This window comes from Priestia sp. YIM B13552, assembly GCF_042787775.1.
In the GTDB taxonomy this organism is placed as follows: Bacteria; Bacillota; Bacilli; order Bacillales; family Bacillaceae_H; genus Priestia; species Priestia megaterium_E.
Window position 1 is genome coordinate 159 of sequence record NZ_JBHZOU010000010.1, and the last position, 57,671, is coordinate 57,829.

Here is a 57,671-nt window from a genome sequence, read left to right on the forward strand (position 1 = left end):
AGAGATGAAATCTAACTGTAAATCTATAGTAAGCGACTGTTAAGTTTGGATTGGAGAAGGCTAAAGAGATGAAATCTAACTGTAAATCTATAGTAAGCGACTGTTAAGTTTGGATTGGAGAAGGCTAAAGAGATGAAATCTAACTGTGAATCTATAGTAAGTAACTGTTAAGTTGAACTTATCTTCAACTACACTTTAGAAATCTGACTATAAATCTGTGATTAATTAATGTTAGGTTTAACTAAAGTTTAACTAAAGAGGGAGATGTTATTAAGAAACTATATTAAGTGAGCAATAAGTTTAACTTAAGTTTTACTAGCGCTAAAAAACTAACTATAAATCTATACGAGGCGGTTTCTTCTAACATAACAGGAACCGTAACCATTGAAAATCGTGTGTACCATGCGGCTAATAGCTCACTGGATATGGTCATCAAAATGGATCAAACAGATGAAGAAGAAGTAAGCTTTGTTGCACAAGAAAAAGCGAATCCAAACATCAAATTACCTGTTCATTTATTGCATGAAGATGATGGCTATTATGTGGTAAGAATCAGCGATTTATCTCCAAATTGGGAAGCACTTGCCTTTGATCTATACCAAGAGAATGAAGAAAAAGAAACGGTAAACGTAGATGATGTAACGAGTGATTCAGAAACAGATTCAACAGAAGAAATAGATGCTCATGCGTTAATTACAACGCTCTATTCTGACCAACGAAAAACAAAAAGTGAAGAAGGAAAAGGAATAAAAACCAAACAAGATTATGTGCTTTTAGTCAATGATTTGGAAAAAGATTTTGTTAAAGAGAAAATGAAAAACTATGAAAAGGCAATTAAGGTAGAAGCCAAACATAAACGTCAAACGCAACAAGAAATGAACGAATTACAACGTGATATGAAGTACCAAGTACAGGAGGAAAAAGCCGATACGGAATCAAAAATTGCGATGAAAAAGGATGCCATTCAATCGAGTGATGCAAGCATTCAGCTCTATAAAGATGAACAAAAAAGTTTACAAGAAAAGCTCCAAAAATTGAATAAAAAGCAACAGGATTTAGCCATGAAGTGAAAAAACACAGGGGGACGCAAAGGGGACATGGCTCCAAAACAGGGGGACATAAAGGGGACATCGGGATTTTAAAAGGGGACGTAAAAAGGACGTACACCAAAAAAAGGGGACGTAAAGGGGACATTTAGCGATTTTCTTTGTACCCACGGTTTTGCTAGGCTCTGCCTAGCCCCACACCTATGGTGGGGGCAAAAACCCCTTATGCTCTTCTCTCTTTTGTAGTGGTGAAGCACAATTTACAGGAAAGGAACGAATGTCATAGATATGTTTTTACAAAGTATCATTCTGATTGCTGTTGAAAAAATGGATGAGGTGACGAAAGAAAAGAATATTTCTTCCAAAGAATTTTAAAAGTGAGCTTAAAAAGGTGGGAGGTGCTGAGAGCGAAAAAGGATTATGACAAAGGGAGAAAAGAGAAATCACAAAATGGATGCATGAAATTTTTTGCACGGAATAATAGAGCATATTCTACAAATAAAAGAAATGCAACACAAGAAATGGAACGTTAAAAAAAGCAAAAGTTTGAAGACGAAATAAAGGTTGAGGCGTCTTCTTTTTTCATACTAGGAAGGTGGAAGGAGGGAAGAAGCAGCAAGCAAACCAACGAATTAAGATTTGATTATTATCAATAAGTATTACAACAAACTTGCTTATTTGCACAATAGCTATATTGAAGTATTTGATCCAGTAGCAACGAGTAAAATGTGGGAGAAAACACCTGTTGGCTTTTTTAAAGTTGTAAACAAGATTAAAAATCGTTCTTATCATATAGGTCATATACATGATATAAGGTTTGATGTAATGTCTTACTTCTTTCTCCCTAAATATTCTTTCTACTCTTTGTTTTTTCGACATTTTTTATACCTTCTCTTTTTTATAATGTAAAGTACACAAAAGCATAAAACAAGAGGAGGAGCGCAGATGAACATGGTAGCAGGTGTAGAAACAAGAGAAGAAAAGACGACCCTAAATGATGAAGAGATTGTTCAAGCGTTTCAAAAAGGCGACGAAGGTGTTTTCAATGTGCTCATAAAGAAATATGAGTATTTGGTCTGGTCAAAGGTAAAAAGATACTTCCTACTAGGAGGAGATCGAGAAGATCTCTTACAAGAAGCAAGGATAGGATTATATAAAGCTGTTCGCGATTTTAAAACCGAAGGGATGAGTTCATTTAGGGGATTTGCTGATCTATGCATTACACGTCAACTCATTACAGCTATAAAGGCAAGTGCTCGTCAAAAACATTCCCCCTTAAACAATGCCATCTCTTTAAACATACCTAAGAATTCAAAGCGATTGGAAGACGATTTGATTCTTATGGAGATGCTTCCTCACCCACGTGCTGTAAGCCCCGAACAAGCTACCGTGGAAAAAGAAAATAAAAGAGAAAGGGAACAGAGGTTACAAGAAATACTGTCACCTATTGAAAAAGATGTATTCGCTCTATATATGAAGGGACAAACGTATATGCAAATCTCTCAGGACCTACATCTTTCTCAAAAAACAGTAGATAATGCGCTTTACCGAATTAAGAAAAAAATGAAGCATCAAATGCAGTATCTGTATTTACAGCAATCATCCTGACAGACGTAGATAATTTACTGTAAGCTATCTCTCTTTAATATCTAATAGAAGAAACCTTCCCAAAAAATAGTTATTTATTTTTAATAGATTGATGATGAGTGAAACGAATATTTTGTAGAAATTTCGGGTTCTAAAAGCGTTGATTTATTACAAATAATAAATTATCCTATTACTAGTAAAAAAAGGAAGGGTGGACGTGAAACAATGATTAATTAATCCTATTTTCTAAGAAAAAATTCGTTAAATAATACGATGGTTTTTTCTGAATAGGATTAGACTGTACTTTTACATACAAATCAAATTGATCATTGTATTCCTTTCTTTCGGAATGTCATGCCAATATTGTTGTTGTATTGTACTTCCTCCTGTTCAGAAAATACGCAGGAGGTTTTTTGTTTTGGAAGAGAAATTACCCGTAAACCATTCAACAAAGTTGTTTGGAAACCGTGTTTTTCAAGCTATTATTATCTCTGGGGTATTCTTGCAAATAGGAATATGGGTTAGGAATTTTGCTGTACTTCTTTTCATAATGGAGAAGACAAACGGCGACCCATTTGCAGTATCTTTGATATCTGTAGCAGAATTTGCACCAATTTTTATTTTCTCTTTTATTGGCGGAACATTTGCAGATCGCTGGCGTCCAAAACGTACCATGGTGTGGTGTGATATTTTAAGTGCAATATCTGTATTTGCTGTGCTTGTCACGCTTATACTTGGATCTTGGCACATTGTTTTTTTCGCCACCTTAATTTCTGCAATCCTTTCCCAATTCTCCCAGCCTTCAGGGATGAAACTGTTTAAAATGCATTTACCGGAGGAGCAAATGCAGGTAGGGATGTCAGTCTATCAAACGGTCTTTGCGATATTCATGGTTCTAGGACCAATACTAGGGACATTTGCCTTTCAAGCCTTTGGTATAAATCTCTCCATTGCCATCACAGGTACAGCCTTTTTACTATCAGCAGCAGCACTCACTTTTCTACCTTCCGACCGAAAGATGGAAGAAGAGAGTGGGACTACATCACTGCTAAGTGAAATGAAAAGTGGTATTAAGTATGTTTTGGGGAAGAAAGAGTTGAGCCTGTTAGGTCTATGCTTTTTAGCAGCTGGACTAGGAATAGGGTTTATTCAGCCTCTCTCCATTTTTCTTGTAACAGAGCAGTTGGGTTTAGCAAAAGAAAATCTCCAGTGGTTACTTACAGCTAATGGAATTGGCATGATCTTAGGAGGAGCAGTAGTAATGATCTTTGCCAAAACAGTAGCACCGCAAAGGCTGCTGGCATTTGGAATGGTTGGTAATGCAATTGGGTTTGCCATAATGGGATTATCAGTAAATCTATGGCTGACGCTGGGAGCTCAGTTTCTAAATGGTCTCATGTTACCATGCATTCAGATCGGCATCAATACGATGATCTTACAGAGAACGGAGGCTGCTTTTATTGGCAGGGTCAATGGGATTCTAAGTCCTCTTTTTACAGGAGCCATGGTATTGACGATGAGTGTAGCTGGTATTCTAAAAGAGCAGTTTTCATTAGTTGCTATATTTGAGGCAGCAGCAGTCTTGTTTATTATAGGTTTGCTTTTTATATTACCTCTATATAATCTAAAAGAGGAGACAAAGCAGAAAGGTATAGAATTAGGAGAGTAAAAAACTAATTATGAATGCTTATCTAAATACCTATAATGAAAAAAAAGCATTTTTATTGTAAAGTACAACCAAAGGAAATTGAATAAAATACGGTATGTTTTAATTCTAAAAGATGTGGTACACATATAGTACAGTATCAATATCATGTAGAATTGAATGCTGTGAAAGGTTAAATACTTAGCTTAATGAAGGGACTGGTTCGGTTTTGAAAGACGTAACAGCGACTTCAGCAAATGTATTACCCCAATTGACAAGTAGGTATTGTGATTTAACGAATGGTACTCTCGTTATGAACCGTTATACGTAACGAAAGGGCCTCAAAAGGGCAATTGAACATGAGAATTATTTTATTGTAAGAGAGGGGAGCCTGCATCATTTTTGATGCAGGCTCTTATTATGTTGATGATATAAAGTAAGGTACATAAGGATTGAATCTGAATATTGCTTGTAGATACAAGTTCTACTTAATTTGAATAATTGTTGATATATGTAAGGTTTTGTAGATAACTAAATTGCTCCCACATATTGAATATTTATCCTATATCAAGTACAATAAGTTGAATATAAGTTCAACTTAAAAAAGAGGTGTTTATAAATGAAAATTTCACGTTTTAATAAAGATTGCGGTAACTCTGTTGATATGAACATTATGGATGGATATCTATTTGATTTTCCAACGAATGTAGTTGAACTTCAAAAAGAAGCTGCAGACTCTTTTTTCACAGATGCAGTTACAGCTCCAGAAGAATTCAAGAAACGCATTTTACTTTCTACAACCATTGAGGGGGAAGAGAAGGAGCGTTATTTCTTAGTAGGTGACATTGCAGCTAGTCAATTGCTGGCCAACAATCACATTAATAAATTACATAATAAAATTACAAGTCATATTCCATACATCACCTTTTTAGCTGCCATTGCGTATTACCATGCGTTACATGCAAAAAATAAAAAGGACACTACAATTGAAATTGACTATTTTTCTACCATGTTACCAATCTGGCTTCTTAAGAAAGAGAGCACATTTGGGGCGGCTCAAAAAGCTATGGCTAATCGCTTCTTAGGCGACCATACGTTTACCGTGCATACGCCTGGTTTTGAAAATACTCTAAAAGTATTAGTGGAAGAAAGTGCATGCTTAAAAGAGGGAGAAAGTGCACGTTTTGCGTTAAAAAAAGACTTAACGCTTCAAGATCGGGAAGATGCGAATGAGTATGTAGAATGTGAAACAGTCATGGTGGACATAGGCGGTGGTTCCATTGATGTGGTTATTCTACCTGAAGGGTTGAAAGCTGCGAATAGCCGCGAATCATTTCAAAGCATTGAAGGCATTCCTTATTTAGCGCATATTGATAAATTGCGTAAAGAGAAATTTCTAGAATTATTTACAGACTTACGTGCCTTTGATCAATTTATTCTCGATAACTACAGCAAGCAAAAGTTTGTATTAAAAAACGAGAACACAGGTGAATCTATTGATTTAACAAGTACCATCAAATCTTCACTACGAGAATATGTGGAAATCTTATTGGCTAAATTAAATGATGTCGCACCACCACCAGCGAATAAACTACGTAAGTATGTGTACTGTGGTGGGGTAGCTCCCACTTTAGAAGTAGCGATCATGAATAGTATGCGCGAAAAAATTGGGGAAGAACGTACGGAGAAGTATCATAAGGTTCCCCAAGATAGCCGCCATTTAAATTTATTCGGCTTGGAGATTCGTAGTATTGGTTACGTTCAAAAGAAGCAAGCAGTAGAGAAGAAAGCCGTTAAATCCTAACAACGTAGGTGATAGGGATGTCAGAGCGTCAAAATGCGTTTACCATTAAGACAAATCGATTGAGTGATGAAGTTTATAATAAACTAGCTACATATGCTAAATCGCGTAAGTTAGGGGATTATATTTCCTCCTTAATTCTACGTGACCTAGACGGTTCATCTACTGAAAGAAAAGCAATTCAAGACCAAAAAACCTACGAAATGCTTGAACATATCAAGAATGAATTAGCTGATTTAAAAACATTAGCAAAAACAACGGGTTTCGTAGGAAACGATTCCTTCAAAGAAGAAGAGCCTTCAAAGGTTCCCCAACTGAAAGAAGGAAAGGTTGCAGATTTAGCAAATATATCTGGCTCATTAGACGATGATGACTTAGAAGAATATAACGATTTTTAAATGAAAAGGCCACTAAAATTGATCAGCATCCCAATTTTAGTGGCTTTTCTATTTGAGTTACCACAGTCGGTAGTTCAGAAGGTTTAAGGAATGGATATCGTAGTCATTTGATTGAGATTTTGGCCAGATATAATCATAAACACTGGTTGGTTTTCGTTTCTACATTTGCAAACACATCCTGCTATCTTATAAAATAGGGGTAAGAAATAAGAAAGATAGGAAGAGGAATTCATGTCCACAAAATTAGTAAATTTACGAATTGATTTCGCTTTTAAACAATTATTTGGTACCAAAGGTAGCGAGGACATCTTAACAGGTTTTTTAAACGCTGTTTTAGAAAAGTCTCTAGAAGCACCCATTAAGTCTCTTCAATTGGAAGACCCACACCTTCACAAGGCTTATGAAGATGACAAGTTATCTATCTTAGATTTACTAGCTACATTGGATAACGGAACACAAGTGAATATCGAGATTCAACTTCGTAATACGCATGATATGGTCAAGCGTTCTTTGTATTATTGGAGTAAATTATATACGTCACAAATGCAAGAAGGGATGCCTTATCGTGCTTTACGAAAAACCATCACCATTAATTTATTGGATTTCATTTTATTCTCTTCAGATGAAGAATTTCAAACGACAGGTCAGTTGTGGGACACAACAAAGCAACGTGTTTTAAGCGATGATATTGAAATTCATTTTGTGGAAATTCCAAAGCTTGTGAAACAGTGGAGGGAAGAAAAAGTCAACCCATGGGAAAATGCATTCGTTCGTTGGATATTATTATTACCAGCTCATGAAGATGAATATTTAACTCAAACATTGGAGGAGATTGCGATGAATCAAGATCCAATTCTACAAAAAGCGATGGATAAATGGGAAAATATGAGTCATGATTCTTCATTCCGAAGCGCATATGAAGCGCGTGAGAAATTGCTACTTGATGAACAAGCTAAACTAGCCCATGCTCGTGAGGAAGGGCTAGAAGAAGGTATGGAAAAGGGATTGGAAAAAGGGAAAATCCAGTTGATTCGTAGCATGTATGAGAATGGTATGACTTTGGATGATATTGCAAAGTTTACCGGTTTAAGTATAGAAGAAGTAGGAAGAGTAATACGATAATATAGAGGGTGACAAAAGCTTTGCGAAAGGTTTCGTAAAGCTTTTTTATTTTATAATCGCTTCTCAACAAAATAGCCTAAAAAGGTACACCTTTTTAGACTATCTAGAATCAAATGATCAAATGTCTATTTAGTTAATAAATTTAATCTTTATGGACATATAAAAAGTATTTTACCTTTATAGACGAGATGTGATATTTAACTTTAGTTAACATAAAACGTGTTGCAAAAACATCGAAAAGTCCGTAAACGTATACTTTTGCGAACATATAATTTTTTGTTTTTTAGAATGTGAGTATTGATATTAAAAAGAAGCCACTACGATTGTTTGGCTTCTTTTTACGTGTACAATGAATTTAGTTGCTATTTTCGTCAGACCATTTGTCTTCACTATCGATCCATTCGTTCTTCTTTAAATCAAAAGATTCTATATCATCATGAAAATCTAGATAAACAGGCAGATTTATTCCATTATCGCCAGCTTTATTCCAACAAGTGATAAACCATTTTGAAATCAATTCTTTCTCAGCAGCAGATATTTCTTCTTCATTTTGTTCATAAAAATCCCAAAACTCATCTGAATGCTCGTCGGCTAGCTCATAGTATTCAAACTCTTCAAGTAGCTCATAACTACCTGAAAAAATGGCACGATTGTTTCCTTCATAGAAAACTTCATTCGCTTCATTGTCCATAGAAAACATCCTAATAGACAAATCAAATGGCTGAATGAAGATTTCAAAGTCCAGTAAGTCAATGTCCTTATAATAATGAAAAGTATGTACTTTTTCGATATTGTTAATTAACTTATCTTCATTTTGTTCAAGTGTTTTCTTTAATGAACCAATATATGAATCAACCGTAAATAACTTATCACCTTTATTTTCTTCTTTTGTATGCTTCCAAGTATCAAAACGCTCATTAATCTTTGTATTAATAGCCTCATAATTATTCCACGTATCTTCTACCTCATAAAGGGATTTTATATGAGGAAATATAGCTTCATAATCATCTAAATAAGTACCTTTATCGAAATCAAAGTAATCTGTTGTAAAGGCCTTTCCTTCCGCATTCAGCATATCGCTGGCAAAGACGCCATCCCATTCCATATATATTTCAGTTCCGGTCATGTTCTTTTGTTTAAACTCTATAATTTCCTGCGCAGCCTCTTCTTCAAATTCTTTGCTATATAAGTTTTCTTCAATAATCCAACCGAGATACATTCCAGTATGAACGAATGCCTGTTTTTCACTCAAGTTACTCGGGAAATCTCCTTCATAATGCCATTTAGCTTTATCATAGACGGTTGTCATGGTCTCTTCCTCTTTCTCTATATCTTCTATTAAGGTAGTTTCTTCTTGTTCACGACTACTTTTTTTATTTAATGAGTCTTCGCAGCCTTGCAGGAACAAAATAATAAACACAAAAAATGGAATGCACTTTAATTTAACTCTATACTCAGACATGAAGTATCTCCTTTATTTTTATCTATTTTCCATTTAACTTATTACTTCACTATCAGCTTTGAGGTCCTAAAATAACTAACTGACTACAACTTGCTTTGACCCACTTAACAAACAAAGTATTGAATATAGATATAAATTATTTTAATAAGGTGATTCGAATTTTTCTACATATAATCCCAATGATTCAACGCTTTCACAAGCTTCATAGCAATTGCTATCTGCCCCTATATACATGTAATAGTCGTATCCGAAATGAACAAAAAATTGATTTTTAATTCCTAATTTACACCAGGCTTCTTCTCGAAGAGTTAGTTTGGCCAATTTTTTAACCTCTTCAATAGAAATACTTTTTCCAATCCATAGGTCCGATGTAAAATCATATTCATTTTGAATTGTTAGTCTATCTGAGGAAAGCTCTAAAGCATGTATATAAACTGTAGTGATATTCATATCATTCATAAATTCTACAATCGCTTGAATGTAAGCTTCTTCAACTCTTAAATAATTGACTAAACTAACCTTATCTCCTACTTCATGAAAAGAAGTCCAATCATCATAAAGGTAACTTCCTTCATTGTTTCTATGTAAAGGGTTATACTTTGTTACTCTCCAAGAATTCAATACGGTACACTCTCCTAAATCTATAAAAAATATTACATAATTATACTCTATAGGTAACTTAACTTCTATTAAAAAAAGCAAAATAAAAAGCCACCCAGTATTTGCAGGACAGGTGGCTTTTTACTATAAAATGCATGTGCAGACATATAATAACACATTTTTTACCTTATAGACTATATTTTTCTGTACGAGCATATGAATAAAAGGTGCGCTTTTTATTCATTTTTAGGTCATTCATTATACTAAAAAAAGCTTTCATATCAACGATGTATAAAAAGTTGCATATTTGATAATTGTGACCCTTTTAGAACCCTTACTCCCATAAGGGTTCTTTTTTGGTATGTGTTCCGGAAAGAGTGTTTATGTAAACTAGCTCTGTATATGATATACACTAAAAAAATTCCTGTTATCGAACTATATGATAATTTTCTTTAATTCAAATCTGCGGATCTTATACCCTTGACCTTATTTTTTCTAGCTAAAACTTTTGTATTTCTCTTAATATATATAACCAGCATAATTGTAGAAACAATTAACAAGGTTAAATTAGGAGCCATTTTATTATGTAAATCAGCAATAGTCATAATGTTAGTAAATTCAGGAGAATCCGGTAGATAAATAGATAAAACCATTAAGATTGTATTATTCAAAATATGAGAAATAATAGGGACTAGAAGGTTGTCTGTTTTGAGAAACAGTAAAGTTAATATAAATCCAAACATTGACGCCGCAATAATGTCAGAGTGAAATAGACCAAATATTAAATTTGTTATAATAGCACTCGCTATTATGTTTGTTTTTTTAGCTAAACGTTTTAATAACAACCCTCTAAATATAAACTCCTCAGCTATAGGACCTATTAAACAGATATTAATCCCTAACAAAATATATTGGAAGTTGTTCGAAGGCATTGGAACATCCTCACTTAACATCTCTGCTACATAATCCGGAAAGATAAAAGACAACATGTAATTGGTTAACCGATACGCACCTAAAGAAAAAGCAATTAAAAGACATATTAATATTAGAATAGTTGGTAATTGTTTATGAATTCCTTTTATGTGTAATACAGAAGAAACTTTGTATTTTTGCTTTTTAAAATGAAAAGAAAACCATATAAAAGGAAAAATCCCTAACAAACCATAAGAAAATATAATGTCAAATAATGAATCATCTTCTTGAGGTCTACCTAAGATAAAGAAATATCCTAAGAAAAGAATAATAAAGAAAACAAATCCTGAAAGTAAGAAGTAACGAATTTTCATTGAGTTAAACATAAATTCACCTTTCATAACAAATATATAAAATATTAATTTCTAAAAGTAACATTCTATATATTAACACAAATGTATAATATTGTTGTTTGTTTTTTTTATATTATTTCCGATAATTCACATTATGGTAACTAAAAGTGTATGACATATATAGTATAAATAGTGAAATAATTATCTATAATACCAATGGCTGATTAAATATTTTTAAAATAAAGTTAAATATTTTTATTTTTAACTTGAATAATATTTAACTTTATTTTAATATTATTTATATAGGAGGTGGTTTTTTATGGAAAGAGAAGAAATTCCTTCGTGGATTATGGCTTTGGATAAAGAATCTGTAGAATTCATCAGAAAATTTATTTTAAATTCAGGTTCTTTAAAAAATATGTCTACTCTGTACGATGTTTCTTATCCAACTGTAAGGGCAAAATTAGATCGATTAATTAAAAAAATAGAGTTACATAGTAAGGAAGAAGATGTTGAATTTATAAATATGATTAAAAGTTTTGTTATAGATGAACGCATCAGTCTAGACGTTGCAAAAGTTATAATTGAGAAATATAAAGGGGAGAAGGATATAAAATGATTGACCATCTAAATTCGATTCTCATTACAATTATTGTGTTAGGTACTCAACATTATTTGTCTACTAGAAACAATCCTTATCTTGGAGGAATCTTACCAGCAGGATACATAATTTTTATAAGTTTCTTTTTCACTAAACTTGTTAGTGGATATGATAAATTTTCTTCGTTTTTCATGATTATTGCAGGTTTGACTATATTCTTAGGTATATGGGCATCAGGTAGAGAAAAATTAAAGAAAAAAAGACAAAAAGAATTAGATCGAATTGAGCTAGAAAACCTTTAATTGTGGGTAATGAATATAGGTTTGAGAAGAATAAAAAAGCTAAGGATTAATTTCTTAGCTTTTTTTATTTCCGATAATGTTGCTTATGTTAACTAACTTTGTATATCGCATACAGGGCTAGTGTTCCAAAAGTTATAAAAGAACAACCTGTTAGAATGGTTAATGTTTTTGCTATACGCATTGGGAACCTGTTCCATAATTTAATTAAAACTTCAAGCTCAATATAACCACTTACTCCAATAGGGCTTTCACTCTTGTAATCATTCTTTTTCATTTTAAATAGAGATGAGTAAAAAATAATAATTCCCCATACAAGAGACAATCCTGCTATAAAGGTTAACAAAGTATTTACCTCCCGTTTAATTTTAATTTTTTCACCTCATAAAAAGAGCTTTAAACCTTACGAAATATATTTAAGGCTTAAAGCAAAATAAATAATAAACGACATAACTAAGTAGCAACTAATAATTCCTATTCTTAAACGTTTAGAACGTCCTTTTAGCCAGCCCCATCTTTTATCGTCATAGTCGAAAATAAAATAGTCCGCAATGATCGATAAAATAATGATAATACTTACTATTAGTACACTCATTCTTCGTCCCCCTTCATTATTTGCAACTATTAAATAATATAACAAAATAACCAATAAATAACAAAAGAGCACCTAGAAAATCCATTATGTTAACTAACCTTGCATACCATATACAGCGTAAAAACAGAAAAATCCACTGGACCTAATCAGTGGATTTTTCTATCCTCGTAAGGAATGGAGAGCTATTTTATGATACCTCACGGCGTCTTGGGTAGTTTGCTCGAATAATAATAACTTATTCATTTTTAAGAACTTTTGTTAGAAGTACTATCTGATTATGCAACTCGTTCTTAGTAGGTAAATGTCTACAGTTATCATAATCTGCAATTAGACATTTAACCTCCCTATAGAATAGGAAATGTTCATAGTTATCGAGCATATTTTCTCCTCCTGATGCTATCCCTATCTTTTATATGTACCCCTTCAACACGTTCTTCTAACACATGATTTCCGATAACGTACATAAATGTATACCTTTTTGAACTATCTACACTGGACAGACTTCAACATAGGTTAACTTTATATAGTTATTAATAAAAATTAAGGGCATTTTCTTTAATAAATCTCGAAATTCTGCCAACAGCTGTTTATATTTAAAGCGTTTTAATCCATGACCATGAATACTGTTGCGGCAATTCTAAATCATAATTCAAACGATTGGCTGCATAATATGTCCAGTGAGGATTCACTAATAATTCACGTCCTATAAAAACTAAATCGGCACGTCCATTTGAAATAATTTCTTCAGCTTGTTCTGGCTGAATGACTTTTCCTACTGCCCCTGTAGCAATCTCTGCTTCCTTGCGAATAGACTCTGCATATAAAACTTGATAGCCAGGAAATGTTTTTGCTTTTGCAGGCGTAAGTAATCCATTACTTACATCAATTAAATCTACTCCAAGCTCTTTTAACCATTTAGCATATACAATGCTATCTTCAATTGTGTTGCCACTCTCTGCTTGATCAGTTGCAGAAATCCTTACAAATAAAGGCCCCATCCACTCAGACTGTACTTTTTCAATGACTTCCTTCAGAATACGAAATCTGTCTTCTGGAGAGCCTCCATACTCATCAGTTCGATAGTTAGTAACTGGTGAAAGAAACTCATGAAGTAAGTAACCATGCGCAGCATGGATTTCTACCACATCAAATCCAGCTTCTGTACAACGTCTTGCACTTTGACCAAATGCCTCTACTACTTGATTAATTTGTATCTTAGTAAGCTCTTCAGGAACTTTTCCACCTTTTGAGAAGGCTATAGCAGATGGAGCCGCAATAGGATCATCGATTTTAGCTTTACGGCCTGCATGATTTAATTGCATTCCTACCGCCGCACCTTGACCTTTAATTAAATTGACTAGGTCCCTTAAACCTTCTACTTGCCCATCTTCCCAAATACCGAGGTCGGTTGGTCCCATTCTTCCTTGTTTAGTAACTGCTGTTGATTCAATTATGATAAGTCCCACTCCGCCAACAGCTCTTGCAGGATAATGGATACGGTGCCAATCTTGTACAAGACCAGAACCGTCTTTACAAGCATACATACTCATGGGAGACATGACAATTCTATTTTTTAATTCTAAGTTTTTAATTTTATATGGACTAAATAAATTGGACATTTTATGCACACTCCTGCGAAATGATTGAGGAATGGCTCTTTTCTATAGATCGACTTGAATCTTTTCTTTGAACCGTTTAATATTTTCCTCATTTCTTCGATAATAAGTCCATTGGCTAATATGTTTCGATTCCACTAAGCCTACCTTTTGCAGCTGAACTAAATGATCGGAAATGACTGATTGGGACATCCCAGTTTTCTTTTTAATAGAACTTACACAGACCCCTTTAAAGTCGGAGTTTTTCGGTAAATTAATTTGAGGTTCAAAGTTTTCATCCGGATCTTTTAGCCATTCTAAAATGTTATATCGGGTTTCATTAGACAATGCTTTTAACACAGGTAAAGTTAAAGTATCCATATGCTATCTACCTTTCTAAAAATAAAATCGAATAAACGAATATATAATATATTTTTGTCACCGTTTAAACATAGTATTTATAGTTTATCATATTTAACATTTAACCTTCCTGTAGAAAAAGCCCGGAGATATATCCAGGCATTTTTTCCTCTTTTTTTATTTAGTTTGTTTTGAAAAGATTTCGTTCATGAAATCTCCAGCACTTAGAATAGCTTCCTTGCCTTCTTCTAGGAAAGAATGAAATGCTGGCCAGTTATGAACCATACCAGGGAAGGACCTAAATCTAATGTCGATTCCTGCTAATGCAGCATTGTTAACAAATGTTAAAGCCTCACTTAACATTACTTCAACTTCTCCCACCATTACATAGATTGGTGGTAACCCTCTTAAATCACCATAAATTGGTGATGCTAAAGGAGCCTCTGGTGAAGTACCATTTAAATACGTTTCTGCTAGATATTTAACACCTGCAGTTGAATTCATTGGGTCAATTCCTTCTTTTGTTATATAAGTTTCACCAGTTTGAGCCAAATCAATCCAAGGTGAAATCATTACACCACCAGCTGGAAGAGGTAACTTTGTATCACGAATGCTCATTAATAATCCAGCAGTCATGCTTCCTCCTGCTGATTCACCAGCAATAATAATATTTTTAGCATCATAACCTTGATCTAATAACCATGTATAAGCTTTTAGTGCATCTTCAATTGGTGCAGGAAATGAATGCTCAGGAGCTAATCGGTAGTTAATTGCAAGTGTACGTGCTTTCGCTGCTCTTCCTAATTCACTCGTTTCTCCGCGATGAGATGCAATACTTCCAAATAAGAAACCTCCACCGTGTAGGTAAAGAAGTACACGATCATCCTTAGATTCAGGAACGATTTGCCACTCGCCTTCCATTCCGTTAATATCTACTTTTTCTGTTGCTACATCATCAGCAACTGGTAATTTCCCATACATTTTCTCAGCTTGCACACGTAATTCTTCAACCGGAATAGTGAAGTCAGGTATATTATCTTTGAAGAAATTACTTGCTTTTTGAATATCTTTATAGTTACTCATATATAACACTCCTTAAAATTATGAAGATTAACTTCATTTATTCAGTTAAAACTACACCTATTTATTACAAACATTAACTACTCAAATATAGAACCTTTCAAGCACAATACAGAGTATTAATCGGTTTTTACCGATATTAACATTTAAAAATTTTTATATGGTTTATTCCTATATATTTTTTAATTCCATTCTATATCACTAAAATTAAAAAGGTACCTCTATCCTTTCAAGCTTTAAATAAAACACATTTGTTAATCGCCAAAAACCGATTAACTGGTGTAAAAAAATATATTTTGGATATTTCAATTGTATCCACGTGAATATAATTAACATTATTGTAAATGAAAGTTAGTTAATCTCTTTTTCCCGATATTGTAATGCAAAATAGGTTTTATATTGCGCTTGAAAGGTGTAAGGAAAATTTAACACACTTAAAATATATCGTCAACTAAAAAACGATAACCAATATATTACAGTTTATATCTGTATCATAATACAAAGTTAGTTTATATATACAATTATACTTAGTTTTGTCTATTATTTATTTGAAATTATGTTACTTATCACTCCTTATATAGATATAAAGTTTTTACTTCTTATCATATACCACTCTCTCTTCTACTTTCCTTTGGAGAATTTTTTGTATTCGCGATAAATAAACATAAAATTCACAATTATTTAATGTTGATGTGTTTTTAATAAGGAAAATTCAATCAAAAATAAAAATAATACTTTTTTTATATAGAACAGTAAATGAATAAACTATCTTCTAAAAATAATTGTTTTATCACTTACACTTAGTGACGACAAATACGCTATTTTTCTACAACGTATATACTTCTAAATCACAGAATATCAATTATTATTTAACAGTTATTTCTTTTACTCCGACTTTCGTGTTTCTAAATAGGTATACTTTTACGGACGAAATATTTAATTCTATTATAAGATGTTAAAGTAATTATTATCGTTAACAAAATAAAAAGCTATCTTGGCAGTGTGGAAGTGAGGTACCTATAATAAGAGTTAAGCATACTAATAAGAGTGGAGAAGATAAAATGGTGCAGGTAAGAATGGCAACACTTAATGATTTAGAGAAACTGGTATGTATTGATTCTGAAGTTATCGGTAACAGAGAAAGAGAAGCAGACCTAAGGGAGTTCATTAAACAGAATAGATGTTTTTTAGGACAAATAGAAGATCAGATTGCCGGTTTTCTAGTGTATCATAAACATTTCTTTGGTCATTTGTTCATAGAATTAGTGATTGTACGCCCGACACTACAACGACAAGGTATTGCAAAAACACTTATGAAATATGTAGAAAATGTTTGTCCCACAAATAAAATTTTTTCATCAACGAATAAATCAAATGAAAAAATGCAAAAAGTCTTTAATTCACTGAATTATGTTAGAAGTGGATGTATTGATAATTTAGATGATGAGGACATAGAAATCGTATTTTTCAAGAAAATTAGTAACTAACAATAAGAGACCTTGAAGTTTCAGGTCTTTTTTAGTGCCGGGAATGGCGATTATGGTAACTAGGCATACGTAGGATATACCATTTTCATTTTATATACTTGTACTTAAACTAATGACTAGTTTAAGTGCAAGTATAAATTCATTAGAAACTGTGCTTGAACTCAAATAATATCAAAAACAATCCTACTTAATAAAAATCGGAATGACAGATTCTTTTACTAATTCAACAAAAGCTTTGACTATTGACGATTGATTTTTACTTTCCCATACAAGGGCCGTTACAGTATTAAATTTGTTATTCCTAATGTCCCGATATATAACTTCATTTTGTAATAATAATTGGATGGAAGCAGGAACGATAGCTACACCAATTCCTGCAGAAACTAAAGATATAACCGTAGACATTTCTGCTGTTTCTTGTACAATGTTTGGACTAAACCCTGCTTCATAACAGCTGTTAATCACCCCATCATAATGATGTTGGTTTGATTTTCTTCCAATTAAAATAAATGGATCATTGGCTAACTCAATAAGATCAATTAAGGATGTTTTGAAAGCTAAAGGGTGTTCTTTTGGTAAGGCTACAACCATAGATTCTCGTCTAATTATTTCAAAATTAAGTGTTTCATCTTCAATGGGTTCACTAATTATCCCAATTTGAATAGTTCCCTCTTGTAAGGCTTTTAATTGTTCTGCAGACGTAAGTTGTTTTAAAACTACATGAATAGAAGGATATTGTTTTCTGTACTGTTTTATGATGGTTGGAAGAACATCATAAGCTGATGAAGCTAAAAAACCAATAATGATTTCTCCAAGCTCTCCTCGACTTACCATTCTAACTGTTTCGATTGATTCATCTAAACTTTTGAAAAGCAGATAAACTTTTTCTAAAAACACTTGCCCTTCTTTGGTTAACTCCACATGTCTTTTCGTCCGATAGAAAAGTGAGACTCCCAATTCTTCTTCTAACTTACGGATCTGAAGGCTTAATGGCGGCTGTGCCATGTTTAAACGGGCTGCAGCTTTGCCAAAATGTAGTTCTTCAGCTACTGTTTTGAAATATTTCAAATGACGTAATTCCACTGTAATCCCTCTCTTATTGTTTTTAATACTTTTAATGTATTAATTACTTATAATATATATATTAGACATGTTTATTCGCGTCTTGTAAAGTAGAAACGAAGAATTCTTCATATACAGTTACATTATTTAGAGTCATCAATAAAGAATTAATAAGTTTTAATCACGCAGAAAGAGGGTTCTTAGGTTGAATTCACCAATATCGAAATTATGGACGTGGCAGTTTTTCCTTATTATTTTAATAACTATGTCATTTTACCTGTGTCTACAGATGCTTACAGGGGGATTTTCAATTTTTGTTACAAAACTTAGTCACAACCCAACCTTAGGAGGCGTTATGACGACAGCTTTTATGTTGGCCGCGATTATAACTCGTCCAGTAACAGGAATTTTAATGCATAAAATAAATATCAAAAAGGGGCTATGCGTTATGCTCCTTTTTGTACTTGTTTGTATCATGATTAGTTACGGTCAACAAGTTATTCCTTTATTAATATCACTACGAATTTTAGAAGGTATAGGCTTCGGAGTTACAACAACTCTATTAGCTACACTTGCAACAAATTTGATTCCCGAAGAACGAATGGGTGAAGGGATTGGCTACTTTGGAATGGCGACAAGTCTAGGAGCAACTCTCGGTCCGATGATTGCCCTATCAATTTTACATTCATTCTCTTTTAAATTTCTTCTTTTTGTAACCATGTTTCTAATAGTAATCTCATTTGTTTTTTCATTTTTTATCAAAATCAAACAATCGCAGTCATTTGCTGAACCGCCGACCCAAAAAGAAGCATTAATGGATTTTGTTTTTGATAAACGAGCTATGCTTCCATGCTTTTTAGTCATGCTTTTTTATTGCACTTATTCCGGTATTGTGAATTTTATTAATAGTCTAGGGGAAGAAGAGCATTTAGGTAGCAAAGTTTCTCTCTTCTTTTTAATTATTGCCGTTGTCATCGTATTAGTTAGACCCTTTTCAGGAAAAATTTATGATCAAATGGGGCATAAGTACTTAATTTATCCGGCAAGTATCTGCAGTATCATTGGTTTGATCTTAATTGCATTTGCACATGGCTTTACGACATTTTTCATTGCAGCCGTACTTTACGGTATTGCTTACAGTGTCATGCAACCCTCATTTCAAGCATGGGCTGTAAGCAAGGTATTTGCTGATAAAAAAGGGACGGCCAATGCCATGTCCCTTAGTTCTATGGATTTAGGAATGGCCCTTGGTTCTCCAATTCTTGGTGGTGTTGCCAGTTTAACAGGTTACAGAGGGATGTACAGCCTTTCCTCCCTGTTAATTGTCGCCCTTGTCTTAATGTATATGATGAGACACCTTAAGGACATTAAGGCGTAAAAGGTATAATTAAAATTCAACTAGCTAAAGGAGACAATTGCCATTTAGAACTGGGAAATTAAATTATGTAACTTCATCTAAGTTTAAAAAGCGCGCAAATTAAGATTTTTAACTGGTGAAAACCTTCATGCGAAGATAGTCCAAGACCATGGGAAAGTAACAGCTACTCTTCATTATCTAGAATCATAAAATTATAATTACAACAAACAGCAATAACGGCAAATGTTTAAAGAAAAAGAAGACTCTATAGTTAATGCTGTAATAAAAAATTATTGAGTGAAAGAATCTTGAATTAATCTATAAAGAAAGAAGGAATAAAAATGAATACTTTAAGTTTTAGACGTCACCGTCACCTACGTTCCTCAGAAAACATGCGCACGATTGTTCGAGAGACTCATTTATACAGAGAAGATTTAATCTATCCTTTTTTCGTAGTTGAAGGCGGAGAAGAGAGAAAACCGATTAAATCTATGCCTGGTATAGAACAAATTCCTTTAGATCTATTGAATGATGAAATGAGTGAAATTGTAGAATTAGGTATTAAAGCTGTCATTGTTTTTGGTATCCCATTAGAAAAAGATGAGATTGGTTCTGGAGCTTATCATGATCATGGGATTGTCCAAAACGCTATTCGCCAAATTAAAGAAAAATTTCCTGAGTTGATTGTTATTGCTGATACTTGTATGTGCGAATTTACAAGTCATGGACATTGTGGCGTTGTTCAAGGAGAAAAAGTCTTAAATGACCCTTCCTTAGATTTATTAGCTAAAACCGCGATTAGTCAAGCTCAGGCAGGAGCAGATATTATTGCACCTTCTAATATGATGGATGGATTTGTTAAAGCTATTCGATTGGGCTTAGACAGTGCTGGATTTGAAAATATACCGATTATGTCTTATGCAGTAAAATATTCATCTGCTTTTTATCAACCTTTCCGTGAAGCTGCGGAATCAAGTCCAGAGTTCGGCGACCGAAAAACCTATCAAATGGATCCGGCAAACCGTTTAGAAGCATTGCGTGAAGCTGAATCTGATGTATCAGAAGGAGCAGATTTTATCATCGTAAAGCCTGCTTTATCTTATTTAGACATTATTCGTGATGTAAAAAACAGATTTAAGCTACCAATAGTGACATATAATGTGGGTGGTGAATACGCTATGGTTAAAGCTGCAGCAATAAATGGTTGGATTGATGAAAAACAAACAGTGTTAGAAGTACTAATCTCTATGAAACGAGCAGGTAGTGATTTAATCATTACTTATCATGCTAAAGATGTTGCTCGATGGTTGTCGGAATAAACGATTCTGGTATAAGAAATCTATTAAACATAACCTGCTGACATTATTTTGCCGACGTTAGAATGTTGCCTACGGGTTAATTTGAGTTTTGGGTATTTTGGCTGAAATAATGGAGACACAGGGAATATCCATTCCAAATATAAAAATTATACGTTTAGAATTAGCTGAAAAGAGTAAGGCATTACCTTAAAGTAACAAATGGCTCTTGAAAAATCGATGAAATATATATTAAGGTAAAGGGCAATAGATATACCTATATCGTATAGCCGATTACGAAGAAAACACCTTGATTTTTATCTTAGTAGAATAAGAGACAAAAAAGCTGCAAAGCGCTTCTTCAAAGAAGCTTTGTAGCTTTTTGATGTTTCAGTTTCATGTGTCATAACAGCAGATAAGACCTCTTCCCTACCATGGAGAAATTCAGGCAAGTTAAGTAGAGCTCAATTATAAGGTAGAGCAAGATCACTGTTTAATTCGTTCTATGCTGGGATTGAAGTTACTTCGTACAGCTATTTACATACTGTGTGGTACAGAAGCCATACATATACTTAAAAAGAAACAAATTCGTCAAAGGGTGATGTCTATTCAAAATCAAAAATAATTCATCCATAAGCCATTTGGATTGGCTTCATAAGCTAACAACTTTAGAGAAACTCCCTCTTTATGTTTTTAGTGAATAATCAGTCTTTATACCAGACACAAACCGTGCATATTTGCACATAACGTGCGAATGTGCACGGTTTTTACATGAAAAAGTTTTAAAAATTGCTGTTTGTCTTTTTAAATAACTTAATTTCAATAAAATTATATGTTGGCACGAATATTGCATTCTTAATAAATGACAAAACATATTGTCAAAATGTGATTAATTAGGAGGAATAAATGTGTCAACAACATTAGATTTAAATGCGTTTACGGAGAAATATAATTTACCGGATCAAGCCATTGATGTTAATGAGATTCCTTGGGTACCAACTTTTACGGAAGCAGATGGTGTCTGGTTTAAGCCGGTCCGATTTGATTTAACAACAGGTAACTGGATTCATATTTCAAAATTTAAAGCAGGTAAAGGCAACGCGCGACACCGACATACGGGGGGGACTGTGTTGGCCTATACACTTCAAGGAACCTGGAGATATTTAGAAAGAGACTGGATAGCCAAGCCAGGTACTTTTGTTTATGAACCGCCAGGTGATATCCATACCTTAGTAGTGGATGAAGGAGAAGATATGATTACCCTTTTCAATTTAGGAGGGGTCATTGAATATTTCGATAAAGATGGAAATGTCACATTACAGGATGATATTTTCTATAGAATGAAAAAATACTTCGACTACTGTGAAGAACATAATATTCCTGTGAAAGATTTAACTTTTTAATTATGATCTCTTCTGAAATAATATTGTTGTTTAAATAATTTCTAGCTCATTCATTTTATTTGAATGAGCTAGAAATCAAACATCCTGTACAACATAATTTTAATAATAAAAATAGGCTAACATATCTGCATTATTGTTTGGAAACGCTTTCTTAACTAATTTTTTTGGGGGTATAAAATGGATTTTCAAGAGAAAAAGGATGAAGCTCTTCGTAAAAAACAAGTAAAAAAAGCAGCGATTGCAAGTATTGTAGGAACCTCTATTGAATGGTATGACTTTTTTCTATATGGAACTATGGCAGCGTTAGTTTTTCCAAAGCTATTTTTTCCAGAATCTGATTCTTATATCGGCGTATTGCAGGCATTTACAACTCTTTTTATTGGGTTCCTTGCCAGGCCTATTGGAGCTATGATATTTGGTAATTACGGAGACCGAATTGGACGAAAAGCAACCCTAGTTATCACACTTCTGTTGATGGGTATTAGTAGTACACTAATAGGCCTGTTGCCTACTTACGAAAATATTGGCATTTGGGCGTCTGTTTTCCTCGTATTATTAAGATTCATTCAAGGAATTGGTGTTGGGGGTGAATGGGGAGGATCAGTTGTCCTTTCTATAGAGTGGAGTTCTAAAAAACACCGTGGATTAATGGGAAGTATGACTCAATTAGGTGTTCCGATTGGACTTTTAGTATCAACATGTGTTGTTTCAATTTGTATATTTTTTACTGGTGATAGCTTTGAGTCATGGGGATGGAGAATTCCTTTTCTAATAAGTATTTTACTTGTAGGTGTTGGTCTCTTTATCCGTCTAGGTATTAAAGAATCCCCACAATTCTCAAAAATGAAAGAAGAAAATCTTGTAGCTAAACGACCTGTTCTGGAAGTTATTAAAGAACATCCAAAAACTATTATGCTCGCTGCCTTTTCTCGTTTATCAGAACAAGTACCTTTCTATCTCTTTACAACTTTCGTTATTTCTTATGGGACGGAACAAATTAATTTAGATAAACAATTTCTTACGAATACCGTTTTACTTGTTTCAGTTGCATATCTTTTTGTTGTCCCTCTTTCTGCTTATTTATCAGATAAATTCGGCCGCAAAAAAATGTACTTTATTGGAAGTTCAATCACGCTCTTATTTGCATTTCCTTACTTTTATCTTTTGAATACTGGGGTATCTTCCTTAATCATTCTAGCTATTGCGATTTCAGGTATAGGTCCTGGCATGGTATATGGTCCACAAGCTGCCATGATTGCAGAGAATTTTCCACTTCACCTTCGTTATAGTGGATCATCATTAGCTTATCAATTGGCTTCTATTATTGGAGGAGGGATTGCTCCTATGATTTCCCTTTTTCTCTTCCATGAATTCGGAAGCACAACACCGATCAGCCTGTACATCATTCTCTGTTGTATTATTGCTATTGTTTCTGTTTCACAATTTAAAGGAGCAGGACAAGCGAAAGATGATAATCATGATATAAAACAGACAATGTAAATAAAAAATATTTTTTTAGAGAGATATAATTTTATAATCGAAACTTAAGAGGTTCTGGTGCGAATTCACACTAGAACCTCTTTTACAATTGGAATTATTACACCCGAAATTTTTTTGATTGACTGATTATTTGTAGATTATCATCGAAAATAACAATATAGAAACACTCTTTACTACCTTATTAACTAATGGATATATAATGATGTTTATATTTCGTTGACTTAAATTGCTAAGGTATTTAATCTTTGCAATCATGCACAAATTTGCATTTTCGCACACACTATACATCATTAAAGCTACTAATGGGTTAGTAAAAGTATTTATTTACTTAATAAGATTGAGCCCTATTTTTTTTGCTTTGCGAACTAAGGTTGTTCGATGCATACCCAATCGATCAGCTACAAGACTAACATCTCCAAGGTCTTCCCACGTTGCTTTAATAACTTGAAATTCAATATCTTTAACGATGTCATCAAGTTTTTTGAGTTTTTTGATATTTTTAGATATAGTTGAGTTTTTCGAATCATGTACATAGTCAGGCAAATCATGTACGTCAATCATATTACCATCACAAAGAACCACTAACTGCTCTATTAAATACTGCAATTCTCTTACATTCCCTGGCCATTCATAATTCTCTAACGCTAAGTAAACTCCCTTCGATAAATGAACTGAACTTTTATATTGATCATTATACTTATTAAGAAAATAATTCGTTAATACATAAATATCCTCTTTATAATCTCGTAGAGATGGAAGTTTAATGGGCACTACTGATAAACGATAGTAAAGATCCTCTCTAAACTTTTTTTCGGTAATTAGTTGTTTGAGATTCTGGTGTGTTGCTGCAATAACTCTAACATCTACTTCATTTGAATTATTTCCCCCGACTCGTCTAACTTTTTTATCTTGTAAAAAAGTTAAAAGCTTAACCTGTAAATGTAACGGTAATTCCCCAATTTCATCAAGAAATATTGTTCCTTCATGAGCAATCTCTAGTAACCCTGCTTTCCCGCCTCGTACAGCACCTGTAAATGCTCCATTTGCATAGCCAAATAATTCGGATTCAATCAACTGTTCCGGAAGAGCGCCACAGTTAACTTCTATAAAAGGCTTGGATGACCGACTGCTTAATTGATGGATCGCTTTAGCTACTACATTTTTTCCGCATCCAGTTTCGCCTAAAAGTAGAACTGTAGAATCAACGCCTGCAATTTTATTGATCTTTGTTTTAACGGTACGAATGGTATGACTATTGCCAATTAATCCTGGCACCTCAACGATTTGAGAACGAAGAACTTGTAATTCTACCTTTTGGTTATTGTTCATAATTTCTTGAGCTTTTAAAGATTCCCTTAATCGATTCAGTTCAGTCATATCATAGACTGTGTTGAACATTTTTACTAAATCCCCATCTTGATTAAAAATTGGATTTCCAGTTACTAACCATAGTTGATCTCCATCTTTAATTTTTTGTAACATAGAAACTGTCTTTTTATTTTCAAGTACTTTTAATGTAATGGAATTGTCAAAATATCCTCTATAGACTAATTCGGATACATGACGTCCAATGACCTCTTCCTTGTGTATTCCAGTCATTTGGGAATATTTATTATTGATTCGAAGAGTAAACCCCTTTTCATCTGTGATATATATGCCATCATGGACAGAGTCGATTATCATATCCATTTCATTAATTTCAGTTTGAGATTTCTCCATTCTACTTTGATAGACATACAAAGGCTCTAAAGTTTCTAATAGAAATATAACGTCATTAAAGCTAATTTTCCGTACAGATCGATAATAATTGATTTCATTTATAGAAAACTCACTATCCATTTGATCTATATTATTATCTACTAATTGTTGACTTAAAAAAAATAGTGAAGAATCATGAAAAGAAAAGCCCTTTTTAAAATTAAAGAGTTTTTTCGCTGGGTCATTATAATGCAACAAAGATCCATTTTCATGAAATAACATAGTCGCGTGTTCCATTATATCTATAAATGTATCTAGCTTAGTCATCTTTATTAATTTTTTTTCGAGTTTGTTGTCTAATAATTGATTCATTTTCCCACCCCTTATTAACATAAAAACAGTGTTAAATATAATTTTTATTATACCATTGATTTTTCATTTCTAATTTAGAGCCTTCATCTTGAATAAACTTACAAATTAGAAAGGTAACATAGATATTTTTTATTATGTCATATAGAATTTTTAGTTCCCGTTCGTATAGTCCAAAAATATAAGTTGGTATGGAAATTGCATGTTATTAAAGTGATGATAAATACGCAGTGAGGGAGAAGAGGAAACGGGTTAAATTATTGTGATCTATCAATTGCTTGTTAGAAATAGGACAAATTGAAATTGTTAATCAAAGAAATTCACTTTTAAAAATAAAGGAAGTGTGCGAAGAATGACAGCAAAAAATCTGTTTGATTTATCTGGAAAGACGGCTTTCATAACTGGGGGGACCGGAAGCTTGGGAAAAGGTATAGCTTTAGCCTTAGCAGAAGCAGGCGCTGAAGTTGTGATTTCTGGAATTGAAAATATAGAAAAGTTATCTATTATCCAACAAGAGTTTGAAAATAAAGGTTTAAGATCTTCAGTCATGAATCTTGATGTGTCTAATTATGAAGAAGTTCTAACTCTTACGAAAACCCTCAAAAATAAGTTTAGAAAAATAGATATCCTCGTAAATGCAGCAGGTATTAACATTCGTGGCCCCATCTTGGAAACGACTCTTGAAGACTGGGAAAAAGTCATCAATATTAATCTTCGAGGGACATACTTTGTATCACAGGCAGTAGCCCGAATCATGATGAATCAAAAAAGTGGGAAGATCATTAATATATGTTCATTAAGCAGCCAGATTGGCTTGCCTAATATGGGACCATATGTTGCCTCTAAAGGTGGCGTTGATCAAATTACTAAAGCAATGGCGATTGAGTGGGCTTCTCATATACAGGTTAATGCCATTGCTCCTGGATATTTTCACACAGAGTTAACTGCGCCTCTCTTCAAAGATCCAGAGCGTAGCAAGGTTATCCTGAGTCGAATACCTCAAGGTAGACTTGGTGTTGAATCAGACCTTGCAGGAACTGCTGTTTACTTAGCTTCAGATGCTTCTAATTATATAACTGGGCAAACCATTTATGTTGATGGCGGATGGGTAGCATCTTAAAATGGTTAATCAATCTTATTTCTAAATTACATTGAAATCTTAGGAATGACCGAAATCGGAAAAGATTTTACTATACCTCCAAATTGATATTACTTTCATTTGTTATTTATAAGATAGTTAAAAAGAAGATATAAATGAATGCGTTTTCTTAGGTGTTTTGATATATAAGGTCAGCACAACTCAAATTTTTAATCAGCTAGATAAGCAACATAATTCAAAGTTTTTGTGAAAATATGAAATTCTTCTAATAGGAAAAAAGTATCTTTAGGATGTGATAATTAAATGTTAACAGTTGTTAAAACAGAAAAAGTAAGAGAGCTTAAGGTACAAAATCAAGAAAAGCCTCTTTTAGATAAAAATGAAGTTCTAATTAAGGTCGACTATTGTGGTGTGTGTGGAAGCGACCTACATGCCTATAGCCACTCTAAAGGATATGAGTTTGTTGAAAAACCTATTATTCTTGGCCATGAGATATCAGGTGAAGTTGTTGAAAGTTATGATAAGTCAACCAGTCATTTAATAGGAAAAAAAGTAATTGTTGAATCCATGAATTATTGTGGGGAATGTGAAAACTGCAAAAATGGTCGCCATTCAATATGCGAACACAATAAAGTCATAGGGCTACATTATGACGGAGGAATGGCCCAATTTGTCAAAACAAAATCGATATATGTAAGAGAAATTCCTGAAGATTTGTCCGTTAGTACTGCAGCTTTAAGTGAACCTCTTTCAATTGCTGTTCACGCTGTTAATAGAGCTGGAGAGATTAATAATAAACATATTGTGCATGTGCAAGGACCCGGTATTATTGGTTTTTTCGTTGGACTAGTATGTGTGCAAAAAGGTGCGAAAGTAATATTATCCGGGCTCGAAAAGGATTATGAAAATCGATTATCAAAATGCTCTGAATTCGGTATGATCCCCCTTATTGCTGACAAAGAAAGTTTAACTGAAAAAGTTGATGTTTTATTTGAATGTTCAGGATCAAATGCTGCCGTTAAAACTGGTTTCAAAAGCTTAAAAAAAGGCGGAAGATCAATATTTGTAGCATTATATGAGCAAGAAATCAACTTGTTTTTAACACAATTTGTTAGAAATGAATGGCCTCTTATTACAAGTTATGGATGTGGACCTGAGGACTACCTTGATGCTTTTAAAATATTAAAAAAATATGAAGAGCCACTAAATCGTATTATCGCTCTCTACCCAGCTTCACAAGCAAATCAAGCTTTTAAAGATAGTTTAAACCAAGATGTTCTTAAGGCAGTACTTTCTTTACAAAAATAATTTGAATTCTCAGTTCTAGTACAAATACTTAAAGAAGTGAAAGGTCCCTACTCGAATTAAGACTTAAAAAGCACTTTCAATTTAAAAAGGAGTTTTGCTCTTATTAAGCAAAGCCCCTTTTTTTACGAGTTTCTTCTATTATATATTGCTTTTATCAAGATACAGATTTAAGTTTCTCTGTTAAACGTAAAAAAGCTTCTTTATCTCGATTTTGTAATGTCTGATCAATTTTCTCAAGAATTTGTTTCTTTTTAAAATCACGAAGAGATTTATTTAGTATCAATTGTGCTTTAGTTGAATCCGACATCTCTACTTCTGGTTGTTGAATATCACCCGACACATGATTTTCCATAAACGTTTACTCCTCCTCTTTTTTATATGTATATGTGAAAGTATTCCCTTTTTTCATCTTTTTAGTACTAGATTGATAGATATAATGGAACATAGAATATCTTCAAATACACATATACATAATACCCTTTCATGCATAACCTTTATCATAGATATAAACTCCAATAAGAATGTGAGAAACTATTTATTTGAAATTAGATGTATTTAAAACAATAACTATAAATAGTAAAAAAATATTTAATTTTACTCATTGAAGTAAATGTATAAACTAACTTATAAAAATAAAAGTTTTACCATTTACACTTAGTGACGACAAATATATACTTTTTCTACAAGATGAGTAAATAATAAAACTAATTTTTATAAAGTATTTTACCATTTACTTTAATGGATAATATAACAATAAATATTATCTATATTCTGAAGTTAAAAGGTATTAAAGATTCATTTAATAAGTTATTTTAAAATTTTCTAACGTTTATTACTTTTATTTTGATGTTTGTTTGGATAAATGGGTGTATCTTAAGATACACAAGTAGAAACTATCTTTAACTCTTTCACTCAATAATTCCTTTACAATTTGATTTTCTAAATATTTAAGACAAGTTAACTGAAAAAGGTTAAATTATCCATATCCATCTTATATACTAAAAATGAACCAATACACAATAAGAAAGAGGAGGAAGAAATCCTATGATAAGCATAAAAAAAGTTGCTTGTACTCATTATGGAATAAGAATGGACGTTTTTAAACCTGAGGAAATAATTAGTTTTAATCATTTGCAATCCAGAGAATACCTCACTTGTCCTTATTGTGGCGATATCGAAATCGCTCATGAATGCTAAGAAGGAAAATCAAGGTTTGTAGTTGCTGCTAATAGAGTTCATACTCATGATTGCCTCTCTAAAGAGTCATAAAAAATTAGTCGCTCTAAAAAGATCCATCCTTTTAGAGCGACTAATTCTACTTACACAAAAGTCTTTTCAAAATGGCCTATTTTATAGAAGAAACTCGTCAAAAAAGTAGCCTTTGCTCAACGGGAGCAAAGGCTACTTAGAATTTAGGCGGTTGGGAAATATGATATTAGTTTGAGCTAAATTAAAAATTCATCTTCCTTTTACCTTACCTTATTAAGTGACAAGTGTGTAGAAGCTATGATATGTTAGCATTTCTACATATGATCTAAAATAAGAGAATGAGGTGTTTGAATATGAATAAAACTGAACTAGTAGATGCAGTTGCAACACAAGCAGAACTATCGAAGCAAGATGCTAAAAAAGCTGTGGAAGCGTTGTTTGAGACGATTTCTAACACACTTGCGAAAGAAGAAAAAATTCAGTTGATTGGATTTGGAACATTTGAAGTACGTGAACGTGCAGCCCGTACAGGTCGTAACCCTCAAACAGGCGAGGAAATGACAATTGCGGCTTCAAAGACTCCTGCTTTTAAACCAGGAAAAGAATTAAAAGAAGCCGTTAAATAAATATGCCTTATAATCAGCCCTCTCTAGAGATAGACTTCTAAAGGGGGCTATTTTACAGGGTGAAAAACTTCTAAATACCTACACACAAATATTACCTAATCAAGGTTTCTATTTTCTTGTGTCGTCTTAGAATTTGAGGTAGGCTCTTTGCCAAGTCCAGGTTTCCAATTACCTAACTTGTTTTTTAAGTAATCCTTTAAAAAATCACGTTTCTTTTTTCGTCTTTTATCCCTGTTTTTCATAAGTACTCACCACCTTTAGGTTACTTAATAGGTGCAATTTCTCCTTATTATTATAATTATGTCGAAAAATCCACTCCTTATGCTAAATCTATAAGTGATAAGTAGTTCATCTTACTACTAAAAGGTATATATAAAGGAAAGAAGCAAAAATTCACGTTAAAACACGTTGGGGTAAGGAACGCCATGGATCTTCATGAAACTACTAATAAGCCTGTAAAGGAAATCTGTAAAATCACAAATATAAGTGAAGCTATTTTTTATCGTCGATGGAGAGAATATCACAATATAAATAATGCGGTGAATCCGGAAGAATAATAGAAAGAATTTTATTTTTCACTACATGAACAGCTATGTATAGTCGATTAAAGTAAAGAGGATTAACTATTTAGTTGTAATATAGTGGATGGTCACTATAAAATTAGGGTTTTAAGCTTAAAAAAAACGGTAAATGATAAAAAGTATTTATGTAAGGAGGTACTATTATGAAAAAGTCTATAGCAGTTCTGCCAGAAGAGTGGATGAAGCTAGTTAAAGATGCAATGAATTCAAATGTGAGTAAAGAAGAATTTAAACAGTTTCTAGAAGCAAAATCTCAAGATAACACGATAACAAAAAACATTAGATTGCGTGCCTATCTAATGTTTTTGTTATCACTAGGTTTGTGTATTATCTAAAAATGCTTTTACTTCTTTAACCGATAACCCTACTTCCTTAGCCTCTTGGTCTAAATGGGGCGTTATTACTTCTTTTTTACTGTCCATAAACATAAATTCCTCCAGATTTTCAGGAGGCTCAGCTGTCATAGTCAATTGACTTTAGACCTGTAGCTTTGCGTCCTAGCTTTTCAACTAGTTTGCCTTTATCTGAATGTGTAAATTTATATAAATATTACTACATAATGTATGATGAAGTATGTCGAAATAAGTATTCTTATAATTATTTTCTGAATTAAATAACTATTCCTAACTCCAAAAATAATACTAAGAGTTATCAGCTGGGAAGAGAAGTAAACCAAGCGTACAATAAGGCCTAGTATTTTTAATACGTCTAAAAAGGTGTACCTTTTTGGACTTTATACATCAATGTGATGATATAAACTTTACGTTATATCGTTGATTTATCAATATTTTTAGCTTTTGTTGAATCATACGTACTGTATAAAAAAAGGGGACTTTTATACAAGACAATTTATGGTACTTTAGAATAAAATTTAATTATTTTTAGAAGTACCCTATCTAACTAACACACTTGAGCAATGGAATTACATCAATTTCTTCAAACTACTACTTACTGCATTTCATTTACCATAGTGCCGAGCTTTTTGATTGTTTTCCAATTGCGTGATGTTCCTGGAACACCAACCTTCTGAAGTTGAACAGAAAGCTTAGAATGTCGAATACTTTGTCGCAAATATAAATAAACCTCTTTGCCCTTTATGTAACATTGCTCCATCTCACTTTTATAGTTGAGTAAATGATTTATGCATTCCTTAGAAGGTTCTTTAGCTAACAACGATATATGTACACTCTCCCCCTCCGATAACGAGTTAACTGGATAAGGACAACTGCTAATAATTTGTTCCAATTCTGAAGCTGTTCTTAAAATAATAATGACAGAAAAACCGAAAGCCCTTCTAATCTCTTGCTCCATTTGCTCTTCTAATTGTTCTGCATTTCTTTTAGACTGAAATATAACATTTCCACTTTGAATATAGGTTTTAACTTTATCTAATCCCATATTTGTTAATAGACTCTTTAATTCCTGCATCCTTATTAATTTGTGTCCACCTACGTTAATGCCTCGTAATAAAGCAATATAAATAGTTATTTTAGGCACCTCTTTTGTTTTATTTCATTACTTTGACGTCTTAATTGTTTCGCAATTCTTTAAGTAATTGGAAAATTTGACCTCTATGATGAGATTCATGTTCAATCAAATGGTAAACAACCCACTCAGGTGTAACGTCATAATGTTCAAGTATTCTTGGTCTACGCCAGTCTGTTAAGTCCATTGAACGAAAGTGGGAAAGAAATGCTTCTCGTACCTTATTAAGGCGGTGAAAATGATCTTCTAAGCTTTGTCCCTCGATGTGGGCTAAAGAGCCATCTTCAGAACGAACTGCAAATGAGAACAAAGAACGTATTTCGGGATCCCATTCAGTAACCAGGACCTCTTCATATAACCAATCTGCCTCAATCAATGCAATGTGATACAATAGCGTGCTAATTGTTTGTCTTTCATCAATTTTTTTATCGAGCATACGCTGGCTGATTCCATTTAATTGTACTAGAAGCGTACGGCGAACATCTTCTAAACACCATAGCCATCGACCAATTTCTTCTTTATATTCTGGTAATGAAAATACCTGTAAAGTTCTTTTTTTCAACGGGATCGCCCTCCTCTTAAGTAAAGTACTAACATTCTATAAAAAAGGGAGGTTTCCTTCCTTCAAAGAACATTCTTTTACCTGTTCTCCATTTTATGAAAGCAAATAATTGCTTTATTCCATTTAATCGTTATAATCATACTTGTCTACGGACTAAACTAAACAGTAAGAAAGAAGTGCCATTATGAGAAAGTTAAAACCCTCTTTTCAAAACCTAGTCAATGAAAACAGACATAAAATACTAGAAGATAAAAAGGTCATGGAAGAGATTGAAGAAAAAATTGAAGCTCGCCAAGAGCAGGCAATAAAGATAAAAACGAAATAAGAGTCGAATAAAAACATCCTATCCAAACGGATGTTTTTTTTGTATTGTACTGCCGTTTCATTTCTAGGTGAATTTCTTTTTACAGGATATTTCATCTGCCATATCGAATTTAGCAAGTCACCAGAAAGAAGCTGTTAATATGAATTCAAAAGAACAAAAGAAGTTAGCAACTACTAGGGAGCTAATGGGGAATGCTAAAGAATGAGCTTATTTATTCCACTTTTATGTAAGTTAGTTCCAATTACTTATGTATTCTCATTACGACTCTCCCTAATTTCAGTTTAATTTAAATCAACTTGATAAAAGCTCTTTAGCATACTATTGACTAGAAAAGTGATTAATTTTTCATATGGTATACAACCTGAGGATAGAAAAAGCAATGAACCCTGAGTCCTATACGGATAAGAACTCAGGTTATGTATTGTATCCTCAATAAATCAATGTAACAACAACGCTAAAATAAATATAATGTTGCATATTTTTTACAACAATTTTTTTCTTATCAAACTAACTGTGCAGGATAACCCAATAAATTTGTTGTATAGATACGTAGTAAGTGCTAGAAAAAATACGAACATTAGTTCTTTTTTCAGTTAGCTATGATTTATTGAAATCTAAATAAAATTTTAAAAGAGGTGTTTTTCATGGTTTTAGGAATCTATCCTTATTTAGTTATGAATGGTAATGGACAAGAAGCTATTAAATTTTACGGGGAGGCATTGGATGCAAAAGTTATTGGAGTTCAAAATTTCGGAGAAATGCCCGGAAATCCAGAATTCCCCACTCCTATAGAAGCAATAGATCGTGTAATGAATGCGCATTTAAAAGTTGGTGATACTGATTTAATGCTTTCTGATACATTCCCAGGTCAACCATACCAAATTGGATCACAAGTGACGGTAGCTATCTCCATAGATAGCGTAGAAGAATCAAAAGAAGTGTTCGAAAAGCTAAAAGAAGGCGGGCAAGTAGGAATGCCACTTCAAGAAACTTTTTGGAGCCCATCATATGGACAAGTAACAGACAAATTCGGTGTTACTTGGCAAATTTCAACACAAATCGATGATAATAAGTAATTGATGAGAAGTTAGTTGTTTAACTAAATCAAATATTTTATTGAACTAATGTGCGCATGTGTTCAGTAGAGTACATCTAAATATATTCAATTATATTTTAAAGTAGCATGAGTTCTAGTATAAACGGATGCTTTTTACACAGATATTTTTGTGCATTTAGATAGCGTAAATGTTTATATAAGTAATGTATAAAAAGATGCATATTAAAAAACACCTATCACCTCAAGAATCCTTGTCTTGCAAGTTTTTGTTAGTTACCATAAAGGTATATTATGGTAACTAGAGACGCATACACTATAAAGCTTAAAAACAGAAAAAACCACTAGGATATATTCTAGTGGTTTTACTGTTTAAAAATCGTTATATTCTTCTAAGTCGTCATCGTCTAATGATCCAGATATATTTTCTAAATCTGCAACCTTTCCTTCTTTTAGTTGTGGAACCTTTGGAGAAGGCTCTTCTTCTTTGAAGGAATTGTTTCCTACGAAACCCGTTGTTTTTGCTAATGTTTTTAAATCAGCTAATTCATTCTTGATATGTTCAAGCATTTCGTAGGTTTTTTTGTCTTCTATTGCTTTTTTTCCAGTAGATGAATCATCTAAATCACGTAAAATTAAAGATGAAATATAGTCCCCTAACCTACGCGATTTAGCATGTGTAGCTAGTTTATTATAAACTTCATCACTCAATCGATTTGTCTTAATCGTAAACGCATTTTGACGCTCTGACATCCCTATCACCTACGTTGTTAGGATTTAACGGCTTTCTTTTCTGCTGCTTGCTTCTTTTGAACGTAACCAATACTACGAATCTCTAAGCCAAATAAATTTAAGTGGCGGCTATCTTGGGGAACCTTATGATACTTCTCCGTACGTTCTTCTCCAATTTTTTCACGCATACTATTCATGATAGCTACTTCTAAAGTAGGAGCTACTCCACCGCAGTATACATACTTACGTAGTTTATTCGCTGGTGGTGGCGCAACATCATTTAATTTAGCCAATAAAATTTCCACATATTCTCGTAGTGAAGATTTGATGGTACTTGTTAAATCAATGGATTCACCTGTATTCTCGTTTTTTAATACAAACTTTTGCTTGCTGTAGTTATCAAGAATAAATTGATCAAAAGCACGTAAGTCTGTAAACAGTTCTAGAAATTTCTCTTTACGCAATTTATCAATATGCGCTAAATAAGGAATACCCTCAATGCTTTGGAACGATTCACGACTATTGGCAGCTTTCAACCCTTCGGGAAGAATAACCACATCAATGGAACCACCACCTATATCCACCATCACCGTTTCACATTCTACATATTCATTTGCATCTTCACGATCTTGAAGAGTTAAGTCTTTTTTTAACGCAAAACGTGCACTTTCTCCCTCTTTTAAGCACGCACTTTCTTCTACTACTACCTTTAACGTATTTTCAAAACCAGGCGTATGCACAGTAAATGTATGATCGCCTAAGAAGCGATTGGCCATGGCTTTTTGAGCTGCCCCAAATGTGCTCTCTTTCTTAAGAAGCCAGATTGGTAACATGGTAGAAAAATAGTCAATTTCAATTATATTGTCTTTTTTATTTTTCGCATGTAACGCATGGTAATACGCAATCGCAGCTAAAAAAGTGATGTATGGAATATGACTTGTAATTTTATTATGTAATTTATTAATGTGATTGTTGGCCAGCAATTGACTAGCTGCAATGTCACCTACTAAGAAATAACGCTCTTTCTCTTCACCCTCAATGGTTGTAGAAAGTAAAATGCGCTTCTTAAATTCTTCTGGAGCTGTCACCGCATCTGTAAAGAACGAATCAGCAGCATCTTTTTGCAGTTCGACTACATTCGTTGGGAAATCAAATAGATATCCATCCATAATGTTCATATCAACAGAGTTACCGCAGTCTTTATTAAAGCGTGAAATTTTCATTTATAAACACCTCATTTTTCAAGTTGAACTTATATTCAACTTATTGTACTTGATATAGGATAAATATTCAATATGTGGGAGCAACATAATTATCTACAAAACCTTACATATATCAACAATTATGCAAATTAAGTGGAACTTGTATCCCCTACGATATTCAAATTCATTATCTTATGTACCTTACTTTATATCATGAATATAAAAAGAGTCTGCATCAAAAAAGGACGTCTGGAAAGATCACTGCTGTAGCATTTATGAAGGAAGTAGGAATGAAAAGGCGACATTTTATAATAAGGTAAAAGCTTATAAGGTAGGGAAGTATTCCCCTTTTGTATCTCTATGGTGTTAGACATGCTAGCAAAATAGGTGATGCTTGCTATTTGTAGTTATTCCAATGCAAGCAATAGGTTAGTCTTTTTTCTAAACTGAACATCTCGACACTGAAGTCATTCATAGAAAAACTTTTAGAGGTTGTGTAAGAAAGTAGTAATTCACTTAAGTTCACACATATAGCTCTGGTAAAAACACTCTAATCCAAAAAAGCACCTTGAAAGGATGCTTAATAGTTAGTCTGTAAAACTTCAATTTTTTTCTTGAGTTTTTGGCTTTCTTCCTCTAATTCAATGATTCTATCTTGGAGTTCTTTATTATCCCAGTTATTTTCTAGCTCTTCAGATAATTCCATTCGCTTTTTATGGATTTCAATTCGTTGTTTAGCCATTTCTTCTACCTCTTTATTTAATTGAAATTGTTCGTATGGGTTCATATGTATTCCTCCTTTATTTTTACTTTCAACATAAACAGGCAATCCCTTTAAAATAAAGTCCAGTGAGTGTTGCCCACAAACATAGTGACAGCCCCGAACGCACTAGCAATAAAGCTGAAATTCCATACAGTCCGCATCCAAACTACCAAAGATCCATATGTCTTTCTGAAGGCTACTTCACGCATAAAGATGAGATAAAGTACTGTAAACCCATATACACCAAATGCTACCCATTGGAAAGTTTCTTGAATTTGAGGGGCTACTAAGGCAACTGCTACTAAAGCTACGGTGAAAATGAGGTTCACAACCATAAAAAAGCTTACAAAACGCATCCACTTAAACCCTTTCTCATACAGTTTACCTGCATCTTGGTCTTCTTGTTTTAATTCTTCCATTATTCATTGCCCCTAGTATTTAATTTTTATCTATTATAGCACGCGATATTAGTTTCATTTTTAGATTGCTAGTATTAGTATATTCAAGCTTGGGAAATTAGCTACAATTATTTTAAAGTTTTTACATTACAACCCCATATCGTATTCAACTAAAAGCAGTCAATTATCTCCCATAAATAAAAGAGCAGTTTGCATTTGTGAACTGCTCTTTTAATGACTACTTAGACTGGACAATTGCTTCTTTAACATACACTTTGTAGTCAATAATTGCATCCTCCATTATGGGCAGTTCACCTTCGGAATTGATATATCCAGCTAATGGTTTGGTACTTGCCTCAAAATGAGGAAGCTTTTCATTAAGAAAAAGCTTAATAGTGTCTTCATCTAGTGATAACATGTCAACGATGTCTCCAGTACTTATTTCTTCTAAAGACAGTTCCTTTGCTGAAATGATATTTATAGTGCCCACACATACTAAGTCCACTACTTTAAAGCCTTTATCTAATAGCTCTTTCACTATATCTTTAGGCATCTAAAACCCTCCTTAATACTTACTAATTTTCGACATAAAAAGAGGGATTCCTTTAGAATAATTCCCAGAGAGTATGGCACATGAATATCTCCTATAGATCGATTGATAACTAATTATCTCTTTACAATAAAGAATATTATTATTTACTTAAGATATTTTACGCTCTCAAAATCTACGTATATTTCAAAAGGTGCATAAAAAATAACATAATCACTTTTTATGATACATGTACACATATTGTAAAGTGGAAGGGTAAATATATGAATAAAAAATAGGATAAGCGACCTTACTGTTCGAATTAGGATAGATAAGTCGCTTATTATTGTTTCCATGTAAAGTCTTCCTGTTAGTGGGTTAATTCTATTACAGAGGGTATTCTATGAGATACTTCGAAGCTGTTTAGTTAATCGTAAGAGGGTTTCTTTATCTTTATTCTTTGAAGCATGTTCCATTTGCACCAAAATTTCTGTTTTTTGAACGTCACGTAGATTTTTCATTGATAAAAGTTGATTAAATGTAGAATTCATTTCTTTTATCTCTCCTATCTTTGTGCAAACGTTTTTCTTTATATTCCATACCCATCATTCTTTTCCCTTTAAAAGTTTTCCATATTTAATAAAAAAACTCAGTCAAAAAGACTGAGTTTCTGCTTATTATATGCTATTTACACCACTTTCTACCATAGCATGTTCCCAGCTAGGGAAAAAATAAAGTGCATTTTTCATTAGTTTTGGATGTGTTTGCTTTACTTTTTTCTTTTTTAGAGATTGTCCATTTGTTCCTAAGTACTGGATTTGGGCTTTGACTTCTTCGACCGTCATATCGGCTTGCATAAGATCACTCCCTTTATCAAGTTGACCCTATTATTCCCTTCTTTTAGATAGGTAAAACATATACTTCTAGAATTAGCTTATATTTATTTATATTTAATACAAATTATGAAGAACAACTACAACAAAGACTGCCCATTATGTATAAGCCTTCTACCAAGGATTCTTTCTCCGGAGTATGCAGCTTTTTATACATATGCTTGTCTCAGAAAATAGTCTTTATGAAGAAAAAATATATGTTATTATTTAACTCCAGTTATAGATTCCTTTAAAAAGTTACCATTTCAAATTCTTTTAGAATAATGTTTTTTTTAATTCAATCCAGCTTAATACTATACCCTTATTATAGGGACTAAAAATGTATATCATATACTCCTAAAGAACAAAAAAACTCCCCCAATGCGTTAAGAGAGTTTTTCTGTTCTTTAGGAGTTAGCTAAGTGATGATTCATCCATCTTGAGTAGTTTACTCATAAATAAAGAATTTTATTTGTTATAGAGTAAGTTTTTCTTTATAACTCCTATGTGAATAGGAAGAATAATACTGAATACAATCAAATAGGCAATTATAGAGAAAATAAAAAAGCTCCAATTTTTCATTTTTAAATACCCTGTTTGTATCATTAGCCATTCAATTAGAGTTGATAATAAGGTAAAAAGAAGAACTAGGATCCATTTGTTATTTTTTTGAAGTAGTTTAGATAGATAACAGAAAGTGATGTAGGAATAAAATTATAACTCACAAATTCACCAAGTCCCGTAATTTTAGGGTTACCTAGATCCACCCAGTCTAACATTCTCCCCACTACCGTATCAGAATTCCAAGCTACATAACCTACAACTCCAAAAGTAATATAAAATTCTAACCAGTTAATTTTTCTTTTAGGCATGAAAAGGGCAAATAATAATAATAGAAATGCTACAGAGATGGGAAACCAAATTCCTTTTGCAGATAAATCTAAATTTTTGATGATTGAGTGCATAATTAGATACCTCTTTTTTTGAAGATATATTTATTTTCTCCTAATTATCAAAATTCATTTAAATAATTAGATTTTAGGATTTTATCTGCTGCCTATAATTGTGATTATGGTGCGACAAGAAGTCGCTTTCTGACAGTGTAGCTAACGCTACCCATCTAGACGTAGAGATGATCTCCATCCGAAACGGCATTCTTGGTAACGAGTCTGTCGGTTGCATGAGGAAATGCGGAAACAGGGGACAAATGCATGGTCCAGAATACTGCTAGGAGAAGATAGGTATGGTAAACAAAAGTGAAGGTTTGTAAGCTTCGTAAGGGTTAGCTCAAGATAATGCACAGCTTTGCTTGGGTTTTGGCAAGAGGAAAAGTAGAATCATAATGCTGCTCTGATGCGTCCCGCATCTTGCCTGGAGTAAAGAACCTACCTACCCCTATCGCATCTGTAGGAAGGGAAACTTGGTAAGCCCTATGTCATCTGCGTAAGCAGTAGAATGACTGCAAAGTCAAACGATGTGGCAGAGGGTATGGGATATGAGAAAAAGCGAAAGCCGTTACTCTGAAAAGGAACAGGAAAGCAGAATCATTGTATAACTGGACGGATACTGTCGGCTTTACAGACAATGACAAGCTCGTAAGAGCGCCCACTTCTCATTGGTCTTCAACACGAAAATAAATTTGTGGCTATCTTCCAACGAAAAGGAGCGTGCTGTTATGAATACCTCTCTACGAGCGTCGGCGGACGTCTCGCATAAGGATTGGTACTCTATTGATTGGAGTATTATACAAAAATATGTAGCGAAGTTACATGGTGGAAATAATAAATGGATTCTCACATATCCACTTACTAACATTCAACTGTTAAAGATGTCCTAGATTAAGATAGAACGGCATGTCATGGTAGCCTATAAAAACAGCCTAGATGATCCAAGTCTAAGAGAGTATTGGAAAAAACGAGACCGTAAGGTCTTTAATAATGAAAATACATTGGATAGGATGAAACTCGCAAGAAAACAAGGATATCGTTGTCCATTGTGTAAGCAGGCTCTACAAAATGGAGAGAAAGTTATAGTGCGAAACCTAGAGGTTTCTATAGGTGAATTTGTTAAATTAGTACATGTACCATGTATTAAATAAATAAGTTGTTCGGATAAAAAGAAGGCTTGAGTCGTATGACGGAAAATCTGTCACGTACAGTTCTTAGGGGGCGGACGCTCGTGAGAGTGCCTGCCTACCCGACGTAACTAGATCTAGGTATTATATGTATCTTTAAATACTGTTCTAAAGGTATGTTACAATGTAATTATAAGGAAAAAGAGGTGTGTATAGGTATGTTAACTGCAGTAGTTGTAAACTGTTTCAATTTTATCTTTAGCTTGGATTATAGGGCAAAGAGAGCAGCAAGGTGAATAATGATTAGAAGAAAAAGCGTCTGAGGTGGTTTATATGCAAAGACAGCAAGGTATTACTATACTTTTATTAATGTTAGGTATGGCTTTTAAAAATGTATTTGAGTACTCTCCTTACTGTGGTATGGCTTTTAGAAACAGGAATATTAATAGTTAATTCTATTTATACAGGTAAAAATATAAAAAAGAAAAACAATACATAATTAATTTCAAAAGTACTTAGATAATTATTATCCAAGCACTTTTTCTACCGGGAAAGCACAATATGGTAACTAAGTTCGTATATGATATTCATTAGAAAAGCAGAAAAACTCCCTAGCTGAACTGAATCCAAAAAGTTAGACCCTTTATCTAAGCAGCGAATGAGGATTAAATTTTGTATTCTACAGGGGTCAATCCTTTTAATTCTGCTTTTATTCGTTTGTGGTTGTAATAAACAATATAGCTCTCTAATTTCTGTTGAAAGTGCTCCATACTCTCAAACTCTTGTAGATAGAGTAACTCTGATTTTAATAGACCAAAGAAGTTTTCAATGACTGCGTTATCAAAACAATTTCCCTTACGGGACATACTTTGAGTAAATGCTGATATTTGGTCATTTGATAATGTCACCGTTGAGTAAGATGGCATATTGAGTACATATGATGCTTCACAGAGTAATTTGTATAGGTCGGCTGTAAACCCTTTTCTCCATGTTTTTGGTACAATGCCACCCATTTTATAATATCTGATTTAGTTGCGCTTATTAACTTGGCTGTTTCTCTATATGAGTTGCGCTTATTTAGGTACAAATCAATAACTTTCAACTTGTCTTCAAATGTATGTCTTGACATAAAAACACCCCAATCATTAGAGTTTCTTTGTCTAACAATTGAGGTGCAGTTCACCTTTTAAAAGTTGTCTTTTGTCTTTCTTCTCCCGAGAAATCACGTTTGTGAGAAAATGCTTTTCAGAAACAAGTCAGCTTAAAACGCAAAATAGTTGAGTAGCTACTTTCTTTTATTCCGTTGATTTTTCTTTTTGTTCGGTATGCCACCATAATGCATCTTTCGGGTTTTCAACAGCTTCGTTGTATTCAGATTTAGAAGCAACTGTTGGATAAGAACCTTTTAGAGATTTTCCTGCCGTGTTCTTGAATAAGAATAAAATCACTAAGAACCCGATAATGCTCACAATGGTTAGATAGAAAGCAGGGGCTAAGTTATTTCCTGTTTCATGAACTAGCCATGTGGCAACTAATGGCGTCGTCCCACCAAATATTGAAACAGAAACATTAAACGTCACGGCTAATGTTCGGTAGCGAATATCGGTATAGAACATCGTTGGTAATGTTCCAGGCATGGTACCTTCGTAAGTGGAAAGTAGAACACCTAAAATTAAAATACCTAATGAAATAAAGACTAAACTGTTCAAGTTGATTAAATAAAACGAAACAGCTGACAATAGACTTAATCCACCTAAACCAATTAAGAAAACCTTCTTGTTTCCAATTTTGTCACTAAGCTTTCCAAACATGAAAGCAAGTGGTACCATCAGAATCATGGTCACAGTAATTAATACAGTTCCCACTGTATTAGACAATCCAATAATTTCATTTAAATAAGAAGGCATGTACGATAATAGCATGTAGTTTGTAATGTTAAAGAATGCCACAGCTACAAAACAAACAAACACATCTTTTTTATGATTTTTCAAAATGGATAGAAAGCTTTCTTCCTGGACTTGGTCATCAGAGCTGGAAAGTTCATTTTCAAAAATCGGCGTTTCCTCTAAACTGCTTCGTAAATAAAATCCAATTAGACCTAAAGGTAAGCCAAGTAAGAACGGTATTCTCCATCCCCATGAGGCCATCTGTTCATCCGTTAGAAGAAGAAAAAGCAAACTAGCCAACAGTGATGCTAGGATATAACCCGTGAGGGTTCCAATTTCTAATCCACTTCCAAGTACATTACGCTTATTGTCTGGAGACGATTCTGCGATATAGACCATTGCACCAGCATATTCACCGCCGGTTGAAAAACCTTGAATAATTCTTGCTATTAATAAGAGGATCGGTGCCCATATACCGATTTGATCGTATGTAGGTAATAAACCGATGAGTAATGTGGAAAACGCCATTAAAATAATGGTGGTGGTTAGAACAACTTTCCTTCCTAACTTATCTCCAATTCTTCCGAATATAATACCCCCTACTGGGCGCATTAAGAAGGCAATCGCAAAAGTGGCAAATGTGAATACCAATTTTAGCTCATCATTCCCAACAGCACTAAAAAAGTTTTGACTAATGATAACAGCTAAATATGAATATAAACCAAAGTCAAACCATTCCATTGCGTTTCCTACGCCTGTAGCAAAAACGCTTTTTTTAGCTTTGTCAATATCTACGACGTTAATTTTTTTCTTGTTAAACTTCATTTATATTATGTCACCTCCAAGGCATATGATTATACAAGAATAAGAAGCAAAGTCAAACTCAAGGCTTACTTAATCAGACATACAAAAGCATTTAAACATTCATTATTTTTAAATAAAACAGGGGGGAATATTCATTCTGAAAAAATACTACATACAATTTGTTCCTTTTAGTTAGTAATCAAATATAGGGGTAAAGTTGAAAGACATAGAAAAAAGCTACTGACTGACTCCACCAACAGTAGCTTTTTTCACATAGAATAAGAAAGTTGATGCCTCTAAGCATCCTAAGTAGTTTACCCACAATATACGAATGTTACTCATATATTGTAAATAACTACATGTTATGTAGTTTCAAAGAAGATACCTCATTAGAGAGTAACTTCTTCTTATTATAGAATAACAAGCTTTCAAAGAAAAGTCATGTAACTTGATTGATATACATATCTAACGCAAAATAAGTATAGAACACGGACTCTCTACAGAAGAAATTGTATTTATTAATAAACGATTTAACTATTTGTTGGATATAAGTATCACCGAAACTGTTATAGTATTTGAACAAGTAAAAGATGAAATTATTAAAAAGGCACAACAAGAGGTGTTGAAACTATCGGTTCCTGTCGTCCCCATTCAGGATAAAACTGCTGTTCTCCCACTAATAGGCTCTATCAATTCAGAAAGAGCTGAATATATCTTGGAGAATGTGATCTTGAAAATTATCGAAATGAAAATAGAGTATCTGATTGTTGATTTTTCAGGTATCTTGAATATAGATACTATAGCTGAACGTTACCTCTTTGATATCTACAGTGTTCTTCGCTTATAAGGTATTGAGGAGGTCATGATGACAGGTATACGACCTGAACTTGCTCAAACTGTTGTTAGAAATGGCTTTGATTTCTCCTCTATTAAAACCTATGCAACGGTTAAACAAGCGATAGAAACTCAAAAAAGCTAGGAAATTAAGTTTCCCAGCTTTTTTGCATTAAGTTGATTTAGGATGTATATCATATGCGGAATTAGTATTTTATCGGTACTATCGCAAAACAACCCTAGAGTTATAACTCCAGGGTTACCTTAGTAATGATTACTCAGGTATAAATAAACTTTATTTACTTTTTCAACAACGCTTCTAATTTCACAAACTCATCTTTATTTCTGCATGTAAAGAAAACTTCTCTATTCCTCCTACATGCGGTCGAGTTCTAGATATTCTTTTAACGTTTGCTGTAACGTCCCTTTTGCTTCTGCCTGGTCCTCAAAGGAGATTCCTGAGTGAATCATTGTTCGAACTAGGTCAGTACGTAAACCTGTAAGAACAGCTTTAGATCCCATCATTGAAATCCCAGTTAATATTTTTTGAAAATGGTCAATGACATGCATCTCCATGTTAGCAATTCCAGAAAGGTCTATAATTAATGTTTGAATCTTTAAACCTGAGATGCCCATCAATACTTTCTCCTCAATCGTTTGGATACGATTGAGGTCAATCATTCCGATCAACGGTAGTACAGCTATAGATTGGCTAAGTGGTATAATGGGTACTGATAGATTTTCAACTAAGTCCCTTTGGGAGGCAATTAATTCATCTTTATACGTGGAATAACTAATGAGAAAAGTGTTAAGAAATTGATCGATCTTATCATTAATTCGTTTCTCTAAGGCATAAAATTCTTCACGGCTATTAAAATGGTTATTTATTCGATCATATTGATAGAGAAAATGCCACAATGTTCGCCTAATGGCCTGTACCCATTCTAGTTTGAAGGCAAGAGTTAAGGAATGCTCTGCCCAGGCTATCCCTTCTTGTTGAGCGAAAGCAACGAGTTGTTCTTCCTTTTGCTCCACGACATATAGAGATAACTTTTGAGCATTTTTTAAAAGATCAATATTTCCAGTTTCTAAAATGTCATTAATCTTAGAGGCTACGTTAACCGCCTCTGATAAGAGTTTATCCTGGAAGTTCTGTTTGTTATCTTTAATGAAATCGGTCATTTTCTCTCTCTGATTATAAATAATTTCCATTTTGAATACGCCCCTTATTTGTTTACTGATTATTGTTATCCTTAATTAATAAATATTCCCAAATGAGTTATTATTTATTTTTATTTTCATGCCTTGTACTACCTCCACTACATATGTTTTAAATAAAAGAACAATAAGACTTTTATAATGAATCTTTAAACCTGAATATACCCATGGTCGTGCCCACTTTTTCCAATATGATAAAGGGTTAATGGAGATAATTTTCACTGGCTGCTATCCATTCAGATAGTTCATCAAAAATGTTCTGCACTTGTTCTTTATTTAACGCGTCAACATTCTCCCATGCACTAGAAATATAAATCTCTAGATGATCAGGACAGGAAATGGATTCAGTAATAAGGGCTTTATAAAATAAAGGATTACCACCTTTATCTACTTCACCCTTACATCTATAGTTTTCAAACTTCCAACCATCTTTTGTCTTTTTGAAATGATAAAGGTCCTTATATCCCAACAGAGGACTGTATATTTGCATTTTGAATCTAGATGCACTACTCAACTTCAGATACCTCCTACCTCCCAAAGAATCTCATTTTCAAATAAGATTCTTTGTATCTTTACCCCTAAAACATATATTTTATTTACATCTTTTATACCATATCTATCTGTAATTCCCAACTATGTTGCATTTGTCATATATCGCCTAATCCTAATACAACATTACATTTTTTGTTTTTTTACAAATTTATTTCATTTTTAAAATCTTTATTTCAATTATTAAAGGTAATAACTTATAAATATACCCTATGTTAAAATGGATTAAACTTTCATTTGTAAAATTTTTTTTAATAGTGAGAAAGGGGTTTGATGATACATGACAATAATAAAAATCAAAGAAATGTTAGAAACGTTATTACGATATGAAGATAGTGAAATCACTCATACCTTTTGTAGTGGAAATCATACCTTTTCTCTCAGTTATTCTAAAGAACTAAAGAATTTTCAAGTGAAGAATATTGAAACGGGCCATATTGAACATTTTCCGAATGTGGAGACTACATCTTTAGCTTTGTATAGAATAATAAGTATTGTGAAAAAAGAAGTCACTGAGTAATAATCCATTTTAAAGTTTACATAACAAGTATGATGTTTCTCTTTACTGTTCACCATATCAGTAGGTAGTAGAATGAATATTTGTAGACAGAAAAGCTCCTGATGCCTATTCAGGAGCTTTTCTGTCTTTAGTTACCATAATGTACATTCTAAATACATACAGAAATCACTTAGATATGATATCGTAAGTATAAAGATCCATTAATTAATGTAAAGGAGGTAGAACATGGATACTAGTATAACTAAATGGCTTCCTGTTCCTTATTTTCAAATCAATCAGGAAGGAACAATTCTAAATGTTTCACACATAACCCACTCATATTTCCCCCCTACATCGAATATATGGACGATCATTTATAAAGAAGACCGAAATAAAGCCATAGTAATGTTTTCACAGAGTCCTAATTCTCATCCTATAACAAAACAGCTCATTTTACAGACAAGTAACAAGTTATTTGGGAATTTTAAATGTACGATCCAATGGAAAGATGGTATAGGTCACCTCGTATGTACAGAAGTGAAAAGTAGTAAAGTTCTTGCACCTTTATCTATTCAAAACTCTTTAGTCAACACTCAAAAACGTTTAGAGGAATCAGAAAAACATTTAACCAAAGTTGCTAAAATAGTAAGTCTAAAAAAACACTAATTATTTGGTTTTGCCTCACATGAATTTTTTAGTTTTAAAGATGCATTTCATATAAATCTTTAGGTGGAATCATGTTCATTATAAGAACCAAAACATATTTTTTATAAAATATGTTTCGGTTTCTATGGTAAGGGTATAGTATTAAGATGGATGGAATTTTCGAGAAACATTCTTTTTTAAGTTTGTTTCTTTTTTTTTTGATAATTATAAAACGAATCATAAACAGTAAATTGAGCAAACTACTCAAGATGCAATAGAGCATTATCAACATAACATCTATATTTCAACGACTAGGAAAACTACTGTACAGGAGCAGTAGTTTTTTTCGTTTGAATATACGAATTTAGTTACCATACTTTGTTTTCTTGAAAATAACATATAAAAAATCTATTTATGGAAAAATAGAGGGATTTTTCTAGTCACAAGACTCTTCATTTTGATAAGGATTAGATTTATATCAATTGATTGAATCAGAATAAACAAACAAGAGCATGTTAAATATGGATGGTAGGTATAAAAAGTATATTTTCATAACATCTATAGGAGATCGCAAATGAATAATTATAATAATGACAATACTATAAGACGCTATATTGCTCATGTTAGTATATTTGGAACGACTCAAATCCATTTAAGAAACCCCTATATTATTGCTTGGTGGTCAGCAGCTTTTCCTGGTTTTGGACATTTACTACTGTCTAAATACCTTCGGGGCTTTGTGTTATTTATATGGGAGGTCACCATAAATATTAAATCTCATGTAAATTTGGCCATGATTTATTCTTTTCAAGGAAACATTGATATGGCCAAAGACGTGCTTAATACAAGATGGCTTCTTATTTATATTCCCGTTTATATTTTTGCTATATGGGATAGTTACCGAACAACAGTTGATTTAAATAAAATATACGTGTTAGCTGAACGAGAAAATCATCGGTTCAACTCCTTCAGTATAGGAGCCATGGAAATAAACTATTTAGATAAACGGAATCCCATCTTATCCGTTTTTTGGTCGGTATTAATGCCTGGCCTAGGACAACTCTATATTCATCGGATCATTGGTGCTTTCTTTGTCATCATTTGGGCAGTCGTTTTCTTTTATTATTCTCACCTACTTGAGGGTATTTCTCTGCTATTTTTAGGAGAAATACAACAGGCGACTTCTGTTTTAGATGCAGAATGGTTGTTGTTTTTCCCCTCTTTATATGGTTTTGCTATCTTCGATTCCTATATGAATACCGTGGAGAATAATAAACTTGTTGAAAGAGAGCAGAAAAACTTCTTCGAGAAAATGTATCAACACCCCGGCTTTCGTATTGGAAAAGGAAAAAAGGTGAAATGAACATATGCAAATTTTTTCTACATTTGAATACTCAAGTTATGTAGAACTAGCTATTTCCGAGTTAGAGGAAAAAGGAATAGGAAAAGAAGACACATTTATTGTTCCTCTCAATAATCGAACGGAAAACCGTCGGATTTTTGATAGCCTTCATCGAGCAGATGGGGTTTCTCTTATTGATTTAGGAATGGCTCTAGCCACAGCCTTTTCTGTTATTGGTGCGAGTATTGGTTTTAAACTAAGCTGGGGCCCTATTTATTGGGGGATTATTAGTGCTTTTATCGGATTTGTCTTAGGACTAGGAATTAAACTATTTATGTTTAAAGTCATTAAGAAAAAGCAACGGCTTCTACGCGGTAAACATTCGGAAGTCATACTCATTGTTGATTGTCATGCTGTAGACGCCGAAGTGGTTGAACACATTTTGTGGAATAATTTAGCCTTAGGGGTTTCAAAAATTAGATCAGATGGTTTATAAAAACAAGTCATGAACGTACAATATAATGACCAGACATAAGATAAATTAACTTCTGCTTTTTTTGATTTTATGATAAGTGACGATTAATTTTATCTTCAAATGTATGTCTAGACATAAAAGCACCCCAATCATTAGAGTTTCTTTGTCTAACAATTGGGGTGCAGTTCACCTCCGTTCCAGTAGTTTTTTCTGTTTTTAACCTTATATGCTATACATGTTTAGTTAACGTAATCACCATTACCGGTAGGAATAAATACAAATGGCGCATAAGAAAAATGTACATTATTACAAGAATAATACTTTTAAGTCTCTTCTTAAACAGTGTTAGATATTTAAACTACATCAAAAATCAAAGAAAATAGTTATCTCTTTTCTTTAAAGCACTTGCAATTTTTTTGACCCCCTCTTCAATTCGATGATTTTCAACATTTGAAACATTTAATTTTAAAACTCGTTCTTTGTGAAAGCTGGCTAGATAATTACTTTCAACTGAATCCAGATATACCTGCTGTTCATGTAAATAATGAATAAATGACTTCATATTTACTTGTTTAGGTAGCAAAATATGACCATGCATAACTATTTCTGACGATGATTCGTAATTAGCCAGATGCTTTTGCAGCGATTGATGAAGAATTTGTGCACGTTTATGGTAAATACTACTTACTTTTAATTTATTATGTTCAAACATACCACTTTTTATATAAAGATATAGGGCAGCTTGTGAAATCATAGAGCTATCTATATCTAAGGTCATTCTAAATTTTTGAAAGCTACTAAGAATAGGAGGAGGAAGAACGGCTAAACCAATTCTTAAACCTGGAAACATGATTTTTGAAAAGCTCTTTAAGTAGATAACCTGTTCTTTTATATCCTCTGCAAAAAGAGGATCATTCTTTTTGTTATATTCAAAATCTGCTAAATAGTCATCTTCTATGATATACACATTGTATTTATAAGCTAACTGTAAAATAGCTGCTTTGTCTTTTTTGCTATATGACGTTCCTAAAGGATTATGGAAGCGTGGCATTGTATAAAAAAATTTAATCTCTTCTTCATTGAATATTTTTTCTAGTTGCTCTAGATCAATACCTTGCGCTGTACGTTGAATGCCTATTGCATGAATTCCATATGTTTTCAGCATATCCATATACAAATGGTAACTAGGTTGTTCAACTAAAATAGTAGATCTGTTATTTGGAAAAGGCATCATACTCAGTAAAGCGAGTGCCTGTTGAACGCCTGAAGTGATGAAGATCTGTTCAGATTTCGTAAATACTTGATAAGATTCTAAGAGCCTCTTAGCTTCTGCAATTAATAAAGAGAAACCTTTTGGTGTTCCATAACGAAACAATTCTTCTTGATATGTATCAATCGCTTTATTAATACACTGTTGAAAGTCTTTATAAGGAAATGCATGCCATGTTGGAGATGATGTTGCAAAATCAACGCCTTCAGTAGATCTAGGTTCTTCGAAAACCTGATGTTCTACAACGTAATAACCACTCTTTGGAATGGAATAAATAATATGTTGCTCTTCCAAACGTTTTAAGGCAGATATTATGGTACTTTTACTACAAATATATTCGAGCGATAAGCCTCTAATTGATGGTAATTTTGCCCCTGCTGGAAAGTCCCCAGACTGTATCTTTTGAAGTAGAGAATGATAAATTGTTTCATATTTAAGCATAGTATTCCTCCAAATACACATCTGTACCGATACAGATGTGTATTTTTCATATCATAGATATTGTTAGTTTCTCTTACTATAGTGATAACCGGCCGGATAAATCTAAAGGGAGTCATTCACATGATTGAAAAGAAAAAAGCATATATAGCTGCACTTACTTATGCCATCATTATCGGATTGTCATTTATGTTTGTCAAAGTTGCATTAACTATTGCTACACCTTTTGATGCATTAGCGCATCGATTTACTATTGCTTTTGTAGGGGTTACAACCTTAAAAGTACTAACGAAAAAAGCATTAAAAGTAACTAAAAAGGATATAGTGATTATTGCTTCGTTAGCTATTTTATACCCGACTCTCTTTTTTGCTTTTCAGGTATTTGGACTAGTAAATGTATCATCATCTGAAGCCGGAATTATTCAAGCAACAATCCCAATTTTCACCTTAATCTTTGCGAGCATATTTTTAAAAGAAACATCTACATCTGGTCAAAAGATAGCTATTATTTTCTCGGTGGTAGGTGTGATATATATTATGTATATGAACGATATAGAAAATAAAAATACTAGTCTACTAGGAAGTGGTTTGATTTTAATTTCTGCACTTGTATCGTCCCTATACAATGTATGTGCTAGAAATTTAACTCAACGATATTCCTTATTCACTATCACATATATAATGACTTTATTTGGTTTTATTACATTTAATGGTTTAGCACTGACAAATCATCTAATGAATAACACTATCCATCAATTTATGAAGCCTTTTGTTCATCTGGATTTTGTGATTGCAATTGTCTATCTAGGTTTATTATCATCTTTAGTTACTTCCTATCTTTCTAATTACGCCTTATCAAAAATAGAAGCATCTAAAATGAGTGTCTTCAGTAATTTTGCTACACTCATTACAATCTTGGCAGGAGTAATTTTTTTGAAAGAACAATTTCACCTTTACCATCTAGTCGGGGCCATTATCATTATTGCAGGAGTTATTGGAACAAATTGCTTTGGTACAAAAGGTAAACACAGTAAAAAAGCCTAGTTTCCATAATACGGATTCTAGGTAGCTGGTTATTAAAATTAAATATAATATGTAAAGAAAAACAACTACACCTCAAAAAACATTGGCTAAGAAATGGCCAATGTTTTTTTATTTATATAATGTCGTTTAATTACTTATGATTGGGAATAGAAATTTTTATTAACTATAAGTGACTCCCACCAGTTACGTCCATATTATGACCGGTTATAAAACTCGCTTTTTCACTCGCTAGAAATGAAACAACATTTGCAATTTCTTCAGGTTGCCCTTCCCTTTTTAAGGCACTCATATTCTTTGCATTTTCTTGACCTTCGTCTGTATGTAACCAGTTAGCAGTTGAATCTGTATCAATGATTCCGGGCATTACAGAATTAATCGTAATACCCTTTTCACCTAACTCTTTTGCCAACGTAAACGTCATTGTATTGATAGCACCTTTGGTCATGCTATATACCATCATATGGGGAAAGGCAATACGTGTCACACCCGAGGAGAGATTAATTATTCTCCCGTTACTTTCCATATGATTAATTAAAGACTGCGTAATAAAATAAGGCGCTTTAACATTTGCATTAAATAATTGATCAAATTCATTATAGCCCACTTCCCCAAATCCGTTTGATGTAGCATGACCAGCGTTATGAACAACCGTATGAAGGGATATTATTTCACTTTGAATAAGTAGGTTCTTTATTTCTATAATAAACTTTTTAATACCTTTATTGGAATTAAAATCACCTTGAATTACCTCTGCCTGTCTACCGATTAATTCAACTTTCTTTTTGACTACGTTAGCTTTTTCAATATTTTGATTATAGTGTAAAAACAAGTTGAAACCATCATTTGCAAGCTGAATTGCAATTGCCTTACCTATTCCTCTAGAAGCACCCGTTACCAATGCGTATTTAGTTTTTTTCATTTTTTTATACCCTCCTTAAAAGGGAGTATAGAGGTTGCCCTAAGGGTTAAGTCAATTAATTAACGCTTAGAGGAAAAATAAATTCTGAAAGTCGCTTAGAAGAGTAGAGATAATCATCTGGATTCAATATACGCTCGTAAACATAGGGTTCAGATAATTTTATATCATTATTTTCCATGATCTCGTTTATCTTCAAAATCGATTGTTCTTGATAAGGATTAACTTCGCAAAAAAAATGTTGCGCTTCAAAGCCAAAATACTTTTTGTAGGTAGATTGATTTAAATCTTGATTTTTCACTTGCAGAGCTATCGTAACAGGGTAAATAACACGACTGCTTAATTTATACTTAATAATTTTCTCATTTCTTAAAGAGTTATTTTTGCCAATCAATTCTTCTACATGATTAAGTGCTACACATATGTTCTCATTTGGCAATAAGCTGTATTCAAATACGTGTACTGATTCTAAGTATTCCTTTTTAACTTTGCCATTGAAATGAGTCACTGTGCTATTAAGCATCTTTAATTGATCTATTGCTTGATTTGCATTTCTAATCTTTTCTGATTCTAGGTGAAGTTTTCTTTCAATTAAGCCTTTTATTTGTTCATCTGATAATTTCTCCTCTACAATCTGGTTTATTTCATGTAAGGTAAACCCTGCTTGTTTTAATAGCCTTATTCTTTTAGCAGTTAATAACTGATTCTTGTTATAATACCTATAGTCATTATCAGGATGAATAAATATAGGATTTAGAATATTGTTTTTTTCATAAACATACAAAGCTTTTCTTGATAGACCTGCTAACTTGCTAAATTCGTTTATTAAAAGTAAATCCTCAAACACTAATTATGTGTCTCCTTTCATTACTTTTTAAAATATATCACTATAAATGTCTAACTGATTTCTAGTATATCTATTAGTTTAAAATAAATCATTGTTCTTTAAGATTAATAAAATAATCTTCTAAAACTTGTAATGATGGTGATTCTTTGTAGTAAAACTTATTATCTCCATCTTCTATCTCATAATTAGGCCAAGGAATAGCTTTATATAATTCATTTATTGAATGTTTAGATCCAGCTAATATAATTTTAGCTGTGTTAGGCTGAGTAACAACTATATAAGCTAGTCCACTTTTATGACTTAGATCTTGAAAAACAGAGTATGTCCCTTCAGCTTCTAAAGTAGCTAACTTAGCAGGATAGTAGACAACATCATTACAAGGTGTAGGTAAAGCAAGCAATTCTTTAACTAACGTATATTGAGTTAGATCTTTTGTCATCATTTTCATCTCCTCTTCTATAGTAGACAGACTAATTACCTTATGGTTCTTTATACTATCATCTCTTTTTCTTTTGTCAAAATATTATAAAATCTGTCTATTTAATTTAATGTTTTTTTTGGTTACTAGTATGTAAAGGTTAAGCAAGTAGGATTTATTCAATAGAATCAACTAAGTCCTTCTCCTCTGCCGTGTCATTTATAAAAATTACACGCCTTAGAAGAAATTTTGGCGTATTTGTAGTTTTACAACATTGGTATACGTAACAATAATGACGAGTATTGGAACAAACAATAATTTCTAGGAAATCATTAACAGATTGTTGTTAATAAAGTTGTTTTTAGCAACATAAACGTCCGTTTATAGAACCTTATTTATGAACTAGAATAATAGATAGCTAAAGAGTGCTTTTTTAATTTTGTGCACTTACAGAATTACAAAAACAAAGCAACTAAAATTGTAGAATACTTATAAATAAGACTGCCTTGTCATTGTATAAGGCGGTTTTATTTATATACAAAATCGGTTTGCATAATGCCTCTTTCCAGTACACATAAAAAAACATCTCCTTGGCGCTCAAGGGGGAATTCACGTTTCTTTATCGAATATGTCTTTGAATCACATATCTTTTAGGAGTTGATTAATATGGAAAGCAGCACTATTACAGTAACCGTTCCTCCATACTCAAAAAGTATTGTTACGATTTTTTTAGATTCGTCAGAATTAGAAACAAAAGTTTTAGTAAATTCAAGTCCAATGACGCAGCAAATGGAAATAAGATTCTATCAAGATTTTGATAAATACGAGGTACGTATAGAACCTTTAGAATTTAAGAGTAAATGAGGTAGATATGCGGTCTCAAGACGGGTTCATAATTTAAAAGAATAAACACATACTATGCTCTCCTTATAAGTAACTTGAAAAATTCATTCAAAAGAGAAAAACCTATTGAACAGTAGTTTTTTCTCTTTTGAATGATGTATACCATATGCAAAATCAGTTTATATAATTCAGATTATGTTTAGCTTTACTTTCCACCATATCGTTAAGTAAAATCAAACATACTTTACGAAAAACATTTTTATCATTTACCTATCTTGTAGAAAAAGGCCATATTTGTCGTCATTAACTGTAAATAGTAAAACCTTAATAATAAATAAAATAATTTAGTATTTACTTAACTGACAACAGAACTTAAATCAGGTTATTTTTTTAAAACAGAGTCTATTACAACATTTAGTTTTAAAGTTATATGTATATGAATCTATAAACCTGGCCAGACTAATAACATATTTCCCCTATTCCAATAAATTTGAAAAACCTTTGTCTATATGGACAAAGGTTTCTTTTTTAATCACCTACATAAAGTTTAGAAATATTGAATGAGCATGTATTAAACTAAACGAATCGTTTCAAGTAGTAAGCTATTTAGCTCAATTACAAGATGAAAGGGTACCTTGTAAGAGTGGTGATCCTAATTTTTCTGTTTTAGAATTTGAAGGGCGCACCTGTATCTTGACGTTTTTCATCTCTTCCGTAATCCAATCGAACTTTCCAGCCCACGTAACGCCATCTTCTTCAGGTGTAGAATATAGTTTAAAACGCCAACTAATGTAACCTGGAATGGTTGCAAATCCTTCATATTGATCATACCTACCATAAGTAGAACGGTGAGGGAGGTGGACAGCCATAATACTAATGTTTGTTCGAGCAAAACTGGGTTGGTTCAATTGTACTTTGTAAATTAGAGCTGTTCCTTTTGCATTTTTTAAATGTTTGTCTACAGGTTCTAATATCAAACTACAAGGCATTTTACTGGCATTGGTTTGATTTGGATAAGCAAGTACTACAAACGACAAGACTATAACTAAAGTAAGTTTTTTCATGTTATTTCCTCACATTTTTTAGTTACTATCCCCTATTGAATACACATTTATTATGATGAAATCAAAGCAGCAGTCATTTTAGGAAAACAGAAGGATAGTATCAACGTAACTGGGCAAAAATACAACAAAATATGAATATAGGATGAGATATATGAATAAAAGGGTAGCGCTTTCACTGCTGATACTTGGTATCTTCGCTTATGGAATAAATTACGGAACTGCATTTGCCAATTCAATAGAAGAAAGAAATCTACCTGAGAAAGCTTGTAGCGAGAAATTTGAAAAGTATCGTAAAAAACTTGATGATAGGGTGCTAAAAGATATTGTTAAAAGTTATAGCTTAGATTTATCTGGGTTTCAGGAATTCACAAACAGAGAATTAGATTTAAAAGTAGGAGATAGCATGAATGACCACTCTGATCAGATCTCATTGCAACACTTGTTTGTGGGAGGTAGCATTGGGTCAATGAGATTGTTTTTGGAAAATGGATTAGAAGGAACAAGAGGATATTTCCTTTATAAGAGAGTTGATGGAAATAACGTATTGAAAGTATTAAATAAAATGGGGAACATTTGGGTTGTTATGACAGTCGATGAAAAAAAAGCAGAAAAACTTGAGCAGAAGCCTTTTAATTGGGACAAATGTGCTGATTAAGTAGACCAAAGAAGCAAGCGTTCTGTGCTCGCTTCTTTTAACTTTCACCAAAATTCATTGCGAAAAATAGCATACCTAACATGATAAGTAATGGGATTACTACAAATGAGGTCAAACTAAAGTATTTCATTAGCCCTCTTTCATGTTTTCCAAAAGCTATTACTCCACATGTAAAGCCGGCAAGATAAACAACGACTCCTATATAAAGAATATTTGAGTTGTACACTGACGTGAAATATTGACCGACTCCAATAACAATTCCAAGCAACGATAACCACAAAGAGTATTGACTAAAACGTTTCTTCAATTGGATCCTCCATGAACTAAACATATGGTTAATAATAACATTTATTTATCTATCAGTTAAGTCGGGTAGGCAGGCACTCTCACGAGTGCCCGCCCCCCTAAGAACCGTACGTGACAGATTTCCCGTCATACGGCTCAAGCCTTCTTTTTATCCAAACAACCTATTTAATACAGGGTACATGTACTAATTTAGCAAATTCACCTGTAGAAACCTCTAGGTTTCGCACTGTAACTTTCTCTCCATTTTGTAGAGTCTGTTTACACAACGCACAACGATATCCTTGTTTTCTTGCGAGTTTCATCCTATCTAAAGTATTTTCGCTATTAAAGACCTTACGGTCTCTTTTTTTCCAATACTCTCTTAGACTTGGATCATCTGGGCTGTTTTTATAGGCTACCATGACATGCCGTTCTATCTTAATCCAGGACATCTTTAACAATTGAATGTTAGTAACTGGACATGTGAGAATCCATTTATTATTTCCACCGTGGTGGGGCTTCTTAAAATAACGCTGGCTAATCCATTTTCTCGACTTCTTTGGATGCAATTGTTTCAAATGCTTTCTCACTTTTAGGAAAATATAATTGTCCATGTAGCTGTAAGTCTTTTTGGATACGACATGTTTCCAATACTGTCCGTAGCCACGAATAATCGGGTTTAAAACACGTATTATTTCTTTTACTGGTCGTCCTCTCATCACAGAGAACGTATCCTTTATCTTGTTTTTAGCCTTTTTAATGCTGTCTCTGCTAGGTTTGATAAATAATTTTTTTCCTTGTCCCGTATTATATTGACGCAGCGAGAAGCCAAGAAAATCAAACCCGTCCTCAATATGTGTAACCCTAGTTTTATCCATACTAAGTGTAATTCCTCGTTTTTGTAGGTAAGGAGCGAGGTTTCGATACATGCTTTCCGCGCTTTCCTTCGTTTCCGTTACGATGACGAAGTCATCTGCGTAGAGAACACGTCCTATCTTACATTTTGGGTCAATTGCGTATCCTCCGTTTGGTTTGTATGTCTTTTTATAAACAATACCAATCTCTTCTTCCATACCGCATAAAGCGATATTAGCTAGAAGGGGAGACACGATCCCCCCTTGAGGGGTTCCTTCTGTTGTCGTACGAAGCATATCCTGCTCTATGTATCCCATTTTAAGCCACCTTTTAATGAG

Annotated in this window: 58 protein-coding genes, 3 pseudogenes and 1 riboswitch (1 of these 62 only partly in view); of the genes and pseudogenes, 28 read left to right on the forward strand and 33 right to left on the reverse strand. The window is 33.0% G+C overall.

Annotated features, from left to right (window positions below; translation table 11 throughout):
* Positions 1–287: 287 nt before the first annotated feature.
* From ACFX40_RS24955 to ACFX40_RS24980, 6 genes are all read left to right on the forward strand, one after another.
* Positions 288–1,070 carry a hypothetical protein gene (locus ACFX40_RS24955; RefSeq protein WP_377256836.1) on the forward strand — a complete coding sequence of 261 codons (783 nt, stop codon included), beginning with the start codon at positions 288–290 and terminating at the stop codon, positions 1,068–1,070.
* Between the two features lie 921 nt (positions 1,071–1,991).
* Positions 1,992–2,654, forward strand: coding sequence for an RNA polymerase sporulation sigma factor SigH (gene sigH / locus ACFX40_RS24960; protein WP_016766094.1), 663 nt, complete (start codon positions 1,992–1,994; stop codon positions 2,652–2,654).
* A gap of 397 nt (positions 2,655–3,051) precedes the next feature.
* A complete protein-coding gene (locus ACFX40_RS24965) occupies positions 3,052–4,302 on the forward strand; it encodes an MFS transporter (RefSeq protein WP_377256839.1) in 1,251 nt (416 codons plus the stop codon).
* 595 nt (positions 4,303–4,897) lie between these two features.
* Positions 4,898–6,082 carry an Alp7A family actin-like protein gene (locus tag ACFX40_RS24970; RefSeq protein WP_016766092.1) on the forward strand — a complete coding sequence of 395 codons (1,185 nt, stop codon included), beginning with the start codon at positions 4,898–4,900 and terminating at the stop codon, positions 6,080–6,082.
* Positions 6,083–6,099: 17 nt separating this feature from the next.
* On the forward strand, positions 6,100–6,477 hold the full coding sequence (locus ACFX40_RS24975) for a hypothetical protein (RefSeq protein ID WP_377256842.1): 378 nt from the start codon (positions 6,100–6,102) through the stop codon (positions 6,475–6,477).
* 231 nt (positions 6,478–6,708) lie between these two features.
* Complete coding sequence (locus ACFX40_RS24980) at positions 6,709–7,599, forward strand: Rpn family recombination-promoting nuclease/putative transposase (protein ID WP_377256845.1); 891 nt, start codon at positions 6,709–6,711, stop codon at positions 7,597–7,599.
* A gap of 886 nt (positions 7,600–8,485) precedes the next feature.
* Here ACFX40_RS24980 and ACFX40_RS24985 read toward each other — a convergent pair.
* The 3 genes and pseudogenes from ACFX40_RS24985 to ACFX40_RS24995 all read right to left on the reverse strand — a co-directional run.
* A pseudogene (locus tag ACFX40_RS24985) lies at positions 8,486–8,908 on the reverse strand (DUF7832 domain-containing protein); the annotation flags it as partial.
* 294 nt (positions 8,909–9,202) lie between these two features.
* A complete protein-coding gene (locus ACFX40_RS24990; RefSeq protein ID WP_377256848.1) occupies positions 9,203–9,763 on the reverse strand; it encodes a hypothetical protein in 561 nt (186 codons plus the stop codon).
* A gap of 350 nt (positions 9,764–10,113) precedes the next feature.
* Positions 10,114–10,959 carry a CPBP family intramembrane glutamic endopeptidase gene (locus ACFX40_RS24995; protein ID WP_377256851.1) on the reverse strand — a complete coding sequence of 282 codons (846 nt, stop codon included), beginning with the start codon at positions 10,957–10,959 and terminating at the stop codon, positions 10,114–10,116.
* A gap of 286 nt (positions 10,960–11,245) precedes the next feature.
* Here ACFX40_RS24995 and ACFX40_RS25000 point away from each other — a divergent pair, with 286 nt between their 5' ends.
* Positions 11,246–11,545 (forward strand): DUF2089 family protein, encoded by a 300-nt coding sequence (locus tag ACFX40_RS25000; protein ID WP_074895555.1) that lies wholly within the window; start codon positions 11,246–11,248, stop codon positions 11,543–11,545.
* Positions 11,542–11,829 carry a hypothetical protein gene (locus ACFX40_RS25005; RefSeq protein ID WP_074895554.1) on the forward strand — a complete coding sequence of 96 codons (288 nt, stop codon included), beginning with the start codon at positions 11,542–11,544 and terminating at the stop codon, positions 11,827–11,829. Before ACFX40_RS25000 ends, ACFX40_RS25005 begins: the two co-directional genes overlap by 4 nt.
* A gap of 88 nt (positions 11,830–11,917) precedes the next feature.
* Here the strand turns inward: ACFX40_RS25005 and ACFX40_RS25010 are convergent, their stop codons facing one another.
* The 5 genes from ACFX40_RS25010 to ACFX40_RS25030 all read right to left on the reverse strand — a co-directional run bounded on the left by ACFX40_RS25010 (position 11,918) and on the right by ACFX40_RS25030 (position 15,459).
* Entirely contained in the window at positions 11,918–12,172 is a 255-nt protein-coding gene (locus tag ACFX40_RS25010; protein ID WP_377256854.1) for a hypothetical protein, read from the reverse strand.
* Between the two features lie 57 nt (positions 12,173–12,229).
* A complete protein-coding gene (locus tag ACFX40_RS25015) occupies positions 12,230–12,421 on the reverse strand; it encodes a hypothetical protein (protein ID WP_043981794.1) in 192 nt (63 codons plus the stop codon).
* A 593-nt stretch (positions 12,422–13,014) separates the two neighbouring features.
* Positions 13,015–14,040, reverse strand: coding sequence for an NADPH dehydrogenase NamA (gene namA / locus ACFX40_RS25020; protein WP_377256857.1), 1,026 nt, complete (start codon positions 14,038–14,040; stop codon positions 13,015–13,017).
* A 42-nt stretch (positions 14,041–14,082) separates the two neighbouring features.
* A complete protein-coding gene (locus ACFX40_RS25025) occupies positions 14,083–14,397 on the reverse strand; it encodes an ArsR/SmtB family transcription factor (protein ID WP_097825324.1) in 315 nt (104 codons plus the stop codon).
* A gap of 156 nt (positions 14,398–14,553) precedes the next feature.
* Positions 14,554–15,459: an alpha/beta hydrolase gene (locus ACFX40_RS25030; protein ID WP_377256860.1), complete on the reverse strand. Its 906-nt coding sequence runs from the start codon at positions 15,457–15,459 to the stop codon at positions 14,554–14,556.
* Positions 15,460–16,517: 1,058 nt separating this feature from the next.
* Between ACFX40_RS25030 and ACFX40_RS25035 the strand changes: the two genes are divergently transcribed.
* Positions 16,518–16,943, forward strand: coding sequence for a GNAT family N-acetyltransferase (locus ACFX40_RS25035; protein WP_377256863.1), 426 nt, complete (start codon positions 16,518–16,520; stop codon positions 16,941–16,943).
* A 183-nt stretch (positions 16,944–17,126) separates the two neighbouring features.
* Here ACFX40_RS25035 and ACFX40_RS25040 read toward each other — a convergent pair whose 3' ends face one another.
* Entirely contained in the window at positions 17,127–18,026 is a 900-nt protein-coding gene (locus tag ACFX40_RS25040) for a LysR substrate-binding domain-containing protein (RefSeq protein ID WP_377256866.1), read from the reverse strand.
* A 244-nt stretch (positions 18,027–18,270) separates the two neighbouring features.
* Between ACFX40_RS25040 and ACFX40_RS25045 the strand changes: the two genes are divergently transcribed.
* The 5 genes and pseudogenes from ACFX40_RS25045 (at position 18,271) to ACFX40_RS25065 (ending at position 23,560) form a co-directional block, all read left to right on the forward strand.
* Positions 18,271–19,383, forward strand: a complete 1,113-nt coding sequence (locus ACFX40_RS25045; protein ID WP_377257054.1) for an MFS transporter — start codon at positions 18,271–18,273, stop codon at positions 19,381–19,383.
* Between the two features lie 320 nt (positions 19,384–19,703).
* Positions 19,704–20,681 (forward strand): porphobilinogen synthase, encoded by a 978-nt coding sequence (gene hemB, locus ACFX40_RS25050; protein WP_377256869.1) that lies wholly within the window; start codon positions 19,704–19,706, stop codon positions 20,679–20,681.
* A 42-nt stretch (positions 20,682–20,723) separates the two neighbouring features.
* Positions 20,724–21,282 (forward strand): annotated as a pseudogene (locus ACFX40_RS25055) (DDE-type integrase/transposase/recombinase).
* 283 nt (positions 21,283–21,565) lie between these two features.
* Positions 21,566–22,060, forward strand: coding sequence for a 2,4'-dihydroxyacetophenone dioxygenase family protein (locus tag ACFX40_RS25060; RefSeq protein ID WP_162215350.1), 495 nt, complete (start codon positions 21,566–21,568; stop codon positions 22,058–22,060).
* Positions 22,061–22,237: 177 nt separating this feature from the next.
* Positions 22,238–23,560, forward strand: coding sequence for an MFS transporter (locus ACFX40_RS25065; protein WP_377256872.1), 1,323 nt, complete (start codon positions 22,238–22,240; stop codon positions 23,558–23,560).
* Positions 23,561–23,884: 324 nt separating this feature from the next.
* On the opposite strand, the gene ACFX40_RS25070 is transcribed toward ACFX40_RS25065, so the two are convergent.
* Positions 23,885–25,630: a sigma-54 interaction domain-containing protein gene (locus ACFX40_RS25070; protein ID WP_377256875.1), complete on the reverse strand. Its 1,746-nt coding sequence runs from the start codon at positions 25,628–25,630 to the stop codon at positions 23,885–23,887.
* A gap of 349 nt (positions 25,631–25,979) precedes the next feature.
* Between ACFX40_RS25070 and ACFX40_RS25075 the strand changes: the two genes are divergently transcribed.
* On the forward strand, positions 25,980–26,747 hold the full coding sequence (locus ACFX40_RS25075) for a glucose 1-dehydrogenase (protein WP_377256878.1): 768 nt from the start codon (positions 25,980–25,982) through the stop codon (positions 26,745–26,747).
* 282 nt (positions 26,748–27,029) lie between these two features.
* The gene (locus tag ACFX40_RS25080; protein ID WP_377256881.1) at positions 27,030–28,034 is read left to right on the forward strand and encodes a zinc-dependent alcohol dehydrogenase; all 1,005 of its coding nucleotides are present in this window, start codon (positions 27,030–27,032) and stop codon (positions 28,032–28,034) included.
* 154 nt (positions 28,035–28,188) lie between these two features.
* Here the strand turns inward: ACFX40_RS25080 and ACFX40_RS25085 are convergent, their stop codons facing one another.
* Positions 28,189–28,386, reverse strand: coding sequence for an IDEAL domain-containing protein (locus tag ACFX40_RS25085; RefSeq protein WP_377256884.1), 198 nt, complete (start codon positions 28,384–28,386; stop codon positions 28,189–28,191).
* Positions 28,387–29,596: 1,210 nt separating this feature from the next.
* On the opposite strand from ACFX40_RS25085, the gene ACFX40_RS25090 reads away from it, so the two are divergent.
* Positions 29,597–29,869, forward strand: coding sequence for an HU family DNA-binding protein (locus ACFX40_RS25090; protein ID WP_377256887.1), 273 nt, complete (start codon positions 29,597–29,599; stop codon positions 29,867–29,869).
* A 95-nt stretch (positions 29,870–29,964) separates the two neighbouring features.
* On the opposite strand, the gene ACFX40_RS25095 is transcribed toward ACFX40_RS25090, so the two are convergent.
* Positions 29,965–30,111, reverse strand: a complete 147-nt coding sequence (locus ACFX40_RS25095) for a hypothetical protein (RefSeq protein WP_162837702.1) — start codon at positions 30,109–30,111, stop codon at positions 29,965–29,967.
* A gap of 482 nt (positions 30,112–30,593) precedes the next feature.
* Between ACFX40_RS25095 and ACFX40_RS25100 the strand changes: the two genes are divergently transcribed.
* Positions 30,594–30,785 carry an anti-repressor SinI family protein gene (locus tag ACFX40_RS25100; RefSeq protein ID WP_377256890.1) on the forward strand — a complete coding sequence of 64 codons (192 nt, stop codon included), beginning with the start codon at positions 30,594–30,596 and terminating at the stop codon, positions 30,783–30,785.
* Positions 30,786–30,894: 109 nt separating this feature from the next.
* A riboswitch (cyclic di-GMP riboswitch) is annotated at positions 30,895–30,979 on the reverse strand.
* A 419-nt stretch (positions 30,980–31,398) separates the two neighbouring features.
* Here ACFX40_RS25100 and ACFX40_RS25105 read toward each other — a convergent pair.
* Positions 31,399–31,938: a DUF1697 domain-containing protein gene (locus ACFX40_RS25105; protein ID WP_377257057.1), complete on the reverse strand. Its 540-nt coding sequence runs from the start codon at positions 31,936–31,938 to the stop codon at positions 31,399–31,401.
* Positions 31,939–31,978: 40 nt separating this feature from the next.
* Positions 31,979–32,497, reverse strand: coding sequence for a DinB family protein (locus tag ACFX40_RS25110; RefSeq protein WP_377256893.1), 519 nt, complete (start codon positions 32,495–32,497; stop codon positions 31,979–31,981).
* Between the two features lie 184 nt (positions 32,498–32,681).
* Here ACFX40_RS25110 and ACFX40_RS25115 point away from each other — a divergent pair, with 184 nt between their 5' ends.
* Together ACFX40_RS25115 and ACFX40_RS25120 are read left to right on the forward strand one after the other, a co-directional pair.
* On the forward strand, positions 32,682–32,822 hold the full coding sequence (locus ACFX40_RS25115) for an FbpB family small basic protein (RefSeq protein WP_081715163.1): 141 nt from the start codon (positions 32,682–32,684) through the stop codon (positions 32,820–32,822).
* A gap of 644 nt (positions 32,823–33,466) precedes the next feature.
* On the forward strand, positions 33,467–33,898 hold the full coding sequence (locus ACFX40_RS25120; RefSeq protein ID WP_377256896.1) for a VOC family protein: 432 nt from the start codon (positions 33,467–33,469) through the stop codon (positions 33,896–33,898).
* Positions 33,899–34,248: 350 nt separating this feature from the next.
* Here ACFX40_RS25120 and ACFX40_RS25125 read toward each other — a convergent pair whose 3' ends face one another.
* The 10 genes and pseudogenes from ACFX40_RS25125 to ACFX40_RS25175 form a co-directional block, all read right to left on the reverse strand.
* Complete coding sequence (locus ACFX40_RS25125) at positions 34,249–34,629, reverse strand: hypothetical protein (protein ID WP_377256899.1); 381 nt, start codon at positions 34,627–34,629, stop codon at positions 34,249–34,251.
* A gap of 17 nt (positions 34,630–34,646) precedes the next feature.
* Positions 34,647–35,831: an Alp7A family actin-like protein gene (locus tag ACFX40_RS25130; protein ID WP_377256902.1), complete on the reverse strand. Its 1,185-nt coding sequence runs from the start codon at positions 35,829–35,831 to the stop codon at positions 34,647–34,649.
* Positions 35,832–36,390: 559 nt separating this feature from the next.
* Positions 36,391–36,597, reverse strand: coding sequence for a hypothetical protein (locus tag ACFX40_RS25135; RefSeq protein WP_377256905.1), 207 nt, complete (start codon positions 36,595–36,597; stop codon positions 36,391–36,393).
* A 47-nt stretch (positions 36,598–36,644) separates the two neighbouring features.
* Positions 36,645–36,992 carry a hypothetical protein gene (locus ACFX40_RS25140; RefSeq protein ID WP_055992262.1) on the reverse strand — a complete coding sequence of 116 codons (348 nt, stop codon included), beginning with the start codon at positions 36,990–36,992 and terminating at the stop codon, positions 36,645–36,647.
* A gap of 217 nt (positions 36,993–37,209) precedes the next feature.
* Entirely contained in the window at positions 37,210–37,524 is a 315-nt protein-coding gene (locus ACFX40_RS25145; protein WP_377256908.1) for a hypothetical protein, read from the reverse strand.
* A gap of 377 nt (positions 37,525–37,901) precedes the next feature.
* Positions 37,902–38,051, reverse strand: coding sequence for a phosphoesterase (locus ACFX40_RS25150; RefSeq protein ID WP_211079381.1), 150 nt, complete (start codon positions 38,049–38,051; stop codon positions 37,902–37,904).
* Between the two features lie 126 nt (positions 38,052–38,177).
* Positions 38,178–38,357, reverse strand: coding sequence for a hypothetical protein (locus ACFX40_RS25155; protein WP_025751503.1), 180 nt, complete (start codon positions 38,355–38,357; stop codon positions 38,178–38,180).
* 662 nt (positions 38,358–39,019) lie between these two features.
* Positions 39,020–39,337 (reverse strand): hypothetical protein, encoded by a 318-nt coding sequence (locus tag ACFX40_RS25160; RefSeq protein WP_377256911.1) that lies wholly within the window; start codon positions 39,335–39,337, stop codon positions 39,020–39,022.
* A 1,774-nt stretch (positions 39,338–41,111) separates the two neighbouring features.
* Positions 41,112–41,321 (reverse strand): annotated as a pseudogene (locus ACFX40_RS25165) (transposase); the annotation flags it as partial.
* A gap of 420 nt (positions 41,322–41,741) precedes the next feature.
* On the reverse strand, positions 41,742–43,157 hold the full coding sequence (locus ACFX40_RS25175) for an MFS transporter (RefSeq protein ID WP_197227541.1): 1,416 nt from the start codon (positions 43,155–43,157) through the stop codon (positions 41,742–41,744).
* Between the two features lie 520 nt (positions 43,158–43,677).
* Between ACFX40_RS25175 and ACFX40_RS25180 the strand changes: the two genes are divergently transcribed.
* Positions 43,678–43,983 (forward strand): STAS domain-containing protein, encoded by a 306-nt coding sequence (locus ACFX40_RS25180; RefSeq protein WP_377256917.1) that lies wholly within the window; start codon positions 43,678–43,680, stop codon positions 43,981–43,983.
* A gap of 362 nt (positions 43,984–44,345) precedes the next feature.
* Here ACFX40_RS25180 and ACFX40_RS25185 read toward each other — a convergent pair whose 3' ends face one another.
* Together ACFX40_RS25185 and ACFX40_RS25190 are read right to left on the reverse strand one after the other, a co-directional pair.
* Positions 44,346–45,182, reverse strand: a complete 837-nt coding sequence (locus ACFX40_RS25185; protein ID WP_377256920.1) for an STAS domain-containing protein — start codon at positions 45,180–45,182, stop codon at positions 44,346–44,348.
* Positions 45,183–45,390: 208 nt separating this feature from the next.
* Positions 45,391–45,702, reverse strand: a complete 312-nt coding sequence (locus tag ACFX40_RS25190; protein ID WP_377256923.1) for a hypothetical protein — start codon at positions 45,700–45,702, stop codon at positions 45,391–45,393.
* A gap of 315 nt (positions 45,703–46,017) precedes the next feature.
* Between ACFX40_RS25190 and ACFX40_RS25195 the strand changes: the two genes are divergently transcribed.
* The 4 genes from ACFX40_RS25195 (at position 46,018) to ACFX40_RS25210 (ending at position 48,719) form a co-directional block, all read left to right on the forward strand.
* Positions 46,018–46,257, forward strand: coding sequence for a hypothetical protein (locus ACFX40_RS25195; protein WP_377256926.1), 240 nt, complete (start codon positions 46,018–46,020; stop codon positions 46,255–46,257).
* Positions 46,258–46,482: 225 nt separating this feature from the next.
* Positions 46,483–46,902, forward strand: coding sequence for a hypothetical protein (locus tag ACFX40_RS25200; RefSeq protein WP_377256929.1), 420 nt, complete (start codon positions 46,483–46,485; stop codon positions 46,900–46,902).
* A 553-nt stretch (positions 46,903–47,455) separates the two neighbouring features.
* Positions 47,456–48,244 (forward strand): hypothetical protein, encoded by a 789-nt coding sequence (locus ACFX40_RS25205; RefSeq protein ID WP_377256932.1) that lies wholly within the window; start codon positions 47,456–47,458, stop codon positions 48,242–48,244.
* A gap of 4 nt (positions 48,245–48,248) precedes the next feature.
* Positions 48,249–48,719 carry a hypothetical protein gene (locus ACFX40_RS25210; RefSeq protein WP_377256935.1) on the forward strand — a complete coding sequence of 157 codons (471 nt, stop codon included), beginning with the start codon at positions 48,249–48,251 and terminating at the stop codon, positions 48,717–48,719.
* A gap of 349 nt (positions 48,720–49,068) precedes the next feature.
* Here ACFX40_RS25210 and ACFX40_RS25215 read toward each other — a convergent pair whose 3' ends face one another.
* Positions 49,069–50,409, reverse strand: coding sequence for an aminotransferase-like domain-containing protein (locus ACFX40_RS25215; RefSeq protein ID WP_377256938.1), 1,341 nt, complete (start codon positions 50,407–50,409; stop codon positions 49,069–49,071).
* 120 nt (positions 50,410–50,529) lie between these two features.
* On the opposite strand from ACFX40_RS25215, the gene ACFX40_RS25220 reads away from it, so the two are divergent.
* Positions 50,530–51,450: a DMT family transporter gene (locus tag ACFX40_RS25220; RefSeq protein ID WP_377256941.1), complete on the forward strand. Its 921-nt coding sequence runs from the start codon at positions 50,530–50,532 to the stop codon at positions 51,448–51,450.
* A 163-nt stretch (positions 51,451–51,613) separates the two neighbouring features.
* Here the strand turns inward: ACFX40_RS25220 and ACFX40_RS25225 are convergent, their stop codons facing one another.
* The 3 genes from ACFX40_RS25225 to ACFX40_RS25235 all read right to left on the reverse strand — a co-directional run bounded on the left by ACFX40_RS25225 (position 51,614) and on the right by ACFX40_RS25235 (position 53,655).
* A complete protein-coding gene (locus ACFX40_RS25225) occupies positions 51,614–52,369 on the reverse strand; it encodes an SDR family NAD(P)-dependent oxidoreductase (protein WP_377256944.1) in 756 nt (251 codons plus the stop codon).
* Positions 52,370–52,424: 55 nt separating this feature from the next.
* Positions 52,425–53,213 carry a MerR family transcriptional regulator gene (locus tag ACFX40_RS25230; protein WP_377256947.1) on the reverse strand — a complete coding sequence of 263 codons (789 nt, stop codon included), beginning with the start codon at positions 53,211–53,213 and terminating at the stop codon, positions 52,425–52,427.
* Positions 53,214–53,301: 88 nt separating this feature from the next.
* On the reverse strand, positions 53,302–53,655 hold the full coding sequence (locus tag ACFX40_RS25235; RefSeq protein WP_230185163.1) for a tudor domain-containing protein: 354 nt from the start codon (positions 53,653–53,655) through the stop codon (positions 53,302–53,304).
* A gap of 642 nt (positions 53,656–54,297) precedes the next feature.
* Here ACFX40_RS25235 and ACFX40_RS25240 point away from each other — a divergent pair.
* Positions 54,298–54,495 carry a hypothetical protein gene (locus ACFX40_RS25240; protein ID WP_377256950.1) on the forward strand — a complete coding sequence of 66 codons (198 nt, stop codon included), beginning with the start codon at positions 54,298–54,300 and terminating at the stop codon, positions 54,493–54,495.
* 590 nt (positions 54,496–55,085) lie between these two features.
* Here the strand turns inward: ACFX40_RS25240 and ACFX40_RS25245 are convergent.
* On the reverse strand, positions 55,086–55,538 hold the full coding sequence (locus ACFX40_RS25245) for a YoqH family protein (RefSeq protein WP_377256953.1): 453 nt from the start codon (positions 55,536–55,538) through the stop codon (positions 55,086–55,088).
* Between the two features lie 151 nt (positions 55,539–55,689).
* On the opposite strand from ACFX40_RS25245, the gene ACFX40_RS25250 reads away from it, so the two are divergent.
* Positions 55,690–56,193 carry a hypothetical protein gene (locus ACFX40_RS25250; protein ID WP_377256956.1) on the forward strand — a complete coding sequence of 168 codons (504 nt, stop codon included), beginning with the start codon at positions 55,690–55,692 and terminating at the stop codon, positions 56,191–56,193.
* A 37-nt stretch (positions 56,194–56,230) separates the two neighbouring features.
* Here ACFX40_RS25250 and ACFX40_RS25255 read toward each other — a convergent pair whose 3' ends face one another.
* Both ACFX40_RS25255 and ltrA read right to left on the reverse strand, forming a co-directional pair.
* Positions 56,231–56,500 (reverse strand): hypothetical protein, encoded by a 270-nt coding sequence (locus tag ACFX40_RS25255; RefSeq protein WP_098366591.1) that lies wholly within the window; start codon positions 56,498–56,500, stop codon positions 56,231–56,233.
* A gap of 160 nt (positions 56,501–56,660) precedes the next feature.
* Positions 56,661–57,671: the 3' portion of a group II intron reverse transcriptase/maturase gene (ltrA, locus tag ACFX40_RS25260; protein ID WP_328253118.1), read on the reverse strand. Its footprint extends 639 nt past the window's final position; only the last 1,011 of its 1,650 coding nucleotides appear in the window; the start codon falls outside the window, past its right edge — the gene reads right to left on this strand; its stop codon occupies positions 56,661–56,663.

Excerpts from the sequence above, each read along its gene's own strand:
- sigH (WP_016766094.1), top strand. The coding sequence starts at position 1,992 with ATGAACATGGTAGCAGGTGTAGAAACAAGAGAAGAAAAGACGACCCTA.
- ACFX40_RS24970 (WP_016766092.1), top strand. The coding sequence starts at position 4,898 with ATGAAAATTTCACGTTTTAATAAAGATTGCGGTAACTCTGTTGATATG.
- ACFX40_RS24975 (WP_377256842.1), top strand. The coding sequence starts at position 6,100 with ATGTCAGAGCGTCAAAATGCGTTTACCATTAAGACAAATCGATTGAGT.
- ACFX40_RS24980 (WP_377256845.1), top strand. The coding sequence starts at position 6,709 with ATGTCCACAAAATTAGTAAATTTACGAATTGATTTCGCTTTTAAACAA.
- ACFX40_RS24995 (WP_377256851.1), bottom strand. The coding sequence starts at position 10,959 with ATGTTTAACTCAATGAAAATTCGTTACTTCTTACTTTCAGGATTTGTT.
- ACFX40_RS25000 (WP_074895555.1), top strand. The coding sequence starts at position 11,246 with ATGGAAAGAGAAGAAATTCCTTCGTGGATTATGGCTTTGGATAAAGAA.
- ACFX40_RS25005 (WP_074895554.1), top strand. The coding sequence starts at position 11,542 with ATGATTGACCATCTAAATTCGATTCTCATTACAATTATTGTGTTAGGT.
- ACFX40_RS25015 (WP_043981794.1), bottom strand. The coding sequence starts at position 12,421 with ATGAGTGTACTAATAGTAAGTATTATCATTATTTTATCGATCATTGCG.
- namA (WP_377256857.1), bottom strand. The coding sequence starts at position 14,040 with ATGTCCAATTTATTTAGTCCATATAAAATTAAAAACTTAGAATTAAAA.
- ACFX40_RS25025 (WP_097825324.1), bottom strand. The coding sequence starts at position 14,397 with ATGGATACTTTAACTTTACCTGTGTTAAAAGCATTGTCTAATGAAACC.
- ACFX40_RS25030 (WP_377256860.1), bottom strand. The coding sequence starts at position 15,459 with ATGAGTAACTATAAAGATATTCAAAAAGCAAGTAATTTCTTCAAAGAT.
- ACFX40_RS25035 (WP_377256863.1), top strand. The coding sequence starts at position 16,518 with ATGGTGCAGGTAAGAATGGCAACACTTAATGATTTAGAGAAACTGGTA.
- ACFX40_RS25045 (WP_377257054.1), top strand. The coding sequence starts at position 18,271 with ATGTCATTTTACCTGTGTCTACAGATGCTTACAGGGGGATTTTCAATT.
- hemB (WP_377256869.1), top strand. The coding sequence starts at position 19,704 with ATGAATACTTTAAGTTTTAGACGTCACCGTCACCTACGTTCCTCAGAA.
- ACFX40_RS25065 (WP_377256872.1), top strand. The coding sequence starts at position 22,238 with ATGGATTTTCAAGAGAAAAAGGATGAAGCTCTTCGTAAAAAACAAGTA.
- ACFX40_RS25070 (WP_377256875.1), bottom strand. The coding sequence starts at position 25,630 with ATGAATCAATTATTAGACAACAAACTCGAAAAAAAATTAATAAAGATG.
- ACFX40_RS25075 (WP_377256878.1), top strand. The coding sequence starts at position 25,980 with ATGACAGCAAAAAATCTGTTTGATTTATCTGGAAAGACGGCTTTCATA.
- ACFX40_RS25080 (WP_377256881.1), top strand. The coding sequence starts at position 27,030 with ATGTTAACAGTTGTTAAAACAGAAAAAGTAAGAGAGCTTAAGGTACAA.
- ACFX40_RS25085 (WP_377256884.1), bottom strand. The coding sequence starts at position 28,386 with ATGGAAAATCATGTGTCGGGTGATATTCAACAACCAGAAGTAGAGATG.
- ACFX40_RS25090 (WP_377256887.1), top strand. The coding sequence starts at position 29,597 with ATGAATAAAACTGAACTAGTAGATGCAGTTGCAACACAAGCAGAACTA.
- ACFX40_RS25095 (WP_162837702.1), bottom strand. The coding sequence starts at position 30,111 with ATGAAAAACAGGGATAAAAGACGAAAAAAGAAACGTGATTTTTTAAAG.
- ACFX40_RS25100 (WP_377256890.1), top strand. The coding sequence starts at position 30,594 with ATGAAAAAGTCTATAGCAGTTCTGCCAGAAGAGTGGATGAAGCTAGTT.
- ACFX40_RS25115 (WP_081715163.1), top strand. The coding sequence starts at position 32,682 with ATGAGAAAGTTAAAACCCTCTTTTCAAAACCTAGTCAATGAAAACAGA.
- ACFX40_RS25120 (WP_377256896.1), top strand. The coding sequence starts at position 33,467 with ATGGTTTTAGGAATCTATCCTTATTTAGTTATGAATGGTAATGGACAA.
- ACFX40_RS25125 (WP_377256899.1), bottom strand. The coding sequence starts at position 34,629 with ATGTCAGAGCGTCAAAATGCGTTTACGATTAAGACAAATCGATTGAGT.
- ACFX40_RS25130 (WP_377256902.1), bottom strand. The coding sequence starts at position 35,831 with ATGAAAATTTCACGCTTTAATAAAGACTGCGGTAACTCTGTTGATATG.
- ACFX40_RS25135 (WP_377256905.1), bottom strand. The coding sequence starts at position 36,597 with ATGAACCCATACGAACAATTTCAATTAAATAAAGAGGTAGAAGAAATG.
- ACFX40_RS25140 (WP_055992262.1), bottom strand. The coding sequence starts at position 36,992 with ATGGAAGAATTAAAACAAGAAGACCAAGATGCAGGTAAACTGTATGAG.
- ACFX40_RS25145 (WP_377256908.1), bottom strand. The coding sequence starts at position 37,524 with ATGCCTAAAGATATAGTGAAAGAGCTATTAGATAAAGGCTTTAAAGTA.
- ACFX40_RS25150 (WP_211079381.1), bottom strand. The coding sequence starts at position 38,051 with ATGAATTCTACATTTAATCAACTTTTATCAATGAAAAATCTACGTGAC.
- ACFX40_RS25155 (WP_025751503.1), bottom strand. The coding sequence starts at position 38,357 with ATGCAAGCCGATATGACGGTCGAAGAAGTCAAAGCCCAAATCCAGTAC.
- ACFX40_RS25160 (WP_377256911.1), bottom strand. The coding sequence starts at position 39,337 with ATGCACTCAATCATCAAAAATTTAGATTTATCTGCAAAAGGAATTTGG.
- ACFX40_RS25175 (WP_197227541.1), bottom strand. The coding sequence starts at position 43,157 with ATGAAGTTTAACAAGAAAAAAATTAACGTCGTAGATATTGACAAAGCT.
- ACFX40_RS25185 (WP_377256920.1), bottom strand. The coding sequence starts at position 45,182 with ATGGAAATTATTTATAATCAGAGAGAGAAAATGACCGATTTCATTAAA.
- ACFX40_RS25195 (WP_377256926.1), top strand. The coding sequence starts at position 46,018 with ATGACAATAATAAAAATCAAAGAAATGTTAGAAACGTTATTACGATAT.
- ACFX40_RS25200 (WP_377256929.1), top strand. The coding sequence starts at position 46,483 with ATGGATACTAGTATAACTAAATGGCTTCCTGTTCCTTATTTTCAAATC.
- ACFX40_RS25205 (WP_377256932.1), top strand. The coding sequence starts at position 47,456 with ATGAATAATTATAATAATGACAATACTATAAGACGCTATATTGCTCAT.
- ACFX40_RS25210 (WP_377256935.1), top strand. The coding sequence starts at position 48,249 with ATGCAAATTTTTTCTACATTTGAATACTCAAGTTATGTAGAACTAGCT.
- ACFX40_RS25215 (WP_377256938.1), bottom strand. The coding sequence starts at position 50,409 with ATGCTTAAATATGAAACAATTTATCATTCTCTACTTCAAAAGATACAG.
- ACFX40_RS25220 (WP_377256941.1), top strand. The coding sequence starts at position 50,530 with ATGATTGAAAAGAAAAAAGCATATATAGCTGCACTTACTTATGCCATC.
- ACFX40_RS25225 (WP_377256944.1), bottom strand. The coding sequence starts at position 52,369 with ATGAAAAAAACTAAATACGCATTGGTAACGGGTGCTTCTAGAGGAATA.
- ACFX40_RS25235 (WP_230185163.1), bottom strand. The coding sequence starts at position 53,655 with ATGATGACAAAAGATCTAACTCAATATACGTTAGTTAAAGAATTGCTT.
- ACFX40_RS25240 (WP_377256950.1), top strand. The coding sequence starts at position 54,298 with ATGGAAAGCAGCACTATTACAGTAACCGTTCCTCCATACTCAAAAAGT.
- ACFX40_RS25245 (WP_377256953.1), bottom strand. The coding sequence starts at position 55,538 with ATGAAAAAACTTACTTTAGTTATAGTCTTGTCGTTTGTAGTACTTGCT.
- ACFX40_RS25250 (WP_377256956.1), top strand. The coding sequence starts at position 55,690 with ATGAATAAAAGGGTAGCGCTTTCACTGCTGATACTTGGTATCTTCGCT.